General features: G+C 71.9%; 37 protein-coding genes and 1 pseudogene (2 of these 38 only partly in view). 13 read left to right on the forward strand and 25 right to left on the reverse strand.

Annotation, left to right across the window (positions count from 1 at the left end; all coding sequences use genetic code 11):
* The 5 genes from POL25_RS29440 to POL25_RS29460 form a co-directional block, all read right to left on the reverse strand.
* Window positions 1-410: the beginning of a hypothetical protein gene (locus POL25_RS29440; protein WP_272089569.1), read on the reverse strand. The gene continues 685 nt to the left of window position 1, outside the view; only the first 410 of its 1,095 coding nucleotides appear in the window; its start codon is at window positions 408-410; the stop codon falls past the left edge of the window.
* 54 nt (window positions 411-464) lie between these two features.
* The gene (locus POL25_RS29445) at window positions 465-875 is read right to left on the reverse strand and encodes a hypothetical protein (protein WP_272089570.1); all 411 of its coding nucleotides are present in this window, start codon (window positions 873-875) and stop codon (window positions 465-467) included.
* 141 nt (window positions 876-1,016) lie between these two features.
* Window positions 1,017-2,744, reverse strand: coding sequence for a DUF1588 domain-containing protein (locus POL25_RS29450; protein WP_272089571.1), 1,728 nt, complete (start codon window positions 2,742-2,744; stop codon window positions 1,017-1,019).
* Window positions 2,741-4,087: a DUF1552 domain-containing protein gene (locus tag POL25_RS29455; RefSeq protein WP_272089572.1), complete on the reverse strand. Its 1,347-nt coding sequence runs from the start codon at window positions 4,085-4,087 to the stop codon at window positions 2,741-2,743. Before POL25_RS29455 ends, POL25_RS29450 begins: the two co-directional genes overlap by 4 nt.
* 797 nt (window positions 4,088-4,884) lie before the next feature.
* The gene (locus POL25_RS29460) at window positions 4,885-6,117 is read right to left on the reverse strand and encodes an MFS transporter (RefSeq protein ID WP_373372120.1); all 1,233 of its coding nucleotides are present in this window, start codon (window positions 6,115-6,117) and stop codon (window positions 4,885-4,887) included.
* Between the two features lie 98 nt (window positions 6,118-6,215).
* On the opposite strand from POL25_RS29460, the gene POL25_RS29465 reads away from it, so the two are divergent.
* Window positions 6,216-7,160, forward strand: coding sequence for a LysR family transcriptional regulator (locus POL25_RS29465; protein ID WP_272089574.1), 945 nt, complete (start codon window positions 6,216-6,218; stop codon window positions 7,158-7,160).
* A 65-nt stretch (window positions 7,161-7,225) separates the two neighbouring features.
* Here the strand turns inward: POL25_RS29465 and POL25_RS29470 are convergent, their stop codons facing one another.
* Window positions 7,226-7,660, reverse strand: coding sequence for a hypothetical protein (locus POL25_RS29470; protein ID WP_272089575.1), 435 nt, complete (start codon window positions 7,658-7,660; stop codon window positions 7,226-7,228).
* Between the two features lie 485 nt (window positions 7,661-8,145).
* Here POL25_RS29470 and POL25_RS29475 point away from each other — a divergent pair, with 485 nt between their 5' ends.
* The 3 genes from POL25_RS29475 to POL25_RS29485 all read left to right on the forward strand — a co-directional run bounded on the left by POL25_RS29475 (window position 8,146) and on the right by POL25_RS29485 (window position 12,352).
* Window positions 8,146-11,232 (forward strand): FG-GAP repeat domain-containing protein, encoded by a 3,087-nt coding sequence (locus tag POL25_RS29475; protein WP_272089576.1) that lies wholly within the window; start codon window positions 8,146-8,148, stop codon window positions 11,230-11,232.
* Window positions 11,233-11,423: 191 nt separating this feature from the next.
* On the forward strand, window positions 11,424-11,975 hold the full coding sequence (locus tag POL25_RS29480; protein WP_373372133.1) for a DUF2239 family protein: 552 nt from the start codon (window positions 11,424-11,426) through the stop codon (window positions 11,973-11,975).
* Window positions 11,972-12,352, forward strand: coding sequence for a GIY-YIG nuclease family protein (locus POL25_RS29485; RefSeq protein WP_272089578.1), 381 nt, complete (start codon window positions 11,972-11,974; stop codon window positions 12,350-12,352). The genes POL25_RS29480 and POL25_RS29485 overlap by 4 nt, the downstream gene beginning before the upstream one ends.
* A gap of 99 nt (window positions 12,353-12,451) precedes the next feature.
* Here POL25_RS29485 and POL25_RS29490 read toward each other — a convergent pair whose 3' ends face one another.
* From POL25_RS29490 to POL25_RS29505, 4 genes are all read right to left on the reverse strand, one after another.
* Window positions 12,452-12,943, reverse strand: a complete 492-nt coding sequence (locus POL25_RS29490) for a hypothetical protein (protein ID WP_272089579.1) — start codon at window positions 12,941-12,943, stop codon at window positions 12,452-12,454.
* Between the two features lie 188 nt (window positions 12,944-13,131).
* Entirely contained in the window at window positions 13,132-14,094 is a 963-nt protein-coding gene (locus POL25_RS29495; RefSeq protein WP_272089580.1) for an SMP-30/gluconolactonase/LRE family protein, read from the reverse strand.
* A gap of 987 nt (window positions 14,095-15,081) precedes the next feature.
* Window positions 15,082-16,293 (reverse strand): AI-2E family transporter, encoded by a 1,212-nt coding sequence (locus POL25_RS29500; RefSeq protein ID WP_272089581.1) that lies wholly within the window; start codon window positions 16,291-16,293, stop codon window positions 15,082-15,084.
* 479 nt (window positions 16,294-16,772) lie between these two features.
* Entirely contained in the window at window positions 16,773-18,209 is a 1,437-nt protein-coding gene (locus POL25_RS29505; protein ID WP_276594572.1) for an IS1380 family transposase, read from the reverse strand.
* A 97-nt stretch (window positions 18,210-18,306) separates the two neighbouring features.
* Here POL25_RS29505 and POL25_RS29510 point away from each other — a divergent pair, with 97 nt between their 5' ends.
* Window positions 18,307-20,946, forward strand: a complete 2,640-nt coding sequence (locus POL25_RS29510; protein WP_272089582.1) for a protein kinase domain-containing protein — start codon at window positions 18,307-18,309, stop codon at window positions 20,944-20,946.
* 38 nt (window positions 20,947-20,984) lie between these two features.
* Here the strand turns inward: POL25_RS29510 and POL25_RS29515 are convergent, their stop codons facing one another.
* The gene (locus POL25_RS29515) at window positions 20,985-21,629 is read right to left on the reverse strand and encodes an RNA polymerase sigma factor (protein WP_272089583.1); all 645 of its coding nucleotides are present in this window, start codon (window positions 21,627-21,629) and stop codon (window positions 20,985-20,987) included.
* A gap of 771 nt (window positions 21,630-22,400) precedes the next feature.
* Between POL25_RS29515 and POL25_RS29520 the strand changes: the two genes are divergently transcribed.
* Complete coding sequence (locus POL25_RS29520) at window positions 22,401-22,991, forward strand: hypothetical protein (RefSeq protein ID WP_272089584.1); 591 nt, start codon at window positions 22,401-22,403, stop codon at window positions 22,989-22,991.
* Between the two features lie 131 nt (window positions 22,992-23,122).
* Here POL25_RS29520 and POL25_RS29525 read toward each other — a convergent pair whose 3' ends face one another.
* Window positions 23,123-24,253 carry a hypothetical protein gene (locus POL25_RS29525; protein ID WP_272089585.1) on the reverse strand — a complete coding sequence of 377 codons (1,131 nt, stop codon included), beginning with the start codon at window positions 24,251-24,253 and terminating at the stop codon, window positions 23,123-23,125.
* Window positions 24,254-24,497: 244 nt separating this feature from the next.
* Here POL25_RS29525 and POL25_RS29530 point away from each other — a divergent pair, with 244 nt between their 5' ends.
* The 4 genes from POL25_RS29530 (at window position 24,498) to POL25_RS29545 (ending at window position 32,605) form a co-directional block, all read left to right on the forward strand.
* A complete protein-coding gene (locus POL25_RS29530) occupies window positions 24,498-27,605 on the forward strand; it encodes a serine/threonine-protein kinase (RefSeq protein WP_272089586.1) in 3,108 nt (1,035 codons plus the stop codon).
* 110 nt (window positions 27,606-27,715) lie between these two features.
* On the forward strand, window positions 27,716-27,994 hold the full coding sequence (locus POL25_RS29535) for a hypothetical protein (RefSeq protein ID WP_272089587.1): 279 nt from the start codon (window positions 27,716-27,718) through the stop codon (window positions 27,992-27,994).
* Window positions 27,995-28,106: 112 nt separating this feature from the next.
* The gene (locus tag POL25_RS29540; RefSeq protein WP_272089588.1) at window positions 28,107-29,147 is read left to right on the forward strand and encodes a hypothetical protein; all 1,041 of its coding nucleotides are present in this window, start codon (window positions 28,107-28,109) and stop codon (window positions 29,145-29,147) included.
* A 311-nt stretch (window positions 29,148-29,458) separates the two neighbouring features.
* The gene (locus tag POL25_RS29545) at window positions 29,459-32,605 is read left to right on the forward strand and encodes an FG-GAP repeat domain-containing protein (protein WP_272089589.1); all 3,147 of its coding nucleotides are present in this window, start codon (window positions 29,459-29,461) and stop codon (window positions 32,603-32,605) included.
* Between the two features lie 216 nt (window positions 32,606-32,821).
* Here POL25_RS29545 and POL25_RS29550 read toward each other — a convergent pair whose 3' ends face one another.
* Window positions 32,822-33,733, reverse strand: coding sequence for a hypothetical protein (locus POL25_RS29550; RefSeq protein ID WP_272089590.1), 912 nt, complete (start codon window positions 33,731-33,733; stop codon window positions 32,822-32,824).
* Between the two features lie 178 nt (window positions 33,734-33,911).
* Here POL25_RS29550 and POL25_RS29555 point away from each other — a divergent pair, with 178 nt between their 5' ends.
* Window positions 33,912-35,057 carry a hypothetical protein gene (locus POL25_RS29555; RefSeq protein ID WP_272089591.1) on the forward strand — a complete coding sequence of 382 codons (1,146 nt, stop codon included), beginning with the start codon at window positions 33,912-33,914 and terminating at the stop codon, window positions 35,055-35,057.
* A gap of 35 nt (window positions 35,058-35,092) precedes the next feature.
* Window positions 35,093-37,438: a serine/threonine-protein kinase gene (locus POL25_RS44580; RefSeq protein ID WP_272089592.1), complete on the forward strand. Its 2,346-nt coding sequence runs from the start codon at window positions 35,093-35,095 to the stop codon at window positions 37,436-37,438.
* 282 nt (window positions 37,439-37,720) lie between these two features.
* On the opposite strand, the gene POL25_RS29565 is transcribed toward POL25_RS44580, so the two are convergent.
* The 8 genes from POL25_RS29565 to POL25_RS29600 form a co-directional block, all read right to left on the reverse strand.
* Window positions 37,721-40,132, reverse strand: coding sequence for a hypothetical protein (locus POL25_RS29565; protein ID WP_272089593.1), 2,412 nt, complete (start codon window positions 40,130-40,132; stop codon window positions 37,721-37,723).
* A 275-nt stretch (window positions 40,133-40,407) separates the two neighbouring features.
* Entirely contained in the window at window positions 40,408-42,834 is a 2,427-nt protein-coding gene (gene tssA / locus POL25_RS29570) for a type VI secretion system protein TssA (RefSeq protein ID WP_272089594.1), read from the reverse strand.
* A gap of 23 nt (window positions 42,835-42,857) precedes the next feature.
* Entirely contained in the window at window positions 42,858-44,300 is a 1,443-nt protein-coding gene (gene tssC / locus POL25_RS29575) for a type VI secretion system contractile sheath large subunit (RefSeq protein WP_272089595.1), read from the reverse strand.
* 2 nt (window positions 44,301-44,302) lie between these two features.
* Window positions 44,303-47,857, reverse strand: coding sequence for a type VI secretion protein IcmF/TssM N-terminal domain-containing protein (locus POL25_RS29580; protein ID WP_272091143.1), 3,555 nt, complete (start codon window positions 47,855-47,857; stop codon window positions 44,303-44,305).
* Window positions 47,858-47,862: 5 nt separating this feature from the next.
* Complete coding sequence (locus POL25_RS29585; protein ID WP_272089596.1) at window positions 47,863-48,531, reverse strand: DotU family type IV/VI secretion system protein; 669 nt, start codon at window positions 48,529-48,531, stop codon at window positions 47,863-47,865.
* Between the two features lie 3 nt (window positions 48,532-48,534).
* Entirely contained in the window at window positions 48,535-49,899 is a 1,365-nt protein-coding gene (tssK, locus tag POL25_RS29590) for a type VI secretion system baseplate subunit TssK (RefSeq protein ID WP_272089597.1), read from the reverse strand.
* A 19-nt stretch (window positions 49,900-49,918) separates the two neighbouring features.
* A complete protein-coding gene (gene tssJ / locus POL25_RS29595; RefSeq protein ID WP_272089598.1) occupies window positions 49,919-50,716 on the reverse strand; it encodes a type VI secretion system lipoprotein TssJ in 798 nt (265 codons plus the stop codon).
* A gap of 78 nt (window positions 50,717-50,794) precedes the next feature.
* Window positions 50,795-52,561, reverse strand: coding sequence for an FHA domain-containing protein (locus tag POL25_RS29600; RefSeq protein WP_272089599.1), 1,767 nt, complete (start codon window positions 52,559-52,561; stop codon window positions 50,795-50,797).
* Window positions 52,562-52,734: 173 nt separating this feature from the next.
* On the opposite strand from POL25_RS29600, the gene POL25_RS29605 reads away from it, so the two are divergent.
* Entirely contained in the window at window positions 52,735-53,340 is a 606-nt protein-coding gene (locus tag POL25_RS29605) for a hypothetical protein (RefSeq protein ID WP_272089600.1), read from the forward strand.
* Window positions 53,341-53,929: 589 nt separating this feature from the next.
* Here the strand turns inward: POL25_RS29605 and POL25_RS29610 are convergent.
* The 4 genes and pseudogenes from POL25_RS29610 to POL25_RS29620 all read right to left on the reverse strand — a co-directional run.
* The gene (locus POL25_RS29610) at window positions 53,930-55,267 is read right to left on the reverse strand and encodes an FG-GAP repeat domain-containing protein (RefSeq protein ID WP_272089601.1); all 1,338 of its coding nucleotides are present in this window, start codon (window positions 55,265-55,267) and stop codon (window positions 53,930-53,932) included.
* Between the two features lie 11 nt (window positions 55,268-55,278).
* Window positions 55,279-55,374: pseudogene (locus POL25_RS45030) on the reverse strand (hypothetical protein); the annotation flags it as partial.
* Between the two features lie 861 nt (window positions 55,375-56,235).
* Window positions 56,236-57,183, reverse strand: coding sequence for a hypothetical protein (locus POL25_RS29615; RefSeq protein WP_272089602.1), 948 nt, complete (start codon window positions 57,181-57,183; stop codon window positions 56,236-56,238).
* Window positions 57,176-57,671 carry the 3' portion of an FHA domain-containing protein gene (locus tag POL25_RS29620; RefSeq protein WP_272089603.1) on the reverse strand. 878 nt of this gene lie beyond the right edge of the window, so only the last 496 of its 1,374 coding nucleotides appear in the window; the start codon falls outside the window, past its right edge; its stop codon occupies window positions 57,176-57,178. The genes POL25_RS29615 and POL25_RS29620 overlap by 8 nt, the downstream gene beginning before the upstream one ends.

Consider the following 57,671-nt stretch of genomic DNA (forward strand, 5'->3'; position numbering starts at 1 on the left):
CCGCGGATCACCACGCCGAGGATCTCCCGCGTCTCGAGCGGATCGTCGGGCGTGTCGAGGTGGCGCGTGTAGAGCCGCTCGGGCGCGCCGAGCAGCAAGTAGACGGCGCTGCCCTGCCCCGCGGCCTCGACCCACACGACCGCGCCGGCGCCCCCGGCCAGGCGCTCGCGGGCCCACACGAGTTGGTCGGCGAGCGCGGCCGCCGGGCGGACCTCGACCGCCGGGCCGACGCCGAGATCGGCGAGGTGACCGCGCAGGGCCTGGGCGACGGCGACGGCGTCGATGCGGCCGGCCTCGATCACGCCGACGGCGATCTGCGGCGCCTCCGTGACCTCGGCGGCCGGGCCCGGGGCGCTCGCGGGCGACGGTTCGCCGACGACGAGCGCGAGGGCCAGAGGGACGGCGACCACAGGGGGCAAGTTGTATCCCGCCCGGTCAGCGGGGACCAGCCGGGGCGCGGCGGGTCAGCACTCCAGGCAGGCGCCGACGACGGCGACGCCCTGCGGGTCGAGCTCGATGTTGTAGGACTCGGAGATCCCCCGCCACTCGGAGAGGCCGCCGCCGAGGTCGGTGGCGGCGTGATTCCAGCGATCGACGACGGCGGCATCGCTGGCGAGCTGGACCCACCAGGCGGCCCGCGCGGCGCTGGTGTTGGTGATCGTGAACTCGTAGCAGGAGCCGCTCTCCCAGTCGCTGGTGAGCAGGCGCGCGACAGTGAGCGCGGGGGCGGCTTCGACGACGACGAGGCCGCAGCGACCGTCAGCCGGCTCGCCGCCCGCGAGCTCGAAGACCTCGCCCTCGCCGCGACAGCCGAGCCCGAGCGCGAGGCCGAGCAGAGCGATGCGAGAGCGGCTACGAGAGCGAGCGGCGCGCATGCCCTCTTCTAGCGGGCCAGCCGCGAGCAAGCAACGGCGCGCAGCCGCGCCGCACGACTCGATGCCGCACTCACGCATCACCACGATCGACGCAGCGCGACGCCTCACTCGCGCCGCGCTGCGTCTCGCTCCCGCGCCGTCTCACTCCGCGCGGCGGACGAAGTGCTCGCTCGCGGCCAGCTGCACGTAGAACTCGCGCAGGCCGAGCTCGCCCTCCTGCAGGGCGGTGCGGGCCTCCTCGGCGAGGCAGTTCTCCTCGACGCCGTAGGCGAAGTTGGCGAGCAGGCCGCTGACGCAGTCGGTGGTCTGCGGCAGCTCGGCCAGCTTGCTCGCCATGTCGGTGAGGCCGTCGAAGGTGACGAGCGGCACCAGCTTCGAGTCGACCGCCTGGCCGGTGGCGTCGATCGTCAGCCCGTTCTCGTCGGCGCGGTAGCGGCCCGCTTGATCGAAGTGCTCGAAGCCGAAGCCGATCGGGTCGAAGTACTGATGACACGACTGGCAGGCGGGATCGCCGGCGTGGGCGACCTCGTAGCGCTCGCGGGTGGTCTGCGCGCCGGGCATCGGCGGATCGATGGCCGGGATGTTCATCGGCGGCGGGATGTGCGGGCCGCACAGCAGGCGGTCGTAGACCAGCAGGCCGCGCTTGGTCGGCGACGAGCTGTCGGCGTGGGCCTGGCCCGCGAGCACCGAGCCCTGGGCCAACAGGCCGATGCCCCAGTCGTCCGGCCGCTCGACGACGACGCTCTCGCCGGCGATCTGGCCGAAGCCGTAGAACTGCGACAGCGTCGCGTCGAGCACCGTGAACGACGCCGTCAGCAGGGCCCGCACGTCGCCGTCCTGGGCGAACACCACCTCGTCGACGAAGCGCCGCGTCTCGTCGATCATGCGCATGCGGATGCCGTCGAACCCGGCGATGTCGATCTTCACCTTGCTCTCGACCTGCGGGTACTTGGCCCACTGGCGGAAGAACAGGTGCAGCACGCCCTTGCCGCGCGCGGTCGCCAGCAGCGCCTCGGCCTCGGCCATGCGCGCCTCCGGGGTCGCCAGCGCGCCCTGCTCGGCCTTCGCCAGCAGCTCCGGGCTCGGGGTGCTGCCGCCGTAGGTGTACGCGAGCGCGGTCGCGACCTCGTAGGGCGTCAGCGCGTGACCGCCGTCGACCGGCTCGCCGAGCTCGCTGCGGTACACGGCGTGCGGTGACTGGATCAGGCCGACGAGGGTCCACTTCAGCGCGATCGGGAACGCGACCTCGGCGGCGATGCCGGCGAAATGCGCCTCGTAGCGCCCGCGCTCGTCGCCGCTGAGCGGGCGGCGGAACAGCCGCTCGCCGTACTTGCCGATGAACTCGGCGGCGCAGGCCGAGTCGGGCTTCTGGGCCGCGCACGGCAAGATCGTCGACAGCACCGCGGGCGCGGTGACGGCGTCGCCGACGGCCTCGGCGGTGGCGAGCCACTCCTTCGCGGTCTGGTCGCCGACCAGCAGCGTCGCGGCGTCGTTGGTGAACCCGTGCTTCGACGCCGGATCGATGCCCAGCGCCACCCCGGACCACGTCGCCTCGATCTCGGGGAAGATGTCGCGCAGCGTGCTCTCGAGCTCGACCTGCGACAGGCGCCGCAGCACCCGCGCGCCCAGGCGCGACTGCTCGCAGCGGCCGGACGGGTTGATCGGCGGCGGATCGTCGCCGGTGTCGCTGGTGCCGGCGGTCGGATCGTCGCCGGTGGTCGGCACGCCCGCGGTGCCGCCGGTCTCGGTGTCGCTGCCGCCGGGGTCGGAGTCGGTGCCGGCGCCGCCGCCGCTGCTCGGACAACCTGTCCCGAAGGCCAGGCCGAGCGCGAGGTACAGATGTCGGGAGGAGAGGTCGATGCGTGTCATGCCTTGAGCTCCTGGATCGCAGAGACCGACTGACCACCGATCGAGCCGAGCGGGACGTCCATCGCGTCGGCGAGGGTCGCGAGCATGTCGATGTGACTGCGATCGACCTGGACCACCCGCCGGGTCTTGAGGTAACCACCGCCGCCGCCGATCAGGATCGCCGGCAGGCTCGAGCTGACCGGCTGGCCGTCGATCCACACGTCCGAATGATCGGAGTTGTGATTGGCGCCGTCGGACACCTCGCTGCACACATAGACCAGGCTGTTGTCGAGCACCGTGCGCGTCGGGTCCTCGAGGTCGAGCGGGTCGGGCTGGTCGAGCACCGCCAGGAACTTGCTGGCGAGCCGCTCGAAGAACCACTTCTGGCACTGCGCGAACTCGGCCCGGCCGGCGCCGTCCCACGAGTGCGAGACCGGGTCGTGGTGCCCCTTGGCGATCCCCGGGCCGCCCTCGAAGCCGAAGTTGAGGCCGGCGTTGACCCACATGTTCTGCAGGGTGATGACCCGCGCCGAGCCGCACACGAAGGCGTGGGCGCTGGCCTCGAGGTGGGCGTCGAGGATCTTGCCGAAGAAGCTCTGGTTGAGCGGGTCGAGCCCGGCGACCGCCTCGACGGCCGGCAGCGCCGGCTTGCTGTCGCAGCTGACCATCGGCGGCGGCGGGCCCTCGCCCGAGGCCTTGGCCTTGAGGTTGCGGATGGCGTCGAGGTGCAGCGCGAGCTTGTTCTCCTCGCGCGTCAGCCCCGACACCACCCCCTGCATCGCCTCGATCTCGCCCTCGGTCAGGCCCAGTGTCGCCGCGCGGAACTTGTTCTCGTCGACGCCAGGCATCGGCATCGGCGCCGGACCGACGCCCTGGAACAGCTGCGTGACGGCCTCGACCGGGCTCTCGATCGGCCGCACCCACGAGCCGTGCTTGACGAGGTAACAGTCGCTGTAGAAGCCGGCCCCCTTGTCGTACGGGATGGCGCCGAGCACGTGCGGGGTGACGCCCATGCCGTCGGCGATCAGGTGATCGATCGAGTTGCTGCCCTCACCCTCGGCGAAGCCGGTCAAGGTGGCGCGGATGGCGACGTGGTTGGAGATCCCGCCGTTCATCGACAGGCCGCGGACGACGGCGACGCGGTCGCGGTACGGCATGAGCGGGCTCAGCACGTTCGAGCCCTGCAGGAAGGTCTCGCCCTCGCCGTACGGCATCAGGTGCTCGGGCGGCATGCCGTGCGGCACGTAGAAGATGAAGAGGCGCTTGGGCCGGTCGCCAGGGCCGGCGACGGCCAGACGGGACATCTTGGCCGCGAGCGGGGCGGCGATGCCGAGCCCCAGCGCCTGCAAAAAGGTGCGGCGCATCAGTCGTTGCTGCGATCGGTGCATGCGTTCCTCCGCGATGTTCGACAAGGAGAGTGACTGGAGATCGAGGCCCGGCAGGGCGGCATGGACGCGCGACCAGGCGCCGCCCGGCCGGCGCCGCAAGGTCGCCTCGAGTCAGCTGACTCGAGGGTCATGTCGTAAAGTTCATGTCGTAAAGTTCATGCTGCCCTGCCCGCGCGACCGGGCGACGCCTCTCTCCCCCTGTGGCGCAGGGGCGGCGAGGTGGATGAAAAAAATCGAAGGGCGAGACCGCGCCCGGGCCGCGCGGCCCCGCGCCAATTGCTGCGGCGAGCTCTGCCGTGGGCCGGAGGAGCGCGAGCCAGGCGCGACGCTCGAGCGGCCGCATCGGCGAGCGAGAACCTGCGTGCTGCATCGGCAAAAGCCGAGCCTCCGCACCGCATCGGCTCGACTGCCTGCGGCTCGACGTCGAGCCGCGCGTCACTGGCACGACCCCCGAGATCATCACCCTCATCGAGACCGCTCGACCTCGTTGACCGACTTACCCGAGCGCGCGCCCGGCGTCGGACCGCGCCCGCACCTCGCGATGCGACGAGCGGCTCTCGTCCATTCGTAGGAGCCGCCGCCGAACGCCCTGCCCGACCCGCTCGACGCGCGCTATGGCGTATGACCATTGCCCGCTGCGTCCAGGGGACCCGGAGCGCCGAGCATTCGGCCTCGCATCAACAAGCCGCGCCAGCTGCGAGCAGGCGCAGCTTGAGAGCAAGCACCCGGCCGCAGCGGCCGGCGCGAATCACCGAGGACGCGCCTCTCCCGTGTCACCGCCGAGCCGGCCAAAGCCGCACCGCCAGCGCCCCGAGCCCCGCCACCGCCCCCAGCCCTGTCACCCCTTGCCAGCCCCACGCTGCCAGCAGCACCCCGCCGAGCGCCGCCCCGGCCGCCATCCCGAGGAACATCCCTGACAGCAGCACCGCGTTGAGCCGGCTGCGCGCTCCCGGGTCGATGCCGTACACGATCGTCTGGTGGGCGATCGAAGTCGCTTGCACCCCGAGGTCGAAGCCGAGGGCCCCGAGCGCCAGCAGGATCAGCTGACCTGGCGGTGACAGCAGCGGGCCTGCCGTCATCGCCACGAACGCGGCCACTGCCACGCCTGCGCCGATACGCGTGACCGGCTCCGGGCCGCGGCGGTCGGCCAGCTTGCCGGCGATCGGCGCGGCCAGGGCTCCGGCGGCGCCGGCCAGGCCGAACGCGCCGGCGGCCGTGCTGCCGAGGTGGAACGGCGCTGCGTGCAGCATCACCGCCAGGGTCGACCAGAACGCGCTGAAGCCGACGCACAGCAGCCCCTGGGCCAGGGTCGCGCGCCGCAGCGCCGGGTGGCGGCGCCACAGCGCGGCCAGCGAGCCGAGCAAGCGACCGTAGCCGAGGCGGGTCGTCGGCGCCGACGCGGGCAGCCGGGCCCACACCGTCACGCCGATCGCGGCGACGCTGGCGGCCGCGGCCACGAACATCGCCCGCCAGTGGAAATGCTCGGCGACGAAGCCGCTGACCACCCGCGACAGCAGGATGCCGAGCAGCAGCCCCGTCATCACCGTGCCGACGACCTTGCCGCGGCGGGCCTCGGGCGCCAGCGAGGCCGCCGCGGGCACGATGTCCTGCGCCATCGTGGCGGCGACGCCGATGGCCAGGCCGGCGACCTGCAGCACGCCGATCGTCGGCGCCCCGGCGGCCACCAGCAGCGCCGCGGCCAGGGCCGAGGTCTTGCCGAGGATGAGGTGGCGGCGGTCGAACCGGTCGCCCAGCGGCGCCAGCAGCAGCAGGCCCAGCGCGTAGCCGAGCTGCGTCAGCGTCGGCACCAGCGCCAGCGCGCCCGGCGAGGCGCCCATATCGGCGCCCAGCGAGCCGAGGATCGGCTGGCTGTAGTACAGCGAGGCCACGCTCAGGCCCGCCCCCGCCGCCAGCAGCCCGGTCAGCGCGGGCGTCAGCGCCGGCGCAGCCCGCTCCGGGGCGGCCCGGGCGGGCAGGATGGCATTCGTTTCTTGCATGGTCGTCATGGCGGGTGGACCTCGTTCCCGAGGGCGAGCCGCAGTGTGCAAGCCCGAGCCCGGCGGTGGTAGGCATGACGGCCGCACATCGGTTATACGCTCGGCGTATGACCGCCTCGGAGGCCCAGACCGGCGACCGCCTGCAGCTCATGGAGACCTTCGTGCGGATCGTCGAGGCGGGCAGCCTGTCGGCCGCCGCGGCTCAGCTGCGGACCACCCAGCCGACGGTCAGCCGCCGCCTCAAGCTGCTCGAGCGCTCGCTCGGTGTGCGCCTGCTGCAGCGCACCACCCACGTGATGCGCCTGACCGTCGACGGCGAGCGCTGCTTTCAGCGCGCCAAGGAGCTGCTGGCCAGCTGGGCCGCGTTCGAGGCCGACCTGCGCGGCGCGCAGGAGGAGCCGGAGGGCACGCTGCGGGTCGCCATGCCCCACGCCTTCGGCCAGGACCGGTTCGTCGCGCCGATGGCCGCGTTCCTGCGCGAGCACCCGCGCGTCGCGGTCGAGTGGCTGCTGCGCGACGAGGTGCGGGACTTCATCGCCGCCGGCATCGATTGCGCGATCCAGGTCGGCGAGCCGGCCGACCCCGCGGTCATCGCCGTCAAGCTGTCGGAGGTGCCGCGCATCGTCGTCGCCGCGCCGTCGCTGATCGCCGCCGCCGGCGCCCCGCCGGAGGACCCGGACGACCTGGCGGCCCTGCCGTGGCTGGCGCTGCGCACGTTCTATCTCAGCGAGGTGGCCCTGACGCACGCGCGCACCGGCGAGACGCGGCGCCTGCGGATCCGTCCGCGCTTCAGCACCGACAGCCTGTTCGCCCTGCGCAGCGCGGCGCTCGAGGGCCTCGGCGTGTGCGTCGGCTCGGCGTGGCTGCTGACGCAGGACCTGGCGCAGGGCCGCCTGCTGCACGTGGCCCCGCGCTGGCAGGCGCCGCCGCTGCCGGTGTACCTGACGTACCCGCAGGCCCGCTTCTACCCGTCGCGGCTGCTGCGCTTCGTGGCGACGATGCGCGCGGCGGTGCCCGAGCTGCTGGCCGACGATCGCCGCCGAGCGCGCTGACACGACGACGCATTCGCTACGGCCAAGCCAGTCTCTCGAGCTCGGCCTCTCCCGAGCCGCGGCCTCTACATCTTCACCACCGCGCTTCGGCGCATCCATCCGATGCCATCTTCCGCGCTGGCGGTCGTGACCGCCAAATATTCATGCGATCCGTCGTAGTACGTCCAGTCACACCAATCGCCGACGATGTCGCCAGCATTCTTGGTCTTCAGCAGGTTCCAACCAGGCTTTTCGTACACACCAGCCGTCGGCCAGAGGACCTTGTAGTGACAGTTTGCCGCGGCGGGGCGAGGATTGGCGCTCAACTCGTCCGGACCGACGGCGTCCGCATCGGCATCCTGCGCCATCTCTCCCTCCGAGACTTCGAAAAGCTCCTCGTCATCCGGACTATCGCAGGCGATGAAGAATGCAGACAAGACAAAGAAGAGGTTTCGCATCTTTTCTTCTCCCTGAACGAAGCATGCTTCAATCCCTCGCTGGTGCAAGAGAACAATCGACATAACCTAGTTTTTATGCAAGAGACACCTACTTCGTCACGTAACGCTGCGGCGCCGAAGCGCGCTCAAGCCAGACGATATGCAAGAGTCCGCTCGCTTGCCGCGCACCTCGTTTATGGACACTACGCGAAGGGAGCTCTATCCATATTGAATAGATCCGTCCAGCCATACGCCGAGCGTCATCAACGCGCAATCACTCCCGTCGAGATCTTTATCATGATGCATCTCGCGATACCGACTCGACGTGCCGGACGCATACCGACGAGGGCTGGTTCAGGACAACTGCGATACGAGCTGCTCACGGGCTGCCGTCGACGCCGGGCGTCGCCGTCGACTCGCCTTCCGTGCCATGGCCGGCGTGATGCCCTCGGCGGCGCTCTCCCGCAGCCTCGAACTCTGACCAACTGGCTGCCGCCCCTTGCTCGCGGCCGGGCGAGCGTTCACCCTCTTCGAACCGCATGCCGCAGCGACGGGGCTCGAATCCACGCATGGCCGGCCTCACGGCCCTGGGCGCGCTCCTGGGGCCTCTGCTGGCCTGCGGCGACGGGGGTCCATGCGGCCCGCTGGCGCCGCTGTGCGACGACCCGGGGCGCACCCGGAGCGTGGCCGTGCGGGTCCAGGACGCGGTGATGCTCGACTTCGACGGCGACGGCAAGGACGAGGCCGTGGTGCTGTCGCGCGACAACCGGCAGCTCACGCTCGGGTACGCCGACGACTGGCGCTCCTCGATCTACCTCGACAGCGACCCGGTCGGGATCGAGGCGCTGCCCGGCGAGGTCGCGGTGGCGCTGGCCGAGCCGGCACGACGGATCGAGGTCTTCGCGGTCGACGCAGAGGGCCGGCTCGACCGGCGACGGACCCTCCCGTTGCGCTCCGCTCCGATGGCGCTGCGCGCCGCCGACCTCGCCGGCGACGGCGCGCCGGAGCTGATCGCCAGCCTGTCCGGGGCGAGCCAGCTCGCGGTCGTCGATCCGGTGACCGGGGCCACGCAGCACTACGCGGCGGGCAGCGGCGCGTCGGAGCTGGCGATCGGCGACGTCGACGGCGATGCGCGCCTCGACGTGGTCGTGGTCGACGCCTTCGCCGGCGCGCTGCAGGTCCTCCGCGGCACCGGCGACGGGCGGCTGCTGCAGGCCGAGCCGAGCCCGTCGTCGCCGGGCACGCGGTGGCTCGAGCTCGCCGATCACGACGGCGACGGCGACCTCGACGCCGTCGCGCGCGACGAGGCCACCAGCGTGCTGGTCCATCACAACGAGGGCGGCCGGTTCTCGAGCCCCGTCGCGCTGCCGATCGCCGGCGAAGCGCCCACGGGCGCCGGCCTGGCCGTCGGCCCACCGGCGAAGAACGGCCTGGTCGGGGTCGTCGTGCCGGCAGGGTTGCAGCTGCGGACCTTGTTCGGCAAGGGCGCGGCGTTCCTCGGGAACTCCGAGCGGTGGCTGCGCGAGCCCTCCGAGTGGGTCGGCACCGATCGCTCGGGCTCCGTGTTGGTCGGCGGGAACCCTTCCCTGACGCGCTTCACCTGGGGATCGAGCGCGTCCGCCATCCAGACCTGGCGCGGGGAGCAGGTGGGTGAGTGGATCGGCTCCGGCACGGTGGCGACGGGCCACCTCGACGGCGATCACCTGATCGACGTCGCGGTCACCATCGGCGATAGCCTCCACCTGCTCCGCGGCCGCGCCGACCTCGAGCTCGAGCGAATAGCCCAGTTCGAGCTCGAAGCGTACGCGACCTCGGTGGTGATCGCCGACGTGACCGGCGACGGCCAGCCCGAGGTCATCGTCGGCGACGATGTCCGTGCGCAGGCGTTTTTTCGCGGCGACGACGGCCAGTTCGTCGCCGGGCCCGGCGTCGCGCCGAGCGTCGCGCCGCTGACGCTGGTGTCGCTCCGGACCGGTCCGGGCCAGCCGCGCGTGATCGCGGCCATCCCCGATCGAGAGTACGACCTGAGTCAGACGCCCGGAGCTTCGCTGCTGCGCTTCGCCGAAGACGGCGCCGTCACCGTGGTCGAGTTTGCCGACGGCCTGTACGTCGACAAACTGATCGCGGTCGACTTCGACGAGGACGGCGTCGACGAGCCGCTGATCCTCGGGCGGCGCGACGAGACCCGGGTGCTCACGCGCATGACGCCCGCGGGCGACGGCTTCGCGCCCGGCGTCGAGCACGACCTGGCGGCGCTGTCCGGGGTCGCTCTGGAGATCGATGACTTCGCTCAACTCGCCGCGGCCGACGTCGACGGCGACGGCGACGGCGAGATGTTCGTCGACGCCCCCGGGGGTCACCTCCGCATCGAAGGGATCGCCGACGACGCGCCCCAGGCGACGCTCGCAAATCAGCTGAGCCCGACGACCGTGCGCGACGTCGACGGCGACGGGCTGCTCGACCTGGTGTACCTCCTCGGGGACAACTTCTTCTACCATTCCGGTCTCGGCGGCGGCACGTTTGCGACCGAGCGGCGCGGTCACCGGATGATGGCGACCAAGGCGATGACCTTCGCGGACGACCCGGCAAGCCAGTTCGACATCGTCGCTGTGGGGCATGGCATATCCACGCACCTCACCCGCGACACGATGAGCCTCGTCGGCGCGAGCGGCAGCTTCGAGTTCCACGGGGACGTGTCCCGGTTCATCCGCGCCGACCTCGACCTCGACGGTATCGACGATCTCGTGACCCTGGGCGCGAGCGGCGGCGCCGCGGCGCTGTGGGGCAGCGAGACCGACCCACTGGGGCGCGGCGAGGGCATCGCCACCGACGCGACGGCCTTCGGCGACCTCGACGGCGATGGCCGCCCCGAGCTGCTGTCGGGCGAATGGGGCGTCCTGTTCGCGTACCGCGGATTCCCTGGCCGCCAGGAGCCCGAGGTGGTGTTCGAGGTGTTCCAGCGGCCCGTGCGTCTGGAGGTCGCGGACATCGACGCCGACACGCGGCCCGACCTCGTCGCCCTGCGGTACGAGGACGACGATCGCCTCGCGCTCGCCGTGGCCCATGGCACCGCCGTGCCGCTGCGGTTCGACCCGTGGCAGACGATCGCCACGGTGTCGGAGTATCAGTTCGCGTCCCTGCAGCTCGGCGACGTCGACCGCGACGGCGACCTCGACATCCTCGTCGATCCCGAAGAGGCGCCCAGCGTGCTCGTGCGCGGGCTCGGCGGCCGCGCGTGGGCCGAGCCCGAGGCGCTGCCGGGCGAGCGCACCCTGTTCAGCCGCGCCGACGCGCGCGGCCGCGTCGATCTGCTGACGCAGGAGGGGCCGACGATCCATCGCCACGTCGACGGCGACCCCGCTCATCGCAGCCCGCTCGTCACAATCGACGAGGCGGCCTTGTTGACCGCGGCCGATGCCGACGGCGACGGGCGCTACGACCTCGCGGTCGCCGACGGCAAGCAATTGTTCGTGTGGCTGCTCGGCGACGGCGATCCCCGGCGCGTGCAGATCCCGCTCGAAGCTCCGCTCGCCGCGATCGCCGTCGATTTCCCCGACATCGACGGCGACGGCCGCCCCGACCTCGTCGCGCTCGGCAAATTCGGCGGCCTGCTGGTCCGCTGCTCTCGCGCCCACGCCCCGGACCCCGCGCCGTAGCCTTCGCCTCCGCCGCGCCGGGTCACCATCGCCACTTCGGCGCGACGGCCGATCACTGAAGCGCCACGACGGCGCCCCGCACCGAGGCGACCGAGTCTCCGGTGCGACGAACGAGCCGCCCGCACGCTCGCCAGCGCCCACCCCATAATTTTACCCGGGGGATATTGACCCTTCAATAACACCCGGGTATTATTCCCGCCGTGCACGCCCCGCGCAGCTACACCGCCTTTGCCGGCGCTCGCCGGATCGCCTCCGGCAGCGCGCGGGAGGTCCTCCAGCGGCTCGGCGAGCTCGCCTGCGCCGGGCCCGTCCTCGTCTTCGACGACGCCACCGGGGCCCAGGTCGAGCTCGACCCGCGGCTCGCCGCTGACGACCCGCCCGCCCGCGCGGGCCCTGGTCGCCCGAAGCTCGGCGTCGTCTCGCGCGAGGTCTCGCTGCTCCCGCGGCACTGGGAGTGGCTCGAGCAGCAGCCGAGCGGCATCTCGGCCGCCCTGCGCCGGCTCGTCGAGGAGGCCATCCGGCGCGCCCCGGACGCGGAGCGGGCTCGCCTCGCGCGGGAGGCCGCGCACCGGGTCATGACCGCGCTCGCCGGCGACCTGCCCGGCTACGAGGAGGCCGCGCGGGCCCTGTTCGCGCGCGACGCCGGGCGCTTCGCCCAGACGACTCGCCGCTGGCCGGCCGACATCCGCGACCACCTCGCTCACATGCTGGGGCACGCCTTTCCGCCCGGAGACGACCCATGACCTCGCACCTCACCACCCGCGCCGAGCACAAGCGACAGTACCGCGAGCAGCCGCGGCAGGCCGGCATCTACCTCATTCGCAACACCGTCAGCGATCGCGTGCTGCTCGGCAGCAGCATGAATTTGCACGGCCCGCTCAACCGCCACCGCTTCCTGCTCTCGATCGGCGGCCACCCCAACCGCGCCCTGCAGGACGACTGGCGCCGCCTCGGCCCGGACGCCTTCGAGTTCACGATCGCCGAGGTCGTCGCGCCGCAGGACGCAGAGGCCGGCCCGCACGAGGACGAGCTCGCGTTCCTGGAGGACCTGTGGCTCGAGCGCACGGCGCCGCTCGGCGAACGCAGCTACAACCTGCACCCGCGGATCCGCGACACCTGAGCGGGTCATCGACATGTCCAAAAGGACATGGTTGATGATTGACCCGATGCGCCGCGAACGCCGCGAGCGGCTCGCCGCGCGCCGGCTCGGGGCCCAGGTTCAGCGCCAGCGCAGCGTGATGACCCTGCGCGCTCCGTCGTCGAGGCTCACCAGCTCGCTGGGCTCCGGCCCTTCGTCGTCGGGCATCCCGATCCGGCCCGCATAGGCGTGGACGTGCGCGATTTTCGGCCAATGCGCGCGGAGCTGCTCGACGAGCAACCGCTCGATGAGTTCGAGGTCGGGCGTCGTGTCGGCCCCGAACCAGTCGACCCGCCCGAGCGGGTAGCTGTCGCGCGGATCGAGGAGCGTCCGGCCCGCGAGCAACACCAGGCCGTCGAGCGAGCACTCGTCGTAGTCGTATCCGTGCGCGTCATATGTGAAGAGCTCGACCGGGAAGCGCTCGAAGGCCCGCTCTGCCTCCACGTTGAACACGGCGAGCGCGACCTCCGGGAGATCACGGAGCGCCCCGGCGATGTTGAGGAGCTCCGCCTGCAACGCGGGTGACACGGCGGCGAGTGCCGCGCGAACCGACCGCTCGTCGACGCAACGCATGGCCCGACTATAGGGCCGCTCCAGGGCAGGCGACCAGCGCGCGGACCCGAAGTTCGTCGGGGCTCACGCGGTACGGACGCCTGCTCGAGGGCCGAGCGCCCAATTCTTCGCCACGGCTCTACCCGCTCGGCGAGGCGGCCGGCTCGAGAAGCGCGTACCGGCTCGTTCGGAAACTACCGGCTCGCGTATCACATCGCTTCAAAAAGATCCTCGTCGAGGTGCACGATCTTGAACGGCAGGATCGGCGCCTGATTGGTATAGAGCACGCGATAGACCTCGCTGTCGACCATGTAGAGCTGGCCCTCGGCCACCGTCGCGCTCGTCAGGCCTGTCGGCACCGAAGTCGTCGTGCGGACCGTCGCCTGGGTGTGGTCATTGCCTGAGAACGACAATTGCTGCACCCCGCCGTCGTAGATCACGTACAGCTTCGACCCGAGGAATTCGAGCCCGTCCGGGCCGGGGAATCGCGGGTCGCCCGGGACCGAGAACAGGTCGCCGGAGAACGTCACTGCGTCGATCTCGGTCGGGTCGGACAGCGACACCCGGAAGAGCGCCGGCGGCATCGAGGTCACCACCATCAGGTCCTCGCCGCCGGGGGCGATGTCGAGGCCGTTGAGGCCCATCGCGCCGGGCGCCTGGGGGGCGAATTGCGGGCTGGTGGCGAACACCTCGGCCGTGTCGTCCTCGCCGATCCGGTAGATGTTCGGCAGCGCCGAATCGGTGGCGTACACCGTGCCCGCGGCGTCGGTCGTCAAATCATTGCAGAACGACGGCTCGCCGAGGTCGATGGTCCGCGCGATGGTCCCGGCGTCGATGTCGAACGCGAGCACCTTCGAGTTCGGGACCGGGTCGGTCTTGACATCGACCTGACAGACCCACAAGAGGCGGCGTTCCGCGTCCACGTGCGCCCCGCTGAACGACACCAGCGGGTCGGGGGAGGCGTAGAACACCTGCTCGGGGCCCAGCGCGGTGATCCGCGTGATTTCGCCCCCATTGATGGCAGTGGCGAAGAACGAGAACGTCTCCTCGTCGTAGGCGATGCCCTCGGGCAACGAGGTCTTGCTCGCCAGCTTGTACTGCTCGGGCAGGGGCAGGTCACAGGCGAGGACGGGGAGCGCGGCGGCGATGGACAGCAGGATGGGGTGCTTCATGGCGACCTTTCGTCGTCGGCGGTGAGATAACCAGCTGTTTGTGATCTGAAGGAGAGAACGGATCACAGGCCGAGACTACCCGGGTCCGCGCGGTACATCACGCGAACCACCCGCTGCATTGGCCCTCTGCAGCGGGCTGCCCGTGATGCCGAACGGCGTCCGCGAACCCGTCTTCGGGGCAGCGGATCGCGGGCCCGTCACGCGCACGCAACATGCGGTTCGTCGTTTGCGGCGGGTCCTTCGCGTCGATTCGCGGTCGAGGCTGGTGCCGACGACATCCGGGTACCGTGATCGGCGACCCGATGACCGGCAACTGGGTCGGCCAGCACCCGCGCCCGGCCGCCGTCCGCCCCCGTGGCCCCGCGAGCACCACCTTTTGACCGGGCCATTCGCAGCCTCGCGGCGATCGCCGATGTTCCTCTCGGCGGCGGGGTCCTCGGGCGACTCGGGGCGGGTCCCGATCGCGGCAGCGCTGCGCGTCCGCTTTTGTCTCGCAAAGCGCTCGCGCCTCGCCGTCATGGATCGCTTGCGTCGTACGCGCGCAACGGCGAATCGCCGCGACCTCGCCACGCCTACATCGCGATCCATGTCGTCCTTCGCCCTCGGTCGCGGCCGGCGATCGAGCTCAAAAAATCTGCGGACCCCTGAGCAGCACCGGCGCCGGCGGGGCGCTCGACGACGTGGCGATCACCGGCGTGACCTCCTACCGCTCGGCGCTCCGAGCGGACGCGAAGCGCTGCATCCTCCGCAGCATCGCGGGCTCGCCTCGCGTTCAGCCTAGATCTCGGACCCGCGCGTGGTCCCAGCCAGGGACATGCGCGGGTCTACCTGTCGCGACCCCGAGCAGGACGCGGCTGTGAAGCTCGGCCGCCGGCCCGAACCGCGCGCGACGGCGCGGGCCGGTCATCGATGGCGCACAGCTGGGCGTGGAGGCGGCTCCGCATGCGGGCGAGCCTCGCAGGAGGCGGCTCCGAGCGCAACCGCGCGTCAAGGACGCGGCGCCTCGCCCTCGAGCCGGGCGACGTACGTGCGACGGACCAGGACGAGCCCAAGGGCCGTCAGGGGCACCGCCACGACGACCCCCAGCGCGCCGGCCAGCACACCCATCGCCGTCTGCGCGAGGATGGTCAGCGCCGGCGGCAACGACACCGCTCTTCGCTGGATCAGCGGCGTGACCACCGTGTTCTCGACGACCTGCACCCCGACGTAGAGGACGGCCACCCAGATGGCCGTCTGCGTCCCTTGCAGCAGGGCCAGCAGCAGCGCGGGCACTGCCGAGAGGATCGGACCGAAGTTCGGCACGAACACCATCACCCCGGCCACGAGCCCGAGGACCAGCGCGAGCGGCACTCCGAGGGCCCACAGCCCCACTGCCGTCGCCACGGCGACCAGCGTCATCGACACGAGCGAGCCCACGAGCCAGCGGCGCAGCACCTGGCCGCATTCGGCGACGAGCGCCCTCACCCGTGGCCGGGCATCCACGGGGAACAGCCGGATCGCGTTGTCGATGTACACCCGCGGCTGCAAGGCCGCCCACAGGCCGACGACCGCGATCACGAACAGGCTGACGACCGCGCCGAACGTCGTCGACAGCGCTCGACCGGCGCCCTGCATCGCCTCCGGCTGGGCGCCCTGCACCCGGGCGATCAGCCAGCGACCCCAGCGGTGTTGTTCGAGCATCGCCGACAGCTCGCGCCATGCGTCGGGGATCTGCGCCATCATCTCGTCGAATTGCCGGCCGAACTCGGGCGCGATCGCAAACGCCGCGCCCGCCGCGGCGAGCACCAGCACCACCAATACGAGGGCGATCGACTGATTGGGCGACAGACGGGTGCGCGCGCTCAGCCAGTCCGCGGGGGCGCGCAACAGGACTGCAATCAGCACACCGGCGAACATCAGCAGCAATACGTCGACCAGCCACCACGCCAGCAGGACCCCCGCCGCCACCATGCCCGCGCGCACGAGGGCCGACGTCAAAGATTGCGGCGACATCAAGCGCCGTGCCCCTCTCGCTCGCGCTCGATCGAAGGCCCCGGGAGGGCCGCCGCGGTCCGTGAACGTCGCTTCGTTGTCCGCACCGGGGGATCCAAGCACAACAATTGCCGCGGTCGAATGCGCGGCTCCGCCAGGCTCGACCGTAGCCGACGAGGGCGAGCGCGCAGCCTTCGACGAGGTGCCGAGCCTGCTGGGATGCGTCAATTCAGGCATCCGCTTTTCGCCTGCGCCCCCGCGTCCTCGCGCAGCATGCGCGGCGGCGAGGTGTTCGTCGCGCGACGAACACCTCGCTCAGGGAGCCCCGCTCTGGAATTCCCGAGATCGCGAACCTCGAGTCCGCGCGCGACTTCATGTCGATTCCACCCATTCGCCCCGCTGTCCCGTTCGCGAGGCCACCACACCCCGAAGGACCTCGTTCTCGCCGACGTGAAGCCCCGCTAGCCCGGATTTCTCACCACGGGTAGCGGAGCTTGCTGAGCGGCCTCTATCCGACCAGGCGCTCGGCGCTCGGTCGTCGGTGATAGGAGTCGCGGGCGACGCCGAAGCTTGCGCGAGATCGAGCTGTAGGGTGGATTACAAGCCCGGCGGGGCCCTTCCGAGCTACATGTCCATGAGGACATACGAATCCCGGCGCGGAGAGGCGCACCCATGCGGGCAGGAGGTTGTCGAGGATCGTCAGCGTCTCATGAGCGTGATCGGCGGAGGTTGTCGAGGGCACGCCACCAGACGTGCTGGAAGGGGAAGACCGAGCTGAGGGAGATGTAGATGCGGCGGACCGAGGTCGTGATGATCGCGCCGATCTTGAGCAGCCGCGTGCGGATCGTGGAGACCTGGGCGTGCGCGAGTTCGGTACCGACGAGCGCGATTCGGCGGAGCTCGTTCAGGATCATGTAGGCGACGGACGAGAGCCAGAGGCGGAGCTGGTTGGCGCGCAGCGTGTGCGCGCTCGTGCGGTCGGCGAAGAGGCCGAGCTGCTGCTCCTTGATCCGGTTCTCCATGTCGCCGCGGGCGCAGTACAGGTCCTCGTAGAGGCCGCGGGCGTCATACTCGTCGCAGGACAGGTTGGTGGCGACGAAGCGCGGGTTCTCCTTGTCGGTCGTGTACTCGGCCTTGCCGACCACGCGGCGTTCGCAGGACCAGGACCGGTTCGTCTCGTATCGGAAATCCTTGAAGACCCGCGCGTTCTTGCCGGTGCGCTCGGCGATGGCGCGGGCCTCGCTCATCTCGGCGTCGATCTCCTCGATCAAGCGCGAGTTCTTCTGCAGGCCGAGGACGAAGTAGAGCCCGTTGTCCTCGCACCAGCGCATGAGGTCATCGCGGCAGAAGCCCGAGTCCCCACGCACGATGATCCGCACGCTCGGCCAGCGCGCGAGGATCTGCGCGACGATCCGCTCCAGCTCCTCGACCGCATGGCTGGCCGGCTGCTCGTTGGCGGTGTTCAGCGCGGCACCGAGGAGGAAGTTGCCACAGAAGACGTACAGCGGCAGGTAGCAGTAGCCGTCATAGAAACCGTGAAAGAAGCGGTCCTCCTGCTGACCGTGCACCGGGTCGTCGGTCGCGTCGAGATCGAGGACGATCTCCGCCGGCGGTTCAGTGTGCGCGGCGAGGAAGGTGTCGACGAAGAGGCGTTGGATGCCGTGGTCGTCGTAGCTGATCTTCTTGTAGCGCTCGTCACCCGCGACGATCGGCGTCGCCAGCTCCAGGCGGTTCAGCGTGCTCTTGCCGGCCAGCGCGTGGCCCCGGTCGCGCTCCCGCTTGCGCTGCTCGCCGGTCGGATCGGCCTTGCCGACCGCCAGTGCGAGCAAGGCGTCGTCGCGGAGCGTGTCATGGTCATTCAGGTCTTCGTAGCCGCACAGAAGGCCCAGCACACGCTGCGCCAGCAGCTCCTCGACGGTGTGCTCGATGCGGCTCGGGTCGCGGTGGTCCCGGAAGCAGGACGCGAACCTTCGAAACACACCTGAGCTCTTGGTCAGCTCGCGCAGCAGCAGCAAACCGCCGTCCGAGCTGACCCGTCCGGCGTCGAACGCAGCCTCGACCCGGCGCCGTCCGGCAGGTTGAAAATCGAACTCGGTGCGGATACACCTTGTCGTGTTCCGGCCGTACCCCTGGGTGGCAAGCAATCGTTTCACACCCGCTCAAACTCGGGAAGTACGGCCGGAATTCCTTACCGTGGTGAGAAATCCGGGCTAGGGCCCCTGCCGCGACGGTGATAGGCTCGTGTCCATCACGATGCGCGACCCGTCGACGTGGCCCGACGCGGCCGGGGACAGCTCGGCCGCGTTGCCGCTGCGCGACGCCCCCGACGGCACAAATATCGACGGATGGTGCGCCGAGTTGGTCGCGCGCGTGCGGCCCGGCGGGTTCGAGCCCGCGACCGCCTCCGCGACCGCGACCCTGGCCGGTCGCTATCGCCTGCTCCACCGCCTCGGCCGCGGCGGCGTCGGCGAGATCTGGTGCGCCGAGCACGTCGCATTGCGCAAAGAGGTCGCCGTCAAGCTGCTGCGCGACGAGCTGGCCGCCGACCCGCTGGTGCGCCGCCGATTCCTGCGCGAGGGCCGACTCGCGGCCGCCGTGCGTCACCCCGGCGTGGTCGACATCCTCGACGTCGGCGAGACCGACGACGGCTGCGTCTATCTGGTGATGGAGCGGCTGGTCGGGCGCACGCTCGCGGAGGAGGTCGAGTGGTCCGGGCCGCTGCCGTGGAGCCGCGCGCGGCCGGTGCTGATCCAGCTGGCAGAGGCCCTCGCCTGCGCGCACGAGCGCGGGGTGGTCCACCGCGACCTCAAGCCCTCCAACGTGATGCTGGTCGGCAACCGCGAGGACGGCAGCGATCGCTGCATCCTCATCGACTTCGGCATGGCGCGCGGGCTCGTGCGCGCCGACGAATCGACCGAGCTGACGCGCACCGGAGTGGTGCTCGGCAGCCCGGCGTACATGAGCCCCGAGCAGTTCCGCGGCGAGGAGGCCGATCCGCGCTCCGACGTCTACAGCCTCGGCTGCGCGGCCTACTTCGTGCTCGCGGGCCAGCGTCCGTTCGCCGGCACCACCCCGGCCGAGCTGATGTACCAACATTTGCTCGCCCCCTTGCCGCGGCTGCACGCGCCCGGGCTGCCGGCGAGCACCGCCGCCGCGCTGCGCCGCTGGCTCGAGCGCGCCTGTCACAAGCGGCCCGCGCAGCGGTTTCAGAGCATGGCGGCGATGCTGGCGGCGCTGCAGGCGATCGACGGCCGCTCGCGCTGGCGCGGCCTGCCGCAACTCGGCAGCGTCGCGCTCGCGCTGGGCCTCGGTGTCGCGACCGTGGCCGCTGCGGGCGGCTTCGACGACCCGCCACGCGCCGAGCCCTCGCCGCCCGCGAGCGCGACGCAAGACGACGCCAGCCCCGCGATCCTCCCTGCCCCGCGCTGCGGCGATGGCCGTATCGACGGCGGCGAGCAGTGCGACGACGGCGACGCCACCCCGGCCGACGGCTGCGAGGTCGACTGCACGACCTCGGAGGTCGTCGACCTGCGCGCCGGGCCGCATTACACCTGCGTCCTGACGCGCGCCGGCCACGTGCGCTGCTGGGGCCGACAGGGCGCGCACCTGGCCCAGCCGGACCACGTCGGTCACATCGGCGACGACGAGCTGCCCCACGCCGTGCCGCCGATCGACCTCGGCCCGCGGCGCGCGCGACAGCTCGAGCTCGAGTTCCTCGCTTCGCACGCCTGCGCGGTCCTCGACGACGACACCGCCCGCTGCTGGGGCAGCGACGACAGCGAGCAGCTCGGCCTCGGCCCCGGCGTGACCCACTGGGGCGACGCCCGCGACGAGGTCCCGGCCCGCCTGCCCCCGCTCGCGCTGCCGCCGGTCCGCTCGATCGTCGCCAACGAGGCCAACACCTGCGCCCTGGCCGGCGCCCAACCAACGCGGCCCGGCGTGTTCTGCTGGGGCAGCAACAGCCACGGCCAGCTCGGCCGCGGCGACACCGAACCCCGCGCGACGCCCCCCGCCGAATCGATCGACCTCGGCGGCGCGGTGGCCACTCAGCTGTCGCTCGGGATCGCCAACGTGTGCGCGCGGCTCGAAGGCGGCGCGGTGCGCTGCTGGGGCGGCAATCGCAACCTGCACCTCGGGACAGGTTGGCCGGTGAACCGCTACGCCGGCGACGGCGTCGGCGACGGCGCCCGCGGCCGCACGCCGGACACGCCGGAGCTCGACGTCGAGGGCCTCGAGGGCTTCGAGGTGGCGGCGGTGCGCATGAACGGCGGCTGGGCGTGCGTGCTCGGGACCACCGGCGAGGTCCGCTGCTGGGGCGGCAACGACGACGGCGCGCTCGGCGAGCGCTTCGACCAGATCGCCGGCTGCGACGCGGGCAGCCACGGCGTCGGCTGCCTGGTGCCCCGCCCCGCCCGCGCGGTCGACCTCGGCGACCTCGGCGGGGCGCGGGTGGTCGACCTGCGAATGGGCCGCAAGCGAGCCTGCGTGCTCGACGACGCCGGCCGCGTGCGCTGCTGGGGCTGGGGCAAGCGCGGCAGCCTGGGCTACGGGCCGCGGCTGCAGCAGACCACCGGCCACTGGAGCATCGGCCACCACATGACGCCGGCGCAGGCGTACGCGGCGATGGGCAACGACGGGGTGGTCGACGTCGGCGACCTCGATCACGACGGGCAGATCGATCGGGTCACGCAGATCTCGCTCGGCTACTCGCACACGTGCGTGCGCACGATCGACGGCAGCGTGCGCTGCTGGGGCAGCAACTCGGAGGGCCAGCTCGGCTACGGCATGACCGAGGACATCGGCGACGACGAGACGCCCGGCGAATACTACGCGGCCCACGGCTGCGGCGCGGTGCCAGTGTTCGCCGGCCGCGGCTGCTGAACAAATACTCGCGGCGAAGTCACCGCTCGGTCGCGCCGTCAGCCGCTGCCGCGCGCGGCGCTCTCGATGCGGTCGCGGATCTCCCGCATGCACGCGTCGAGGCCCGTCAGCGTCGAGTCGATCAGCTGCGCCGACTCGGCCGCGCGCTGGACCGCCGCCGTCAGTCGCTGGCGCGCGCGGTTGATCCGGCTCGACATCGTGTCGCGGCCGACCTCGTAGACCTCGGCCAGCTCGCGCGACGTCATGCCCTCGTACTCCTTGAGCTCGAGCACGATCTGGTCGTCGAGCGGCAGCGAGCGCAGGGCCCGGACCAGCAGCGCCTCGCGCTGGCGGCCCATGAACAGCGAGGTGATCGAGCGCTCGACGTCCGGCAGCTCGACCGAGTGCTCGAGCGGCTCGAAGCGCTCGGCGTGCAGCCGCCGCGACCGCAGGTGGTGGACCAGCTTCCAGCGGGCGATGCCGAACAGGTAGGTCAGCACGCTCGCCTCGCCGCGGAACACCACCTTCTTGGCGCACAGCGTCTCGAACGTCGACTGCGTCAGGTCGCGGCCGAGCTCGGGCCCGACCTTGCCGTAAAAGAACAGCAAGATCCGCCGATAGTGCCGCGTCACCAGCTGCTTGCCGGCCACCGCGTCGCCGTCGATCCACGCCAGCAGCAGCGCCTCGTCGGTCCGCTCCGTCATCGCTGCGGGCCTCCTGCCAAGGGATTGGCGGCGAATCGGCGGTCACAGGGATACGAAAAGGTGCACGCGTCGGCCAAGGTCGGCGGCAACGTAGCAAAAAATGAGGCGACCCGCGCCGGAAATCCCGAAGGCCGGCGCCCACCCAGGCGCGCTCGCGCCTGCACGCCCGCCCAGGCGCGCCCGATCGCCCGCGCGGTCCAGCGAATCAAAGGGAATCTGGGTCGATTCACTGGACCATAATGGTGACACTATTCATGTCGAGCGAATCATTCCACCGCAATAGGCATTGCTCGATTGAACAAGCAGGCCGGAGCCGCAAGGTGCAGCCGATGCTCACCAATCCGCACACGCACGACAATGAGTCTCCGATCCCGCTCGTGTTGGCGAGCTTGAGTGCAAGCGCGGCGAAGCAAAGGCCAAAAACACAAGCATGGTCACGAGCCGAGGTCGCGGCTCGAGCGGTGCAGAAATGCGCTCTCCTCGCCCCTGGCACCTGGGACCCAGTGACTTCGTGACAGCCGTCTCGCTGGCCCGTGCGGGCGCCCCGGCGACGCGTGCTCGGGCGACGACACGACGTCGAGCGAAAGGCCGCCCACGGTGCGCGCGGCCGTCATCGATCGCTCGGTCCCGCCGCGACGCCGTCGCCACCAACATCAGGCGGACCGGCGAAGCGCCAGGGCGGGCCCGCCTCGCGCGTGGTGCACGCCTGACCTCGATGTCGCCCGGCTGCTCACGGTCCGCGGCCACGAATCGGCTATCGTCCCGGCCGACGTGCCACGTTCACTCCGCCTCGGCCTCTCGCTCGCCCTGCTGCTCGCCCCTGCCTGCAGCCCGGCACCCGCGACACCCGTCCCACCCGCGAGCGACGCTCTCCGCGAATTCACCGCGACCGTCCAGCTCGCGAACGACCCCCACGGCAAGCAGTTCCACGGCGTCCTGCTCCAGCCCGACGACGGCGAGGCATGGGTCGTCTCCTACCAGCCCGAGCCCTGGCTCGCCGCGTTCGCCGACCAGCGCGTGCGCGTCACCGGCGAGCCCTACACCCCCGAGGGCCAGGCCCTCCTGCGCCCGCACCTGCGCGTGCACACCCTCGCGCTCGTCGATCCCTCCCGGGCCCTCACCGCTCCCTTCGTGATCTCCGTCGGCCCCGAGAAGTCCCTGCGCGGCACCTTCACCGACGAGCCCGGCGACGAACCCCACCGCGTGTTCACCGTCGAGGGTGGCGCGACGTACCAGCTCGCCAATGCCCCCGACGACGCTCGCCCCGGTCAGCCGCAGCAGATCGTCGCCCGCGAGGTCGAGCTGGCGCCGCAAGGCGCCCGTCATGACGGCCCGACGCTGTGGGTCCTGGCGATCCAGTGACTCACGACTCCGTCGTGACCTTCGTGGAGCGACTCGAGCGGGACCGCGTCGACCTTCTCTGCGCATTCTAAAAAAACGAAAGGCCGGACCTCGAGCCGGTCCGGCCGCTTCGGCAGGCGTCCTGCCTCCTGCTACGATTGAGGGTCGCCGCTGCCGTTGTAGATCATGTGCGAGATGGTATAAAACGCCGCGTCGCCGAACTGCGACAGGTTGCCGCTGCACTCCGGCAGGCTGCTCCAGCCCGCCAGGTTGGCGACGGGCGGGTCGTAGACCGCGTTGCGGTGCTCGCCGCCCGGGCGCAGCGGGTGGCTGGTGAACTTGCAGCGCGCGCCGCGGCTCACGTTGCCGGTGTCCTTGTACACGGACTCGAGGATCCACTCGTACTGGCCGAGGACCGGCGGCGGCAGCGGGATCGGGCCCACGGTGTCGAACAGCGGCGGGCTGTTGGCGGTGTCGACCACGCCGACCTTGGCCCCCAGGTAGGTCCGCGTCGCGCCGGCGAAGATCGCCTGCCAGCCCTGGACCAGCGAGCTGTAACGGGCGTGGCCGTAGCTGCGCGCGTGGCCCGAGCGCGGGACCACGTTGAGCTCGGTGACGCCCTTCGCCAGCGCGTGGCCGTCGCAGGCGATCACGAACTCGGTGCTGTCGGAGACGACCGAGCCGATGGAGCCGTTGGCGTTGGCATGGGTGTGTGACAACAGCACCGCGTTGTTGATGCCGCCAGGGGTGATCGGGCACACGCTGTACCAGGTCTCGCCGTGGGCGACGTGGGCCGGGTGGCCGGGGCCGGGGTCGATGTTGGTGCGGATGTCGTAGCGCGTGACGTTGAAGCTCGGGGCCTCGTCGCCTGCGGAGGAGCTCCCGGTCGCGAACCAGATCTTGCCGTTCGTGGTGGCCGCGCCGTCGTTGATCTCGAGGTCGAAGCGGGCGCCGACGATCGGGACCGTCGCGCCGGTCGAGGTCGCGACGGTGGCCACGCCGTCGACGCTGACGTTGATCGAGCTGATCGTGGCGCCGCCGATCGTCCCGGTGTGCCACTGCATGCTGTACGCGCCGTCAGGGCTGTCCGCCTCGACGTCGTGGCGGTACGACTGGTTGGTGATGTCGTAGACGCCGAGGTACGGCGAGTTGAGGCACGGCGTGCCGCAGCGGAAGGCGACCGGCTCGTCAGCCTCGAGCTCGGAGAGGCCCGGCTCCTCGTCGCACGCGGCGGCGATCAGGGTGGTCAATACGAGCGACGACAGAAAAACCGAGGTACGCATGGCAGTGTCTCAATCCAGGTCCGAGCAATGGGTCAGGCGGCCGGGTTCGCGCCGCGAGCGCGGCCCCTTGCCCGAACAGTGCCGCGAGCGGCCCGGTCAATTGCGGCCGCGCGAAGAATCCGGACGGACGCCGATCGGAAATCCAGCCGCGACGCCGGACAAAAAGCCCTCCGCGACCGCGGGCGATCCACGCTTGTGTGCCTGCGCCAGTTGCCGCCATCATGGGCGGCCTCGCGGCAGCTTCATGGTGCGTGACGACGACAGCCCGGGCTCGCGCGTCTCGGTCGGCTCGGACACCATGGTCGCCGATACGCTCGAGCATTCGGCGTCCGCGGCGAGCACGCCGTCGCCCACCCTCGCGGAGCTCGACGACCGCTCCGGGACCGTCGGCCTGGCCTCGCCGCCGCCCGGCCTCGGCGATCCGCTCGGCAAGGATCTGATGCGCCGGGCGCTGTTCCCCCGCCGCGCGCAGCCGGTCCGGATCGGCCGCTACACGGTGCTCAAGCTGCTCGGCGAGGGCGGTATGGGCGTGGTGTACGCCTGCTTCGACGATCAGCTCGACCGCAAGATCGCCGTCAAGATCTTGCACCTCGCGCGCGTCCGCGACCCCGAGCTGTCGCGCGTCCGCCTGCTGCGCGAGGCGCAGGCGATGGCCCGCCTGTCACACCCCAACATCATCACCGCGTTCGAGGTCGGGCAGGCCGGCGAGCAGGTCTACGTCGCCATGGAGTTCATCCGCGGCGCCACCCTCGACGCCTGGACCGCGCAACCTCGCAGCTGGCGCGAGGTCGTCGCCGCGTTCGTGCAGGCGGGGCGCGGGCTCGAGGCGGCGCACCGGGCCGGGCTGGTGCATCGCGACTTCAAGCCGCAGAACGTGATGATCGACGAGGACGGGCGGGTCAAGGTGCTCGACTTCGGCCTCGCGCGCGGCCAGGACAGCGCCGAAGACGAAGCGGAGCCGCTGCCGCCGAGCCCCGGGGCGCTGCTGCAGCGGCCGCTCACGCGCACGGGCGTGATGCTCGGGACGCCGGCGTACATGCCCCCCGAGCAGCGCGCCGGCCTGCCGGCGACTGCGGCGAGCGATCAGTTCAGCTTCTGCGTCGCGCTCTATCAGTGCCTCTACGGCGGGCTGCCGTTCGCGACCGACAACTTCGGCGTGCGCATCGAGGACGTGCTGGACGGCCGCGTGATCCCGCCGCCGCCGCGCAGCCCGGTGCCGGCGCGGGTGTTCAAGGCGCTGCGGCGCGGGCTGACGGCCGCGCCGGCCGGGCGGTTCGGTTCGATGACCGAGCTGCTGGCGGCGCTGCAGCGCGACCCGGCGGCGCTCTACCGCCGCGTCGGCGCGCTGCTGGGCACGGCCGCGGTCGCCGGCGCGGTCGGCATCTACTTCGCCGGCGGCTCGGCGCTCGCGCCCTGCCCCGACGCGCGCGCCGAGCTGGCGGGGATCTGGGACGAGGACCGCGCCCAGGCGGTGCGCGACGCGATCGCGGCGACCGGCTCGCCGCGCGCCGGGGAGGTGCTCGGGCTCGTCGAGCCGGAGCTGGAGCGCTACGCCGACGCGTGGTCGCGCATGCGCAACGACGCCTGCATCGACCACGCGCTCGGTCGCCAGTCGGCTCACATGTTCGACCTGCGGACCTCGTGCCTCGACCAGCGCCGCGCCGGCCTCGCGGCCACCGTCGAAGCGCTCGCCACGGCCGAGGCCAGCCGCCTCGCCGAGCTGCGAGCCGCCGTCGGTCACCTGCCGCCGCTCGACGCCTGCGCCGACATCACCGTCCTGACCGCCGCGATCGCCCCGCCCGCGGATCCGCTGCTGCGCGTGCGGGTCCAGCGGCACCGCGAGGCGCTGGCGCGGGCGCAGGTCTACGAGCACACCGGGCAGCAGGACCGCGGGCTGCAGATCGTCGGCGACGTGCTGGCCGACGTCGAGGCGGCCGGCTTCGAACCACTGCTGGCCGAGGCCCACCTGCGCCGCGGCAGCCTCGAGATGCAGGGCGGCGACTCGGCCGCGGCCGAGCGCTCGTTCGACGCCGCGCTGTGGGCCGCGTTGGCCACCGGCCACGGACCGGTCGCGGCCCAGACGAGCTCGCGCCGCGGCTTCTTGCGGGCCGTCCGGCTCGAGCGACCGGCCCAGGCGCTGGCCGACCTGCCGCTCATCACCGCGCTCAACCGCCGCGTGCAGCACGACGTCGAGCTCTACAGCGAGTACCTCAATTACGCCGGCACGATCCACGCGACCGCGGGCGACTGGGCCGAGGCGCTGCGGCTGTCCGAGCAGGCCGTCGCGCTGCGCGAGCGACACGGGCGCCTGGCCACGCCGCAGGGCATCGGCATGCTCTTCAACGTCGGCCTGATGCACCGCGAGGAGGGCCGCTACGAGCAGGCGCAGCCGATCCTCGCGCGGGCGATCGCCCTCTCGGACGAGATCCTCGGGCGCCAGCAAGCGGAGCGCACGTTGTTCGAGGTGGTGCTCGCGCTCAACCTGCAGAGCCTGGGCCGACCCCGCGCCGCGCTCGAGGTCCTGCGGCCGCTGCTGCGCAACCTGGGGGTCGTCGCCAGCAAGGAGTATCGCAAGCTGGCCCTCGCGGTCGCCGGGATGATCGCGCTCGCCGACGGCGACGCGGCGGCGGCCCGGCGCGACCTCGAGGCGGCGCGCCAGACCAGCCCGGAGCACTTCAACTTCCTCTACTGGCTCGAGCTGATGCGCGCGGCCGCGGCGACCGGCGATCCAGCCGCGATGCAGTCTGCCAGCGACGCGGCGCTGGCCCTGGTGACGCGGCCGCTCGACCTCCACGATTTCAACTATCAGGACTTCCTGCTGGCCCACGGCCGCGCGCTCGGCTCGCTCGGTCGCGCCGGCGCGGCCGTGCAAGCGCTCGAGCGGGTGAAGGAGGCCCTCGCCGAGGCGACAGCCCCCCGCGACCTTCGTCGTCGCGCCGCGGTCGCGCTCGAGCTCGGCAAGCTGCGCGCGCGCCTCGACGCGCCGGCGGACGCCGAGCGCGAGCTGCTGGCCGCGCGCGAGGATCTCGATCGAGTGCTGCCGCCCCGCAACCTCGAGCACGCCGAGGTCCGCCTCGCGCTCGGCGAGCTGGCGCTGCAGCAGCGCCAGTTCGCGGCGGCCCTCACGTGGCTGAAGCAGGCGGAGTCGATCTACGAGGCCGTCGCCGAGCCCGACTACACGCCGCTCGCCCAGGCCCGCTTCGCGTCGGCGCGGGCGCTGACCGGCGACGCCGCGGCCGCTCCGACCGCCGCACGCGAGGCGGCCCGGCGCGCCCTCGCGGCCCTGCGCGCCCGCTCGCGCGACGCGGCGGCCGAGGCCGTCACGGCCTGGCTGGCCGAGCACGGCGAGTGAACGCACCGCCCCACGCGCGCAGCGGAGTCATCCATGCTCGACCCGCGAACCTCGTCGCGTCGTCACCTCGCTCGCCTTGACTCTCCACCCGAGCAAGTCACGGTTCGGACATGGACCCGCACAAGCGAACCAAACCCTCGCACGACGACACCGATCGTGACCGTGGCGGACCGAACACCGGCCTGAACCAGGTCAACCCCAGCGACACCCCTCGTACCCGCGAGGACGGCCAAAAGGGCCACCAGGGCGGTGAGCCGCACGACGTCCGGCCGAGTCAGCTGCAGCCGAACCGCGACCGCCAGAACGACGGACACCGCGACCTCGGCTTCGACGCCTTCGATCCGCGTGAGATCCGCCGGCGCGGTACGGATACGCAGGGCAAGCCGTGAGCGGCCCCCTCGCCGCGACCCCGCGTCCGTGACGGACGCGCGAGCCCTGGCCCGCGCGTCCGTCACGTCGCCGATCGCCGACGACCGCCGCCGCCTCGCGCATGAACCGGGCATGCGCGCTCGCATCGGCGTCCTCCTGGGCCTCCTGCTCTGCGGCTGTGCCGAGAGCCTCACCCGTCGCATGGTCCCTGCCGCGCTCGACGAGGGCGTCGGCTTCTTCGAGGACCCCGAGTCGCAGCGCCGCATCGAGCGCCTGATGCTCGACCCGCAGGTGCAGCACGCCGCGCGCGAGCTCAGCAAGTCGATGGTCGGCGGCGTCGTCGACGCGGTGACCGACGACGCCCGCCAGGCCGAGCTGCGCGAGGCCTCGACGAAATACATCGAGGCCGTCGCCGGCGCCGCCGCTCGCAGCCTGCGCAGCGACCTCGGCCCGGCCGCGGCCGAGGCCGCCCGCCACGCTGTCGCCCAGGTACTGGCCGCCGGCCTGTCCCCGGAGACACGTCAGGACATGCGCGCCCTGGCCCAGTCGTTGACGCAGGCGACCGTCGACGGCCTGATGGAGTCGGCCGGCCGCGGCCTGCGCCACCAGCTCGGCCCGGCCGTGCGCGCGGTGATCGAGGACGATCTCGGCCCGAGCCTGCGCACGATGATCGCCCGCGACGTCGCGCCGAGCCTGCGCCAGGCGCTGGCGACCGAGCTGACCCCGGCGCTGGCTCTGGCCGCGCGCGAGGTGACGCACCAGATCGTGATCGGCGGCCACGACGGCCTCGAGGAGCTGCGCTTCCGCGAGCGCGCCGGGCAGTTCCAGGTCGATTTCTGGAGCCGCCTCGACGGGCTGCTCCACAAGGGCATGCAGCTCAGCGCGCTCGTGGCGTGGGGGCTCGGCGCGGTGGTCCTGGTGCTGGCGATCCTGTTCGGTCGCGCGATCGTCCTGCGCCGCCGCCTCGACGAGGAGCGCCTCCGCAGCGAACGCATGCTGCTCGGGGTGATGCACGGCCTGCAGCAGGGCAGCGACAAGCCCGACATCGAGGCCTTCCTCGCCCACCTGCGCGAGCGCGACCCCGACCTCGCCGACGAGACCTTCATGGAGAGCCTGGCCCGCCGCGTGTCCCAGCCCGGCGGCCGCCCCGGCCGACCCCGCCGCCGGCTCTGAGCATGTCCCTTCGGACATGTTTAATCAGAGGCCCGCCGCCATGTGTCACATGTCCATCAGGACATGTGACGCATGATCGATTGCATCGAGTCCCATGACCCCGCCGGCGACGATTCACATGGCCTCTCGGACATGTCCATGGAATCACGACGAGCGACGCCTCGCGCTCGCCTCCCCGATGCCGGCGAGCCGCCCCCGAGCTCCGTCGATCCTCGCAGCCTCGCCGCGCAGAGGCTCACCCACCGGCTCCGGACGGCGTTTGCAGCGAACGCTTGCGCGCGGTGATGCCGGCATGCACCTTCATCGGGCCCATGGCGCTTCGCACGGCCCGGTCGCCCCGCCTGCTCTCGTTTTCGCGCCGCGCCACGATCGCGGCCCTCGCGGTGCTGACGGGCGGCTGCGGGGGAGACGACGCGTGCGGGTCGCTCGCGGCCCTGTGCGCCGGCGAAGCGCGCGGGCTCCAGCTCGCCACCCGGGTCACGGGCGCCGTCGCGGTCGACCTCGACGGTGACGGCGTGGTCGAGATGGTCGCGACCGGCGACCATCTGGGGCGGCAGCTCGTCGTCGGCAGCCGCGGCGGCCGGCGCTCGAGCGTGACCTTCGAGGAGATCCCGGGGCCCGTCGTGGCGCTGGAGCGCGAGTTCGCGGTGCTGTTCCCTGGCGCGCAGCGAGTGGCGATCTTCGGCCTCGACGGCGACGGGCGGCTCGAGCGACGGCGGGACATCCTGCTGGCCGATGCCCCGTCCGGGCTCGTCAGCGGCGATCTCGACGGCGACGGCCGGCGCGAGCTGGTCGTGACGATGCGCCAGCTCGGCACGGTCGCGGTGATCGATCCACGGACCGGCGACATGCGGACCTACCCCGCCGGCAAGTTCCCCACCGGGCTCGCGCTCGGCGACGTCGACGGCGACGCGCACCTCGACGTCGTCGTCCTCGGTCGCGCGGCGCTGCAAGTGCTGCGCGGCGGCGGCGACGGCACGCTGAAGCCTCGGCGCGCGAGCCCGGCTCCGGACGACATGACGACGGTGGTGCTCGCCGATCACGACGGCGACGGCGACCTCGACGCGCTCACGCGCGGCTCCATAGAGGCCGTCGAGCTGCACCGCAACGACGGCGCGGGCCGGTTCTCGAGCCCCATCTCGCTGCCGTTCGGCGCCACGCAGCTGAGCGGCGCCGGGCTGGCGGCGGCGCCGGTCACCGCCGCGGGCCTGGCCGGCGTCAGCGTCCCGGGCGGCAGCGTGCTCACCACCTGGTTCGGCAAGGGCGCGACCTGGCTCGGGCACAGCGACGTGATGCTGCACCGCGAGTCGACCTGGGTCGGCGGCGGCACGGACAGCGGGCTGCTCGTCGGCGGCGAGGGGTTCGTGACGCCCTACGCGTACGCCCGCGGCCGGCTGCCGGTCGAGATCGGGCAGGCGGGGGATATCCACGTCACCGATGACGAGCGGGTGCTGGCGACCGGCGATCTCGACGGCGATCACCTGCTCGACGTCGTCGCCGCGGGAGCGGGGCAGGTCGGGGTGTTCAGCGGCCGCGCCGAGCCCGGGCTGCAAAAAATCACCTCGTGGTCGAGCTCGACGACGTGGGCGCTGACGATCGCCGAGCTGACCGGCGACGGCCGCCCCGACGTCCTCGTGATGGGTGAGCAATGGCTGGCCGTCGCCATGGGCGGCGAGCTCGGGCCAGCGCCGCCGCAGGCGCCCGAGATGGTGGATGCGACGGCGCGCGAGTTGACGCCGCTGCGCACGGGGCCGGACACGCCGGCCGTCGTGGTCGCCGTGGCCGCCAACCACGCCGTCCTGCCGGCGGTGCTCGCTCCGGCGGTGCTGCTGCGATTCACCGGCGACGGCCATCTGCTTGACGAGCGTGTGCTCGGCGAGGGGCTCGCCGCCGCCCGGGTGCTCGCAGTCGACTTCGACGACGACGGCGTCGACGAACCATTGATCCTGGGCAAGCGCGACGGTGCGATCGTGCTGGTGCACGCGAGCCCCGACGGCGACGGTTACAGCCTCGGCGCCGAGCACGACCTCGCGGCGCTGTCGGGCGTGCCCGCGGAGAAGTTCTACATCGATCGCCTGGCGGTGGGGGACCTCGACGGCGACGGCGCCCCGGAGGTCGTGGCCTCGTCGTCCGAGGGCGCGGTGGTGGTGTCGGGGCTGGCCGACGACGCGCCGACAGCGACCGTGTCGTCCGAGCTCGGCGTGCCGACCCACCTGCGCGACCTCGACGGCGACGGCCGGCTCGACTCGGTCGCGCTCGGCAGCTACAGCTACGGCTTCCGGCGCGGGCTCGGCGACGGCCAGTTCGACGACTCGCAGGCCCCTGTGGCGATCGCCGGCGGCGCCGTGATCGAGCTGGCGGCCCGACCCGACGCGCAGTTCGACATGGTCACGCTCGGAGGCGCCGGGCTGCGGATCCACCTGCTCCGCGACGTCATGCGCCCGGCCGAGGCCGACCAGCCGTTCAACTTCCTCGGGCCGGTCGCCGAGCTCGCGTCCGCCGACATCGACGGGGACGGCCACGACGACCTCGTGACCGCGTGCCGGCTGGAGAGCGGCGGCGTGGCGGTGGTGTGGGGCAGCGAGGACGCCCGCCTGGACCGCAGCGACGGCGAGAACGGCAGGAGCGAGAACCGCGGGCTCGCGATCGGCGATCTCGACGGCGACGGCCTGCCCGAGGTGCTTTCGGCGGCCAGCGGTTACTGGGTCCGGATCCACGACGTCGGCCGCGAACCCGCGGGCAAGTACGCGTCCCTGGACTTCCTCCACTCGCTCGAGCGCGCCGAGGACCTGGCGATCGACGACGTCGACGACGACGGCCTGCCGGACATCCTCGCGCTCGCGTACGCCCGCGAGCCGGAAGAGCAGGTGATCCTGTACGTCGCGTACGGCACCGAGCGGCTGAAGTTCGCCCCGTGGCAGCCGGTGGCGGCGGTGCCCGGGCTCAAGCGGGGCGGGCTCGAGGTCGGCGACGTCGACGGCGACGGCGGGCTCGATCTGCTGATCCGCGCGCCCGTGGAGCACCCATCCCTGCTGCTCCGGTCCCAGGGGCCGCGCTCGTGGACCGAGCCGCAGGCGCTGCCGGGGACCACGGCGCTGTTCGGCCCGCGCGACGCCGACGGGCGCGTCGAGCTCGTCTCGCACGAGGGCACGACGGTCTACCGCCACGTCGACGGCGACCCCGCCCGGCGGGTCGCGCTCGTGCAGCACGAGCTGCTGGTGGAGGGCGCGCTGCGGCAGGTCGGCGACGCTGACGGCGACGGTCGCTACGACCTCGTGACCACCGGGCCCGGCGCCACCTATGTGTGGCCGCTCGGCGACGGCGAGCCGAGGCCGATCGAGCTCTTCGACGAGAAGCTCGCCGCGGTCCAGTTCCCCGACATCGACGGCGACGGCCGCCCGGACATCGTCGGCCTGGACACCCAGGGCCGGATCGTCGTCCGCACCAGCCGCCGGTGACGGCCGCCCGGACATCGGCCAGATCTTTGTCCGCACCAGCCGCCGGTGACGGCCGCCCGCCTCCGAAGGGCGTGTCCGCGTCGGCATGTCCTCGGAGCCACGTTCGCGGGGCGCCCCGCCCCCGCGCCTCGGTCTTCTCATGTCTTCAAGGACATGATCTCGAGAACATGCCCTCGAGAACATGCCCTTCCAGACATGCCCCTTCGGGCATGTCCCTCAGAACCGGCCCTGCAGCACGAGCCCGGCCCCGCCGCGCAGCCAGGTCGGCGCCAGGCCGAGCTCGCGGCGGGCCCGCTGCTGGCCGGCCGCGCCGGCGCCGATCAGGCCGATGCCGGTGACCACCAGCACCCCGCCGGCCACCGCGGTGGCGATCGCCAGGGTGTTGGCGACGGTGCCCTGGTCGAGCAGGTCGCGATAAACAGTGGGGTCGGTGACCCCGTCGGCCTTGGCGGCCTCGCCGTCGCGGTCGACGCGGGCTCCGCGGGCCAGGCCGAAGGCCATCACGCCGAGGGCGATCGCGCCGGCGCCGGTCAGCGCGCCGCCGGCGATCGTGAGCCGGCGCGAGCGCTTGGCCTCGCGCTCGGCGGCCGCGCGCCGGGCCTCGGCCTCGCGCGACGCGCTGGCTTTCTCGGCCGCAAGGCGGGCCTCGGCCTCGCCGTCGTCGCGGCCCTCCGCGGCCTCGGTGGCGGCCTTCTTCTCGGCCGCCTCGCGCGCCTCGGCGTCGGCGATCTTCGCCCGCAGCTCGTCGAGCGTGCCCTGCACCTTGGCGGTCGTGGTCGTGTCCTTGGCGCTGATCGTCTTGAGGTAGTTGTCGAACAGCCGCTCGGCCTTGCGCAGGTACACGAGCTGCGGGTCGAGCTCGTACGCCTCGACGCACGCCTGGGCGATCTGGTAGGCGAGCACGTTGCGCCGCTTGTCGTACGCGGCCTCGTTCGGCAGCGCCGCGTAGGCCTGCGTCCACAGCTCGATCGCGCCGGCGTAGTCGGCCGTCTCGAAGCGCGTCTGCGCCTCCTGCGCGAGCGCGCTGATCTTCGCGTTGAGCTCGTCGCCCGCCTTCGTGGGGGCAGCCGCGCCAGCCTCGGGCACCGCTGCCGCGAGGGTCAGCGCCGCCGCGAGCCCCGCGGCCAAGCATCGCCGCCCGTGCCTCGCCATCGCCATAAGCGGCCTCGATACTATGCCGGCGGCCGCCACGGCGACAAGGCTCAGTTCCGCGCGAGCGCGCCGGCGGGACGTTGACCGCGTGTCTTTTAGGACAGGTCCGTGCGGACGTTGCACCGTCGGCACTTCCTCGTCGATACTGCCGACGATGGCGCGCCCGCTCCTCGTCGCCTGGGCGCTCGCGCTCAGCGCCTGCTTCACCGGCGGATTCCTGTCCGGCCAGCCCTGCACCGCCGACAGCGACTGCGGCCCGAGCCTGCGCTGCGAGGCCGGCGTGTGCGGCGGACCGACGGCGCAGACCAGCCCGACTTCGACCTCGACGGCGACCGCGACGCCGACCTCGACCACCACCGCGGGCGACGCGACCACCGTCGAGCCGACCTCGACTTCGACGACCACGACCACCGGCGACACCACGCTGACGCCGCTGACGAGCAGCACGACGTCCACCACCGAGGACGAGACCACCGGCGGCGGCTGCGGGATCGGCCGGTGCAAGGACCTCGACATCCTGTTCGTCGCCGACAACTCGCCGAGCATGTTGATCAAGACCCTGATCCTGCTCGACTTCATCACCACCTTCGGCACCGAGATGATCCCCGAGCTGCGCAAGGCCTGCAGCGTGCACCTCGGGGTGATCACCACCGACGCCTACCCGCACAACCCGCCCGAGTGCCAGAAGATCGGCGCGCTGGTGTCCGCCGACAACAACGAGAACGCCTGTGTGCTCGCCGAGGGCAAGCCCTACGCGACCATGGCCGACCTCGACATGCCGCTCACGCTCGAGTGCCTGTTCAACATCGGCTCCGACGGCGACAACGACGAGCGCCCGGTCGACGCCCTGTTCTCGACAGTCGGCGCGCTCGACCCGTCGCTCAACCCCGGCTGTAACCAGGGCTTCTACCGCCCGGGCGCGTTCCTCACCATGGTCCTGGTGGCCGACGAGGACGACGACAACAACGACGCCCAGGGCCACGACGGCTCCGAAGAGATCTTCGAGTCGTTCTGGGCCGGTTCGCTGGCCAACCTCAAGCCGACCGGGATCGACGACCTCTACATGGTCGGCCTGCTCGGGGACCCCAAGATGGGCCAGCAAGCCTGCCCGTGGAACCCGAGCGAGGAGCCCGACGGCTTCGGCACCGAGACCACCCCGAAGCTGCGCGGTTTCATCCAATCGCTGCCCCCGGAGCGCTACGCGCTCGGCACGCTGTGCAACGTGGTGCCGGGCGGCACCGCGTTCAAATCGCTGATGGAAGAGTTCCGCAACGAACTGCGCGTCGCCTGCGGGGCGTGAGCGGCGCGGGCTGGCGTTGCGGTATCGTGATCGACGTGAGTGCCGAGAAGCAGCCCTCGTCGGCGACCGGGGCCGAGCCCGTCGCCGCGCCTGCCCCCACGGTCCCTGGCCCGCCCCCCGGCCCGCCTTCGCTCAAGTTCCCCGCGCCGCCCACGGCCCCGGCAGCGGCGCCCCGCGCCCCGGTGCTCGCGCCGCCGCCGACGTTCAAGCTGCCCGCGCCGCCGCCCCTCGGATCGCCACGACCGGGATCCCCGGGCCTCGCGCCGCTGTCCGCTCCCGTCGCCGCGCCGGCGAGCACGACGAGCTCCGCTGCCGTCGCGCCGCCGACGTTCACCGCGCCCGTGCCCGCGCCCACGCTCGCGGCCCCGAAGTTCTCCGCGCCGATCGCTGGGCCCGTCGCAACTCCGACGCTCGCGCCACCGATCGCTGCGTCGCCCGTCGCAGCACCGACGCTCGCTGCACCGCTCGCTGCCCCGACGCTCGCTGCACCACTCGCTGCCCCGACGCTCGCAGCACCGCTCGCTGCGCCGCCCGTCGCAGCACCGACGCTCGCCGCCCCGGCTCCGAAGCTCGCGTCACCCGTCGCTCCGCCCGTCGACCCGACGCCGCTCGCGGCCCAGATCACCGCGTCGACCGCCGAGGCCTCGATCCTCGCCGCCTCCGCTGCGCCGCTCGCCGCGATCCCGTCGCTCGCGGCGCTGGTCGCCCCTCTGCGCGAAGATGTGCCGTCGTCGAGCGCTGACGCCGACGAGCTGGCCGTCGCCGTCGAAATCGAGCCCATCGCATCGCCGGCGCCTGCGCCCGCGATCGAGACGCCGACGCGGATGTCGGGCTCGAACTCCTCGGGCTTCAGCCACCCGCCGATGCCGGCGCCGGCGACCATCCACGAGGGCGAGGTCCTGGCCGACCGCTACCGCGTGCACCACCGCCTCGGCAAGGGCGGCATGGGCGAGGTCTACCTCGCCGAGCACATGGACATCGGCCGCAAGGTCGCCATCAAGACCCTCAACGCCCACCTGCAGGACAAGCCGGAGATCGCCGAGCGCTTCATGCAGGAGGCGCGCACCTCCTCGCGGGTCCGCCACTCGAACATCGTCGACATCACCGACTTCGGCAAGACCGACCACGGCGCGCCGTTCTTCGTCATGGAGTACCTCGAGGGCGAGGACCTCAAGACGGTGCTCAAGCGCGAGCGCGTGCTGCCGTGGGAGCGCGCCCGCGACATCATCCTGCAGGTGTGCGCCGCACTGGCGGCCGCGCACGCGCACGGCGTGGTCCACCGCGACCTCAAGCCCGACAACATCTATCTCGTCCGCCAGGACGAGCAGGAGCTGGTCAAGGTGCTCGACTTCGGCATCGCCAAGGTCGTCAGCGAGGCCGGCAACGAGATGACGCAGACCGGGGTGCTGCTCGGCACGCCCGAGTACATGTCGCCGGAGCAGGCCCAGGACCAGCCGCTCGACGGCCGCTCGGACATCTACGCGATGGGCGTGCTGATGTTCCGCATGTTCACCGGCCGCCTGCCGTTCCGCGCCAAGGCGTTCATGGCGGTGCTGGGCATGCACATGCAGCAGCCGCCGCCGCGGCCGAGCGAGGTCGACCCGAACCACCCGGTCGGCGAGCGCCAGGAGGCGGTGATCCTGCGCTGCCTGGCCAAGCAGCCGGAGCAGCGGTTCCAGACGGCCGACGAGCTGGCGGCGGCGATCCGGGCGATCGACGCCGCGGGGGCGTTCGACATCCACTTCGAGGTGGTCCCGGCCCCGCCGCCGCGCCGCCTGCTCGGGCCCGTGCTCGCGGCCGTCGGCCTGGCCGCGGCCGTCGGCCTGGCGGTGTTCATGGCGGTCCGACCGTCTGGCTCTCCGGACATGCCCGAAAAGCCAGCCCCGATGTTGGCCGCCGCCCCGTCCGAGCCGGCCGAGGCCGCGCCCCTGAACACCCCGCCCGCGGCCGAGCCGCCGACGACCCCGCCGGTCGGATCGCCGCCGCTCGCCGAACCTGTCCCCGAGGACATCCCGCCCGAGCCCGAGCCCGCGGGCAAGCCGGCGAAGAAGGCCAAGGAGCCGAAAGAGCCGAAGCAAGCCGCGATCGCCAAGGCCCCGCCGAAATCGCAGGGCCCGCTGGCCGCGCTCGGCGACGCCGAGATCAAGGCGGCCACGGCCGGTCTGGCCGGCGCGCTCAAGGAGTGCGCGGAGCTGGGGATCCCCGGGACCCCCTACAAGGTCGACGTCGAGGTCGGCACCACCGGCAAGGTCACCAGCGCGACCGCCCACAAGCCGGCCCGCGGCTCCGACCTCGGCAACTGCGTCGAGGAGGCGGCCAAGCGGGCCCGCTTCCCCACCCTCACGGCGCCGCAGAAGGTCACCCTGGCGCTGCGGCTGTGACCGCCCATGCCTGTATCTTCCCGCCAGGTGAAGGCCGCGCCGCGTGCGGGCGACGCCGGACCGCGCGGAGGACCCGATCTCTTCGGCTGTCCCTTCATACATGTCGAAAGAAACATGTCTGTGAGCCCATGCCCCTCAGGGCATGTCCTCTCGAACACCCTCCCCCGCTCCGCCCTTCGGCCCCGGCGCCGGTGGTCGCGTCACGCGGCGTGACCGCGCCCGACCCGGGCAGCGCCGCCGACGCTCCGCCGGGTCAAGCTCGGCCGTCATGTCCGCCCCGGCTCAGCCCGGGCAGATCTGGAAGGCGTCGGCGCCGAGGTTGTTGCCGGGGTGGCAGTCGGCGATCTTGTCGTCGGGGTCGACGTCGACGAACACGTTGCCCGTGCCGGCGAGGTTGGCGACGCACTGGACGACCTCGCACTGGCCGGGTTGCAGCAGCATCGTCGTCGCGGCCTCGCAGACGACCGTGGCCATGCTGACGTCCTGGTCCAGGGTCATGGTCTCGAGGAAGGCGACGGTGACGCCGTCCTGGACCGCGTTGGTGCCGCGGTTGCACACCTCGGCGGTCAGCTCGATCTCGCCGGCCCCGAAGGAGCACAGCTCACCGATCTCCGCCAGCTCGACGGTGAGGTCGGCGATCTGCAGGGCGCCGACGTCGCCCTGGCTGTTCTGGCGCAGGTCGTTGAGGCCTGGCGTCTGCCAGTTGTTCTTGAACTCGCTGCGCGGCGGGACGCGGGCGTCGTCGGTGACGTGCGTGACGGAGTAGACGTGCTGGTTCCACACCGGCCGGGAGTTGGCCCAGCGGTCCATCGGATCGCGGTAGATGGCGAAGCCGGTCGAGGCCTTGAACGGGCCGCCCTCGGGGAACAGCGGGTCGGTCGCCGGGCAGCCGCCGGCCGGGGTGCGCGGGACGATGATCTCGGTGGCGAAGTCGCCGTCGACGTCGGCGATCGTCGGGTAGTCGAGGCCGGTCGCGCTCGAGGCCGGGGTGCTGAAGAGGACGGCGCCGGACTTGCCGTCGTAGACGCGGAGGTAGCACTCGTCGCGGTAGACGGCCTCGCCGTCGCCGTCGCCGTCGAAGTCGAAGATCGACGATCCCGTGGTCCTTGACGACTGGTCGTCCGAGGGCTGGGCCCACAGGACGCCGTCGGGCAGGTCCTTGGCCACCTGCTCGGGGGCGCGTTCGCAGGTGCCGCCCGGGCGCTCGGGCGGGCTCATGCCCATGAGCGACGCCTGGCAGTCGGGGTCGTAGACGACGTACTGCTCGGCGCCGGCGGAGGCGAACTCGACCTGGCCGTCGCCGTCGAAGTCGCTGATCGTGATCGGGCCGCCCTCGTCGGGATCGTCGGCGGGGCCGGTCTTGTAGGTCTCGATCGGGCCCCAGACGACGGCGCCGTCGAGCGTCTGCACGCGGATCTGCCCCTTGTCGCCGGGCGCCGACAGGACGACGACCTCGGGCTGCTGCGCCGGATCGACGCCGGGGAGGTTCGAGTAGAGGCCGACGTCGGCGACGCCGGTGAAGCCGTTCAGTTGCATCGGGTTGGCGACGAACCATGGCTTCTCGACCCACTCGGTGGTCACCTCGTCCCAGCCAGCGACGCTGCGCGCGGTCACGAGGTCCATCTGCCCGTCGAGGTCGACGTCGGCCGCGTACTCCATGCCGGTGGCCTCGCTCTTCAGCCAGGTGGTGAGCAGGCAGCCCTCGGCGTCGAACACCTGACGGCCGACGAGGATCTCCGGGCGGTCGTCGTCGTCGAGGTCGACGAGCAGCGGGCTGGCGAGGGTGCTGCCGCTGCTGAAGTAGAGCGCCATGTCGTTGTTGTCACAGTCGCGGCCGTACCACATGCGCTCGAGCACTGGCGCGTCGACCGTGGAGTCGATGCGCACGGCGTAGAGCCGGACCTCGTCGCCGTCGTCGTCGGAGTTGAGGTGGTAGCTGACGAGCTCGGGGTGGCCGCCCTGCGGGACATCGCCGTCGAGGTCGCCGACCGCCCAGGTGGCGGCGTAGGCCGGGCGGTTCTTGAAGTCGGGCTCGTCGACGCCGCCGAGGCGCATCTGCTCCTCGCAGGTGCGGCCGTCGAACACGCGGAGGGTGCCGAGGCGGTTGGCGTTGGCGACATGGAAGGTGGTGACGATGATCGAGGGCTGGAGCTTGCCCGGGTCCTTGTCGAGGTTAAGGTCGGCGATCGACGGGGTGGTATAGATGCGGTTCGAGGCCGCGGTCGGGTCGTCGGCGGCGGTGCCCGTCCACTCGCACTGCAGGGTGGGGGTGACGCCCTCGGGGATCGGGGGCTTGGTGCAGTCGGGGTCGTTGATGACGGAGGGGGGGACGTCGTAGGGGATGCACACGCCGTCGGCGTCGCAGTAGGAGTCGCCGGGGCAATCGTCGTGGGTGAGGCAAGGACCGAGGTCGGGGATGCAGGTCTCGTACTTGCAGATGAAGTTGTCGGGGCAGCCGCCGCAGGCGGGGTCACCCGTGGTCTCGACCGTGGTCGCGGTCGGGTCCGTCGAGGTGCCGGTCGGCGGATCGACGGGCTCGGTCGTGCCGGTGTCGGGCTGAGACGTGCCGGTGGTCAGGGGCAGCGCGGTCGTGCTGCCCGGGCTCCCGGTCGGGTCGCTGGCCGTGGGATCGCCATCGGTGCTGGAACCCGCCGAGGTGCTGCCTTCGTCGCCGCATCCGGCCGCCCACGTCACCGCACCCACCAAAACCCACGGACTCCAATGCATTCGCATCGGTGCATCGTCGACAACGAGGCGGGCGACGTCAAGCCGCGACCCCGCGCGTGCGCGGTCGTCTGGCCCGAGGGACAGGTGATGAAGAATCGTGGACGGGCGCCGGGGGACGGAGGCCTCGGTCGCCCTCGACGCGCCGCGTGCACCCGCGAGCGAGCAGCGCTCGCATGCGGCGACTCCCCGCGAACGCGGACATGGCGGAGGCGCGCACCTGTCCCGGGGGACAGCGAGCGCGTTCAGCTCTTCGGCACCAGCGCCGCCGCGCGGACCGGGTCGAGGCCGGCGAGGCGGGCCAGCGCCGCGTCGACGATCGCCTTCTCGGCCGGCTGGGCCTTCGGCGCGCTGCGGACGTGGCCCTCGAGGCAGCGGGCCGCCAGCTCCGGCTCCCACGTCTCGAGCTGTTGCCCGTCGATCTCCGCGACCAGCCCGGCGAACAGCGAGCGGGCCAGGCCCATCTCGCCGCCGTCGAGGCACGCCTCGGCCAGCTCGACGCGGCGGAGGAAGCGGGACCGGCCGCCGGCCGCCGACTGCACACGCGCGGCTCCGAGGCGCAGGCCCTCCTCGCGCTTGCCGCGGAGCAGGCCCTTGATCTGCGCGATCGCGGCGTCGTCGATCCCGCTGGCCACCGGCGCCGCGATCACGATCTGCGCCGGCCCGCCCGCGGCCACGGCCACCGGCGCACCGCCACCACCACCGCCACCGCCGCCGCCGCCGCCGCCGAGCGCCTCGCGCTCGAGCAGCGTCCGGGTCGCGTCGTTGCACAGCGGCGCGCCCGAGTTGTCCTTCAGGTCGAAGATCTTCGGCAGCCGCGTCAGCAGGGCGCCGACCTCGGCCAGCAGGCCGCGCAGCGCCGGGTCGTGATCGGCCCCGAGGTTCTTCAGCGCCTCGACGCTGTAGCGGTGCAGGTCGAGCGTGAAGCGGTTCATCGGCAGCAGCGACTCGCTGTGCTCGACCAGCTCGGCCCACTTGCCGGCGTTCATCAGCGCCTCGAGGCGGTTGCGTTCGCCCTCGGGCAGGCCGTTGATCGCCGTGTTGCCGTCGGGCCGCGTCGGCGGCGGCGCGGCGATGTAGATCCACAGGCCCGAGCGCAGCAGCCGGTAGGCCAGCGCGTCGCTGGTCTTGGCCCGCCGCAGCGCGTGCCCCAGCTTGACCAGCTCCTCGCCGGTGTTGCGCAGGAACCGGTCGACCGCGGCCAGGTCGGCCGTCGGCGCGGCGGCCACCGTCTTGGGCGGCTCGATTACCGGCGCCGGCTTGGCCGGGCTGGCCTGAGGGACAGGTGGCGGCGCCTGCTGCTGCTGTTGCTGCTGTTGCGGCGGCGGCGGCGGCGGGGCCTCGACCTTCGGCGGCGGCGGCGGTGGCGGCGGCGCGGCCGGCTTGGGCGGCTCGGGCGCGGGGATCGTCAGCAGCAGCTGGTCGATCGACTGCAGCATCAGCCGCAGGTTGGGCGCCTGGTCGGCGTAGCGGGCCCGCGTCACCTGCTGCAGCCGCGTCGCGCTGTCCTTGAGCTGCTCGATCGCCGCGCGCTCGCTCGGCTTCGGCTGCCACGCCGCCAGCTCCGGCTCGATCTGGTCGAGCACCCCGCGCAGCGCCCCCGCGCGGCCGCGCAGGCGGGCCGCCGGCGGGAACGCGGTGTCCCAGAACGTGTCCGCGACCTCGGCGACGATCGCCAGGCCGAGCGCGAGGCCGGCGATGCCGCGCGTCTTGAAGCGCGCCAGCGCCTGGTGGCACACGACCCGCAGGTCCTTGGCCTGGGTCTTCAGCACCGTGTCGGCGTCGCGCACGATCGCCGCCCAGTCGATCGCGCCGCCGGTCGGCGACTGCAGCTTGTCGACCTCGGCCAGCAGGGTCTGGTACTCGGGCGACTCGGTCGGGTCGCGCCCGGCCGGGTTCGGGCCGACGATCGGCACCAGCCACGGGCCGGCGATGTCCTTCGGGGTCGGCTTCGGCGGCGGCTCGGGCGGCGCGGCCACCGGCGGCGGCGCGGCGGCCTCGGGGGCCTGGGCGGGCGGCGGGGCCGCGGGCGCGGCGGATGGCTGTTGGGACATGTCCGACGGGACCTGTCCCGAAGACTCTTCGGGCTGCGCCTCGGCCTTGGGCTCGGGCGGCAGGGTCGCCTGGATGCTGTCGAGGAGGTCGGTCCACTCCTTGAAGGAGGGCACGTGGTCGCCGAGCTTCTCGCGGGCGCGGCCGCGGAGCTGCTTGCTGGCGGTGACGAGGGCGGTGATCGCCGCGCGGTCGGACACCTGCGGCGTGTAGCTCTGCAGCCCGGCGGCGGCGTGCTCGAGCAGCCACTTGAGCGCGGTGCCGCGGCCCTTGAGGCGGGCGACCGGCGGGTACATCGTGTCCCAGAAGCGGTCGAACAGGCCGTCGACGACGAGGACGGCGACGGCGAGGCCGTGGATCCCGCGGGTCTTCTGCAGGGCGAAGCCGAAGTAGGCGGCGACGAGCAGGTCCTTGGCGACCTTGCCGAGGATCTCGCGGCCGAGGCTCTCGACGCGCGGCCAGCCGACGGCCTCGCCGATCGGCGAGTTCTCCTTGTCGACCTCGAGCCGCAGCTCCTGGTAGCGCTCGTCGGTGTTGGGGTTCTTGCCGCCCGGCTCGGCGGCGGAGATCGGCGCGAGCAGAGCCTCGGCCTCCTTGATGAACACCTCGGCGATCGCCACGGCTACCTCCTATTCCCCTCGGCTCACTCGCGCGAGCCCTGGTTCTTCTCGAGCCGACCGAGCAGCGACAGCGTGAACGAGGCGCTGTTGTGCGTGAGGTGCGGCTGCAGCAGCAGCTGACAGCGGTACCACCCGGTCTGACCCTCGACCGCTTCGACCTTGATCGAGGCCTTGCGCAGCGGCTTGCGGGCCCGCGTCTCCCAGTGCGGGTTCTCGACGTCGGACACGAAGCCGCGGAGCCAGTCGGTCAGCTCCTTCTGCAAGGTCTGGCGGCTGTCCCACTGGCCGAGCCGCTCGCTCTGCACGCGCTTGATGTAGTGCGACAGCCGGCACACCAGGAACATGTAAGGCAACTGGGCGCCGAGCCGCTCCGACGCCTGGGCCGCGCGGCCCTCCTCGGTGTCGGCGTAGCGGCGCGGCTTCTGGCTCGACGAGGCCGAGTGGATCATCGCCCCGCCCGAGGCGCGGTCGTAGACGAGGGCGATGAAGCCCTCTTCGCTGAGCATGTGCTCGATGCGGCTGGTGATCAGGCACTCGAACGGGCAGCGCGGCGCCAGCCCGGGCATCGACTGGAACCCGATCTGCGTCAGCCCCTCGATCATCCCGCCGGCGCGCGAGCCGATGATGTACACGCACCAGCGCGTGCGCGCGAAGCTGTCGATCGCCCGCACCGCGAACGCGAACGAGGCCCGGCCCCACAGGTAGTGGTCGTGGTCGTCCTCGACCCGCTCGCGGTAGCGCAGCTCCATGAACGGGTCGCCGTCGACGCGGTACGGCAGGCGCAGCAGGAACCGCGGCAGGCACAGGCCGACGTAGCGCGCGTCCTCGGTGTCGCGGAAGGCGTGCCACAGCCGGTAGCGCGGGCCGCCGAGGATCGCCCGCAGGTCGCGGACGCGTGGCATCTGGTCGAGGCACTCGAGGCCGAAGAACCCGGCCGCGGCGTTGGCGATGAACGGCGAGTGGGCCATCGCCGCGACCGCGGCGCACTGACGCAGCAGCCCGAGGTCCTCGGCGCCGGGGCCGAAGTCGTAGTCGGCCGAGATGAGCCCGTACGGCTTGCCGCCGAAGGTCGCGTAGGCGCTCGAGTACACCAGCCGGTACAGCCCCGACTGCGGGATCTCCGGCGCGTCGGCGAAGTCGTCCGCCAGCTCCTGCTTCGTCACGCTCACCAGCTCGATGAACGTGTTGTCGCCCTCGCGCACGTGCTCGACCACGAACCGCAGCCCGCGCCACGCCGACTCGAGCGCCTGCACCTTCGGGTGGTGCAGGATCAGGTCGAGCTGGCGGGACAGCCGGCGATCGAGCTCGCCGATCATGCTGTCGACGTGGACGGCGTCGACCAGCTCCGGCTGGCGCCAGGCGGCCGCGCGGGCCAGCCCGGCGAGCACCGTCTTCAAGCCCTGGCGGACCCGCGGGCGCTGGCTCTCGGGCACGCTGTCCAGCAGTCCTTCGAGCACGGTGGCCACGGTCAGCTGCCTCCGCAGGGGGTCATGTTGGTGAACAGCCGCTTGGGCGGCAGCACGTCGGCGGCGCGGACCAGCGACAGGAACTGCTTGTTCCCGTTCGGCAGGCCGAAGAACGCGGTGCCGCCGCGGACCCGGCGCGGCCGCACGCGCACGTCGAGCTGGCCGAGGTTGTACGACGTCATGTCGAAGCGGAAGCCGATGACCTCGTCGCCCTTGAACTCGGGCACGGTCGACGGCGGCTTCTCGAGCAGCTCGAACAGGCCCCACTCGCCGGACATCGCCAGCACCTTGTTGGTCTGGCGGCCGTAGGCCTTGAGCGACGCGCCGTGCTCCTCCTTGCCGGGCCAGCGCAAGAGCGTCGGCTTCTCGTTGCCGCACGCGAACTCGATCTTCTTGCCCTCGACGGTGACCTCGACCTTGCTGACCTGCGGGTTGCAGGCCAGGATCATCTCGAAGTCGACGCGCAGCTCCTCGTTCTGGAAGAACACCGTGCCGATGTCCTGGGCCCGGTTGAGGAACCGGATCACGCCGGCGTCGAGCTTGGGCCCGTCGTTGCGGCCGCGGTCGCGCAGCTCGACGGTGTTGCCCTCGAGCACGACGTAGCCGGACAGCAGCTCCTCGCGGGCCTTGCGGATGAAGCCGTTCTCCGGGTGGAAGAACTCCTCGAAGTCGGCCACGGCCGCGTCGCTGCGCGAGTCGGCGGCGAACGGGTAGCGGCCGTTGAAGCGCTCGTACATCGGGTCGACGATGCGCGCGCACCAGTCGGCCACCGCGCCGGTGCCCTGGTCGCGGACCAGCATGCGCAGCAGCTCCTCGAGCGGCGTGACCAGCAGCTTGGTCGTGCCCGCGGTCCAGGTGTCGAGCTCGGCGTCCTGCACCAGCGACTTGGTGAAGTCGATCGCGCCGCGCAGCTGCTCGACCAGCGCCTTCTCCTCTTCCTTGTTCTCGAGCGCCTTGCCGATCGCGTCGCGCAGCTCCTTGAGCCGACCGTGGTACTGGTCGAGCCCCGCCATGCCCTCCTTGCCCTCGGGCGCGACGGCGAAGAGCACCAGGCGCGCGAACTCCCGCCGCACCGCGTCGGCCTTGACCAGCCCGCCGGTGTTCTTGTCCTTGTCCTTGCTCAGCAGGGCCAGCAGCGACTTGTTGTCGCCGTAGTCGTAGTCGTCGACGATCTCCGAGTGGCGCTTGAGCTCCGCGAACACCCGCCACAGCGGCAGGCGCGGGCCCTTGACCAGCTCGCCCATCAGCCGCTTGCCCTCGTCGAGGCTGGTCGGCGGGGCGATCCGCGTGCGCTGGATGAAGCGGCGCCACTCCTCCATGTACATCTTGAAGTACTCGGTCCGCATCTCCGCGCCGCGTCGGCGCTGGCGCTGGCTGGCCTGGGCCTGGTCGAGCCCGAGCACCCACGAGTCGGCCTCGAGCGCGCTCGCCAGCTCGCGCTTGACGTAGGCCCAGCCCTCGATCGTGAACGCCGGCCGCACCTCGGTGCCGTCGTTCTCGAGGTCCGGCAGGCCGGTCAGCGTGCGCAGGTTGATCTTGGCCAGCTCCTGGATGCCGTTGACCTCGTCGACGATCTTGTCGACCTCGGCCCGCACCGAGTCCTCGCGCTTGAGGATCTCCTGCACCTGCTCGATGAGCAGCGGGTCGCGCGGCAGGTTGAAGTCGCTGTCCTGGGCGAGGTCGATGTACTTGTCGACCGCCCGCTCGATCGCGCCGTACTCGGCGGTCCCGGTCTGCGTGCGCGCGCTGCCCGACCAGCGGATCCGCAGCGTCTCGCGCAGGAACTTCGACTCGCCGCTGATCGGCTGCATCTCGTAGTTCTTCTTGTCGCCGGTGACGAGCAGGTAGAACCGCAGCGACAGCCGGTTGCGCACCCGATCCTCGATGTCGGGGATCAGCTCCGGCGACTCGAAGCGGGCCGCGAAGTCACGCAGCTCGGCCTCGGCCTTGTCGCGCAGCGTCGACGTCACGCCGGCGAACATCGCGTCCTTGTAGAAGCCGCGCAGCGGCGGCACGACCTCGTCGCGGAACAGGCCCCACTCGCGCACGTGGTCGACGTCGCCGCCGCCCTCGTCCTCCCAGCGGGCCAGCAGCTCGCGCAGCGGCACGATCTTGCCGCTCTCGACCGGGACGCGGCGGCGCCCGCCGAGCTCGGCCGAGGCGACCGCGCTGGCGTCGGCGGTCTGCTGGTTGAGGTCGCGGTTGCGTCCGGCCGCGCCGGCCGCGTCGAGCGCGATGTAGAGGCCGACCAGCCCGAGCGACGCGCCGACGACGACGCGCTTGACCGTCGACCGCTGCAGCGAGCGCGAGGTCCGGCGGGCCAGGCCGCCGGCCCGCAGCACGTGGGTGCCGATCAGCTCCTCGGTGAAGATGCGCTTGCTCGGGACCGGGTCGGCCGCGGCAGGCGTGAAGCTGCCGCGGGTCTTTCGGGCCAGGTTCTCGAGCACCGCGTCGACGACCGGCTCGCCGTCTTGCATCGCGCTGGTGAGGAACACGCCGCGCAGGCGCACCGGGTCGCCGCCGCGGGCCGCGAGCAGGCGCTGGGCGATGGCGGCGAGCGGCTCCTGCATGCCGGCGATCTGCTGCACGAGCGTGTAGATCCGGCCCTGCCGCGGCGGATCGGGCTCGCGGAAGCGGCTGAGCAGGCGCAGCGCGCGGCGGTCGAGCCAGCCGGCCAGCGCGTCGAAGCGCGAGCGCAGCTCCTTGACCGCGAGCTCCTCGCTGCGGCCGTCGGGCAGCTCGAAGCCCAGCGGCGAGGTCAGCGTCTCGAACGCGCCGAGCACGTCGCCGAAGCCCGACAGGCGATCGAGGCGGGTCACGACCAGGAACACCGGCGCGTGGACCTGCAGGCTCGTCACCAGGTCGGAGACCTCGGCGGCCAGCAGGTCGCCGATCTCGCCGGCGCGGGCGATCGGGTCGGACGCGGAGACGAGGTCGTCGGCGGCGACGCACACGACGATCGCGTGCAGCGGCTGGCGGCGCTTGCTGAGCAGCTTGAGCTCCGCGAGCCACGACTTGCGCAGGTCCTCGCGGTGCGCGAGCGCGTGCGGGACCTCGACGAACACCGCCTGGCCCGGCGCGCTGAACAGCCGCGGCCGGTCCTCCGGCGCCGCGCTGGCGTCGGCGCCCTTGACCGGGCCGTTATGATCGTACTCCGGCAGGCGCTTCGGGTGCGGCCCGCCGAGCAGGCGCGTCTTGCCCTGGCCCTGCAGGCCGAGCACCGCCACCCACGGGGCGTCGGCGCTGGCGCTGACGAGGCGCGGGCGCGCCGGCGCGGTGGCCCGCTGGTGGCGCTCGACGTGCTTGAGCGTGGCCGCGACGTCGCGCAGCCGGTTAGCGAAGTCGAGCTGCTCCTGGCTGGCCTTGGGGTTGGCCTTGTCGACCGCGGCCTTCTTGGCGCGCAGGAAGCTGACGAAGGTGATGATGCCGGCGATGATCACCACCACCGCCATCAGCGCCGCCGTCCACCACACGTACTCCTGCGGCAGCTTGAGGTAGCGGACCGCGGCGACGACGGCGGCGATCGCCGCGCCGGCGAACGTCAGGACGTAGATCATCCCCTTCACGGCACGCCCTCCTGCAGTCGGCCGGCCAGCGCCTCGGCGTCTTCGGACAGCTCGCTCTCGTAGCCGCACAGCAGCGCGACCGAGAACAGCAGCGCGAGCGCGCCGAGCCAGAGCGCCAGGTTACTGGTGTGGCCCGGCCGCTTCCACTCGGCCTCGGCCGGGGCCGGCAGGCCGTCCTCGAACGCCAGCCGGTCCTTCAGCTTGTCCTCGACGCGGCGACACAATTGGTCGAAGCCCTTCTCGTTCGAGCGGGCGACGTACTTGCCGCGGAAGCCGAGGAACAGGCAGGTCGCGTACACCTGCAGCACGTCGAGCGCGTCCTCGTCGTCGCGGCGGGCGCCGAGCAGCTTCTCGAGGTGGACGAAGAAATTCTCGCCGGCCCGGACCTCGTTGAAGTAGTCGCGCTGCAGCAGGTGGTCGACCCAAAAGTCGGCGACCGGACCCGGGGTGGCCTGGGCGACCTCGTCGATGAAGGCCACCAGCGCGTACTTGATGAGCCGGGCGTTCTCGGCCCCGAACCCGACCTTGCGCGCCGCGGCCTCGGTCGCCTCGACCTGGTCGACCGCGCTGCGGTGGAGCGTCGCCACGTCGGTGACGCCCTCGGGCTGGTTCAGCAGGAGCGCGTGGTCGAAGCAGACCCGCGTCACCTCGTAGATCCGGTGCATGCGCTAGTCCTCCCGCGCCAAGATCCCCATGAGCGTGACCTTGGCCCGCCGCGGGTCGTAGGGCGGCTTGATGTAGATGGCGATGGTCCGCTCGTTGAGGATCTCGCGCCAGTGCGGGTCGTCGGTGGTGACGAGGAAGTAGACCTGCCGCGGACGGATTGGGATCTCGGGCGGCGGGCGGTGAGCGGTCTTCAGCGGCACGCCGAGCACGTTGTTCTTCACGACCAGCGGGATGCGCTTCCAGCTGGCGATCTTGGCCAGCTCGGGCACCTCGTTGGCGACCTGCTGCTGCTCGCCCTCGGCCTCGACCGCGAGCACCCACTGCGTGCAGCGCTGCAGCCGATCGTCGCGCAGCTCGCCGATCCACGAGTTGTCCTGGCGGGCCCGCAGCGGCACCGTCACGAACGCCTCCTGGATCACGAGGCCGAGCAGCCGCTTGATCTCATTGGTCAGCTTGCCGAACGCGCCCTGCAGGTCGTTGTACTGGAACGCCGGCAGCTCGGCCGGGTCGCCCTCCGACGAGAACGTCATCAGCGAGCCGCACAGCCGCGACAGCTCGACGTAGACCGGCCACGGCGAGGTCGCGGGCGCCTCGCTGAAGTGCTTGAGCACCGGGATCGCGCCGCTCAGCGTCTGCAAAAACAGGTAGCGCGTGATGTCCTGGGCGTTGAACTCGATGCGCACGCCGTCGCGGGTGCGCCGCTCCTCGGCCAGCCGGCGCCGCTTGGTCACCGAGAGGCTGAGCAGGTCCTGCAGCGCGGCCAGCAGCGCCGGCGCGGCGCCGATCGTCAGGCACGGCGGGATGTACTCGTCGTTGAGGCGGAACCCGCCGGTCTCGTCGCGCACGACCTCGGCGACCTTGATCGCGGCGTAGTCGTCGCGCGGCTCGCTGCCGAACAGCAGCACCAGGTTCGGCTCGCTGAACTGCAGCTCGCGCTCGCTGCGAGCCATCGTCAGGTCGAACACGTTGCGCGTGACCGTCTTGTAGCGCTGCAGCCCCGCGGTGACCTCGGCGCCGGCGTAGTTGGCCACGCCCTCGCGCATCGTCGGCAGCGCCAGGAACACCTCGACCGAGCGCATGCTCGGCGGGAACGCCGGCGCGATCGGTCGGCTCGCCGGGCGGCTCTGGCTGGTCGCCTCGAACATCACCGCGGTCCCGTCGGGCAGGACGCCGCGGAAGTTGGTGAGCGCGAGCTGGCCCGCCTTGATCGCGCCGGCGTCGAACGAGATCGCCGCGACGCCCCACGACAGCGCGGTCATCACCCCCAGCCGCGCCGCCAGGTTCTGCTCGTGATACAGGTCCTGCTGCTGCATGTGCTGCGGGCACAGCAGCATCCCCTCGTTCCACACGGGTCGTCCGCTCAGCATCGCGTAATCCTCTCCAGTCCTAGCGTCCGGGCAGCTTCGGGGCGGTCGGCGCCGTCGGCTTCGACGGCATGCTCGGCGCCGATGGGGTGCTCGGCGTCGACGGGGTCGTCGGCGTCGTCGGCGTCTTGGGCATCTGCGGCGTCTTCGGCACCTTCGGCACCTCGGCCTTCTTCTTCTTCTTCTTCGGCTTCTTCTTGGCGGTCGAAGGCGCCGCGCACACGGTCTCGAAGGTCGACAGCTCGAAGCCCGACGGCGCGAACGCCCCGCCGGCCAGCTCGCTGCGCTCGAGCGAGACGTAGAGGCACGGCAGCCGCGGCTCCTCGTCCTCGGCCACCGCGGCGCACTGGTCCTCGCGGGTGTTCGGCGGCACCGCCATCGAGGCGTACCAGGCCGAGCCGATCTTCTCGCGGAACTGGGCCACGACCACCAGGTGCGTGGTGTTCGGCTTGAGCGCGATCGTCATCTTGTCGCGCGTCAGCTTGTCGTCGGTCGACGGGTAGGCGACCAGCTCGCGCTTGTCGACGTACTCGTCGCCGAACACCTTCTCGCCCTCGTTGGCGATCGCGTCCGGGTCGAGCGGCTGGTCGAGGCTGGTGATGCCCTTGAGCTGGTAGACCACCAGCGTCGTCGGCCACGACTCGCCGCCCTCGCCGACGTTGACCACGTCGGACACCTGAACTAGCGCCTGCACGCCCGGCTGGGCCTCGCACGGCGGCTTCGACTCGTCACCGGCCCGGCAGCCGAACGCCGCCGCAGCCAACACCAGCGCCGCGGGCCACACGACCGCCGACGGCACCCTTCCCTCGCGCCCTGTCACAGCGGCGAAGGTAGCAGAAACCGTCGCAGCTCCAGCACGGCGATTCACCGTGCGCGACGCCGCCCATGCGCTCGCGGCTCACACGAGCGTCGGTGTGACACCGGTCGACTGCAGCGGCGACTCGTCGTCGGCGCGCGCGAACAGCTCCACGAGATCGCCGCGGCGCAGCTCCGCCACCTGCGCGACGATATCGCGCCCCGACAGCGAGCGACGCAGCGCCACCACGACGTCGAAGCAGCCCGCCACGTAGGCCCGCAGATGGGTCGGATCGGCGCCCGCCGACGTCAGCGCCAGCGTGGCCTGCATCCGCTCGAGCCCGACCTCGACGTTGTCGGCCGCGAGCACCGCGACCGTCGCCCCGCCGGGGCGCCGCGCCGTCGCGCACAGCTCCGCGACCTCGACCCCGCCGAGGTCCTGTACGAACAGAAAGTCGGGTCGCATCCGCGCCGCGCTGCGGACCGCCGCGGTGGCGTCGCGGGCCGCGTCGAGGACGATCGCCCGGCTCGCCAGCGCGGCCGCGATCGGCCCGCGGTGGACCGCGACCACCCGCGCGTCGCCGGGCAGCTCGCTGGCCATCGCCCCGAGCAGCGCGCCGGTGTCGGCGCGGGTCGATGCGCACACAAGGAAATTCAGGCGCTGCCGCAGCGCCGCGGACAGCATCTCGGCGGCCGCGGGCGACAGCGTCTTGCGCTCGCCGAGCGCGGCCAACGACAGCGTATCGCCCGCCGCGCGGGTCAGCACGAGGATCGGGCCCGAGGCCGCGATCGGGCGCCCGATCGCGTGCACGGCCACGCCGGCCTCGGTGACGCCGTCGACGATCGGCGCCGACGCCGTCGTGCGGGTGCCGACCAGGCGCTCGAGCGCGAGCCCGACCGCCTGCTCGCACGAGAAGCGGGCCGGGTGGCGCGAGCGCTGCTCGCCGCGCCGGACCTCGATGTGGCTGGCGCCGGCGACCAGCACCTCCGACACCGCGGCGTCGGCGAGGATGTCGTCGAGCGGACCGGTGCCCGCGACCTCCTGGGCCAGCCAATCGATCCACTGCCGCCGCTGGCGCGGATCGGCCATCGTCAGCGTGCGCTCGACGATCTCGCGCGCGGCCGCGAGCGCGCGCACCCGCGCTTGCGGCCCCGGGGGCTCGCCGAGCAGCGCCTCCGAGGTCTGGCGGAACGCCAGCGCGAGCGCGTCGTCGAGCGTGCGCGGCGGCTCGGGGTCGGGCTCGGTGCGTCGCGGCGAGACCGCGGTGCGGCGCACATCCGCGCCGTACGGACGGGCGGGGACGTCGGGGGCGTCAGGAGAGATCCGGAACGATCCGCTGCCGGCCGGGCCGACCTGCTCGACCGTGCGGGCGGGGATGCGCTCGACGTCGTGGGCCGCGATCGGGTCGGTCGGGGTCGGCTCGGCCGAGCCGAGCAGCAAGTCCGGCGGCTCGCCGATCGGCTCCGGACCGCCCTGGAACTCGTCGTATTCGCCCTGCGGCTCGCCCTCGCCGTAGGCCTGCGGATCCTCGAAGTCAGGCCCGCCGCCATACGACTCCTGGACCTCGTGGCCCTCCTCGGCCCGCTCGAAGTGGAGCGTGAACACGCCGATGTCGACCGCGTCGTGCGGCGCCAGCACCACCGGCCCCCGCACCATCTCACCGTTGACGAAGGTGCCGTTGGTCGAGTTGTTGTCGACCAGGACGATGCCCTCTTCGTTCTCGATCACGCGGGCGTGGACGCTCGACACGCGGTTGTTCGGCAACACCACGTGGTTGCGGTCGACGCGACCGACCGTGATCTGCGGCAGCGTGAACTCGTGAACCTCGTCCTGACTGGAGTCTTGGCGGCGGATCGTGACGCGGATCATCAGTGGTTGCTCCCGCGCGCGCGCGGCGGTCTGCTCGACATGATTGACTCGAGTCGGGCGGGAAGGTAAGGACCCTATGGTACCCAATGAGCCAGGTGGAGCGGCACATGAATCTGCGGGCGCCTGCGAACTCCGACCTTCGAGGCAAGCTCGCCTGGCGTCGGCCCCTCGCGGTGCTCCTCCTCACGGCCACGGCGCTGGTCGCGAGCGCATGCGCTCGCCGGCTCGATCTCACTCCGGGTGAGTTCGGGCGCATCAAGGACAAGGACTCCGAGCTCAAGACCCTGCGCGTGGTCCCCAACAAGACGCTCATCTCGATTTACCGCGAGTCGTCGGTCAATCAGAGCTACGAGGTCAACAAGCGCAAGATCACCGAGCGCGGCGCCTACCGCCCGCTCGAGCGCATCATCGGCAAGAACACCCCCGGCAAGGTCGTCGGCACCAGCGAGCAGAACGGCATGCCGGTGCTGTGGGTCAGCTTCGACAACGAGTGCGAAGACACGGCCTGCAGCTACGCCTTCGCCCAGACCGAGCTCGATCGCTACACCTTGATCAAGGTCCCCGACCGCGAGAAGTACGACGAGCCGGTCAGCTACCGCCGCAACTCCTTCAAGCGCAACCAGCTGCGCTACACCAAGCAGCGCTCGCTCGCCGAGGCCAACGAGGTGTTCGCGGTCGTGCGCAAGTCGGGCAAGGTCCTCACCATCGACCTGCAGATCCGCAAGGACGTCTACCGCCCGACCCGCTCCGCCGTCGAGCGCGCCGGCGGCGCCGACTGAACCTGTCCGTACGGACAGCTCCCTCCCGCCCCGCGCGATCGCCTGACCCTCGAGTCAGGTGGTCGCGCGCTCGCGTTGCTCCCGCCCCCGCGCGATCGCCTGACCCTCGAGTCAGGTGGTCGCGCGCTCGCGTTTGCCCGGACAGCTGCCCGCGGCGGCCCTCCGGCGGCAGATCTGCTCCCGCGCCGAAGCGCCCGTTCGATCGGCCGGGCGAACCCCAGTTCGCCGGATGTCCCCGCGCCACCCGGTGCGGGCGTCGATCTCCTCGGCCCCGCGTCGTCGAGGATGATCTCGTCGCCGGCGCTGCCGGTCCCATGCACCGCGACGTGGGCAGCACGTCCCGGACTCTGTCGTCCCCGCACCGCTGCAGCCGTCCCCGCCCGTGCCCGCCGGTCCGGCTCGCCTTTCGTGACGTCCATCGGACAGACCTCCGCCGATCACTGCGTGCCGCCCTCGGCTACGCATGTCTTATGAGACATGTTTCAATGGACACATGACCGTGTTGCTCTCCGCTCGCCGGCGCAACTCATGAGCGACCCCATCGACGAGCATCACCCGGGATCGACCCGTGCTCCTGCTCTGCCGCCCTTCACGGATCGACGCGATAGCGATCGATGAACGGTCCGCGATCGTCCGACTCGTCGTCCTCGGTGCCGTTGTCGTCGAGCCACAGCGAGACCAGCAGATCGACCGTGCCGTCCGGCTGCGGATCGGCGAAGACCCCCGCCGGCTCGAGGTCGAGCGGGAGCTCGATCGCCTCGTCCCCGCGCGTGCGACCGACCTGCGGATGCACCACCAGCTTGCGCGGCTCGGGCAGCGCGTACACCAGCGCCGGGTAACCGCTCGCGTCGAGGTCGAGCAGCACGAGGTGGACGTAGTAGACGGGCGGGCCGAACGGCGCGTTCGTCTGCGTGGGGCCCGCGTCGGTCCAGGCGGCGACCCGGGTGAACCTCCCGCCTGTCTCGCCCCGCGCGACCGCAAACTCCCCCGGCTGCTGCCCCTGTCCGGCCACGAACGTGGTCGCCGCGCCGACGAGGTCGACGACACCATCGGTGTCGACATCCCGTGCGAGCACCGTCGCCGCCATGGGCGGCAACACGGGCGCGTCGTTCAGCGTCCCCGGCGTGAGCATGCCTTGCGCGTCGCTCCACATCGTCCACACGCGCCCGACTCCGTCCACGAGCACCAGGTCGTCGCGCCCGTCGGCGTCGAGGTCGACGACCACCGTGACGATGTTGTCCCGCGCCACGAATGGCCCCAGATCCAGCTCTTGCTCGAGCTCGAACATCTGCCCCGGCGGCGCGCCCGGCTTCGCCCGAAACACGTACGCCCGGTGCAGGTTGGTCGCGAACACCAGATCGGTTGCGCCGTCGCCGTCGAAGTCGCCGAATGCCCCGTCGAACCGGCTCTCCGGGTCGCCGTGGTACTCCGGCCTGTACTCCCAGAACAGGTACCGCTCGTAGTCGAACTGGTACCCCGGGCGCGTATGGAGCACGATGCCGCCGAACGCGACTGCCTGGACGTCGTACGACCAGTACTCGTACTGCATCAGCGCCAGCAGGTCGCTGAAGCCATCACCGTCGAAATCTCGGCCGCTCGCGCGGTAGACCGTGTGTTCCAGGCCGTCCTCACCGCGAAACTCCCCCCGGTACAAAACATCCCAGGAGTGCGGGCCTTCCCTCGTCACGCGATAGTTGCCGCTGTACCCCTCCCCATCCACGTAATAGTCGCGCGAACCATCACCGCCGAAGTCGCCCGCGAGGAAGACCCCGCCGCCGATTGGGGTCGGCTTCCGCTCGACCTTGAGACAGACCTCCCCATCGACCGAGATCCCGTCGCCGCAGTGGCGGAACGATGGCGACGGCGCCATCTCGTCGCCGCAGGCGGCAACGAGTACGAGCACGGCCAGCGCTCGTCGAAGGGGCATGGTCCGACACCCTAGCGCGCGCATGTGTGCCTGTCCAGGTCGCGCCGACGACGACGGAGGAACAGGGGCGCGAGCCCAAGGAGCCACGCGCCGCTCGCGGGTTCCGTCGCGCAGCCGCAGCGAGGCTACACTTGCCGGTCGGGATCGGTCCGTCGTCGGTCGGGACATAGCCGGGCTCGGTCGGCCGTTCGTCGAGGAAGCTGCGGATCTGGCTGGCATTCGCGACGCAGTTCGGCCCGTGAACAGGGGTCGATACGCCCGCGTTGGCGATCTGCGAGATCGCGCTGCACTTGTTGTCGTAGGTGAGCTCGGAGTACAGGCGCCCGATAGCGAACGTGCCCATGAAGTCGGCGAGTGTCTCCCTCAAGGAGAGGCTCTCGTCGGTGCTGTCGAGCACGCAGGCCGGCTTGCACATCATGTCCCCGGGGCCCCCGCAGCCGCTGCCGACGACGCCGTAACCCGGCGCCCTCAGCCATCGGCACGGCGATCGGCGCCCCGCGGCGCAACCAGCCGACGGGAGACCCGTTGCCGTGCACGAAGACCTCCGTACAGCAGCTCGCGCCCGGGGCACAGGGCTCGTCACACGAGTCCGCGGCGGCCTCGATCGCCCGCGCCCCGACCTCCTCCGCGCTATCATCACAACCGGCCGATAACGCCAACGCCAACAAACAAACCTGTGAGTCACGCACCTGCTCGATTCCTCCTGCCACCATGGGCATACGCGAGTGAAGCAGCGTCACCCGCCCTGTCCAGGCACCGCCCATTTGCGTTCCCACGCGAACAGCCGTTGGGGGTACGCAGCTCGGGTTGCAGGTGTAAACGACGTCCGAGGCTTCGCGCTCCCTCGCTCGCCTCCAGAGCGCTGGCCCCCGCCCTCGTGATGCGGAGGCTGCGCTCAGTATCATGCCGAGCGATAGGACATGTTCACAAGAACATGTCTGTTCGGAGTCCCGCGACCTCGCGGTGGTCTACCCGCCTGTGGGCACCTGCGTCGTGTTCTCGAGCCGCGTGCGGGTCCAGGCGCTGCGCGGGGCGATGAACACCCCGTCGCGGAACACCAGCGGGCGCTTCTCGGCGGCGTCGATGCGCTCCTCGCAGGGCGTCGCGGTGTTCTTGGGGTCGCAGTCCTTGCTGCGGATCGTCTCGTCGACGATCGGCACGCCCTTCTCGAACTTGAGCAGGCGGACCAGGTCGTAGCGGCGGATCCACCCGTCCTTGAGCGTCAGCTCGAAGTGGTCCGAGAGCACGAAGCGAGCCGGGCCGATGTCGACCCCGTCCTCGATCATCGGCGCGCTGACGAACCGCTGCTCGACCAGCGGCAGCAGCTGGGCCTCGCGCGAGCACTTGGCCCCGGGCTGGTCTTTGGGACAGTTCTCGCTCTCGACCACCAGCACCTTGGCGTCGACGCCGAGCGGCTCCAGGCGCAGGCGGGGCCGCTGGGCCGGGGCCTGGACGCTGCCGATCCCGCGGACCTCGAGGCCGCGCTCGACCCATCGGACCAGCGCGACCGGGCCGAGCGCGTCGCCGTTGCCGAGGTCCTGGATCCGCGCCCACACCAGCAGCGCCCCGTCCTCGCCCTGCGTGAACGTCACGTCGCCGTCGCCGAGGCGGCGCTTGTCGAGCGGTCGCGCGGTGGCCCGCGGATCCTCCTTGAGGTTGTCCGGCCAGGTCACCTCGATCGGCCGGCCGCTGCACTCGCGCGGCTCGTCCGGCGGCTCCATCGCCATGCGATTGAAGTTGCGGACCAGCACCGAGTACCACACGTCGACCGGCAGGGTCTGGGTGTCCGCCTCGTTGGCGCGCTCGGCCGCCACCATCGACGGGCAGACCGGCATGTCGCGGTCCTTCGGCTTGCAAGCGCCGGCGGCGAGGAGCAGCGCCGTCCCGGCGAACATCGTCATCATCGACCTACGCATCTTCGTCCTCCTCGGCGTCTTCGCCGGACTGCACGCGGATCCCGGCGCGCGCGAGCTCCTCGCGGATCGCTCGCCCGGCCGCCGTGCGGAACACCTTGCCCAGACCCTCGTCGCCGTCGCCGAACACCGACTCGTAGCGCTCCTCGAAGCGGCGCCACAGCGCCCCCGCGCGGGTCGGCCAGGCCGCCGTCACCGAGCGCTCGATCTCCCGCGGCGACAGCGTCTCGCCGACCTTCTGCCCGCCGCTCACCGTCCCGCGCAGCGCCCCGCGCAGGTGGGCCATCGCCGCCGCGAACACCTCCGCCAGCTGGTGCGCCCGCTCCTCGCGGGTCGCTCGCCAGTCGAGCAAGTAGCGCAGCAGGTCCGCGTCCGACTCGGCGATCAGCAGCGGGTTCTCGTCGCCGTCGACGCGCACCCCGAGCTCGCCGCCCTGGCGGTGCATCAGCTCCTGCAGCTCGACGGTGGCGACCGCGAAGGCCCGCAGCGCG

The organism is Nannocystis bainbridge (assembly GCF_028368995.1).
In the GTDB taxonomy this organism is placed as follows: domain Bacteria; phylum Myxococcota_A; class Polyangia; order Nannocystales; family Nannocystaceae; genus Nannocystis; species Nannocystis bainbridge.

Bases quoted from the DNA above. Each gene is read 5' to 3' on its own strand.
- POL25_RS29445 (WP_272089570.1), bottom strand. From the start codon at position 875: ATGCGCGCCGCTCGCTCTCGTAGCCGCTCTCGCATCGCTCTGCTCGGC.
- POL25_RS29450 (WP_272089571.1), bottom strand. From the start codon at position 2,744: ATGACACGCATCGACCTCTCCTCCCGACATCTGTACCTCGCGCTCGGC.
- POL25_RS29455 (WP_272089572.1), bottom strand. From the start codon at position 4,087: ATGCGCCGCACCTTTTTGCAGGCGCTGGGGCTCGGCATCGCCGCCCCG.
- POL25_RS29460 (WP_373372120.1), bottom strand. From the start codon at position 6,117: ATGACGACCATGCAAGAAACGAATGCCATCCTGCCCGCCCGGGCCGCC.
- POL25_RS29465 (WP_272089574.1), top strand. From the start codon at position 6,216: ATGACCGCCTCGGAGGCCCAGACCGGCGACCGCCTGCAGCTCATGGAG.
- POL25_RS29470 (WP_272089575.1), bottom strand. From the start codon at position 7,660: ATGTCGATTGTTCTCTTGCACCAGCGAGGGATTGAAGCATGCTTCGTT.
- POL25_RS29475 (WP_272089576.1), top strand. From the start codon at position 8,146: ATGGCCGGCCTCACGGCCCTGGGCGCGCTCCTGGGGCCTCTGCTGGCC.
- POL25_RS29485 (WP_272089578.1), top strand. From the start codon at position 11,972: ATGACCTCGCACCTCACCACCCGCGCCGAGCACAAGCGACAGTACCGC.
- POL25_RS29490 (WP_272089579.1), bottom strand. From the start codon at position 12,943: ATGCGTTGCGTCGACGAGCGGTCGGTTCGCGCGGCACTCGCCGCCGTG.
- POL25_RS29495 (WP_272089580.1), bottom strand. From the start codon at position 14,094: ATGAAGCACCCCATCCTGCTGTCCATCGCCGCCGCGCTCCCCGTCCTC.
- POL25_RS29515 (WP_272089583.1), bottom strand. From the start codon at position 21,629: ATGACGGAGCGGACCGACGAGGCGCTGCTGCTGGCGTGGATCGACGGC.
- POL25_RS29525 (WP_272089585.1), bottom strand. From the start codon at position 24,253: ATGCGTACCTCGGTTTTTCTGTCGTCGCTCGTATTGACCACCCTGATC.
- POL25_RS29530 (WP_272089586.1), top strand. From the start codon at position 24,498: ATGGTGCGTGACGACGACAGCCCGGGCTCGCGCGTCTCGGTCGGCTCG.
- POL25_RS29535 (WP_272089587.1), top strand. From the start codon at position 27,716: ATGGACCCGCACAAGCGAACCAAACCCTCGCACGACGACACCGATCGT.
- POL25_RS29540 (WP_272089588.1), top strand. From the start codon at position 28,107: ATGCGCGCTCGCATCGGCGTCCTCCTGGGCCTCCTGCTCTGCGGCTGT.
- POL25_RS29545 (WP_272089589.1), top strand. From the start codon at position 29,459: ATGGCGCTTCGCACGGCCCGGTCGCCCCGCCTGCTCTCGTTTTCGCGC.
- POL25_RS29555 (WP_272089591.1), top strand. From the start codon at position 33,912: ATGGCGCGCCCGCTCCTCGTCGCCTGGGCGCTCGCGCTCAGCGCCTGC.
- POL25_RS29580 (WP_272091143.1), bottom strand. From the start codon at position 47,857: ATGATCTACGTCCTGACGTTCGCCGGCGCGGCGATCGCCGCCGTCGTC.
- POL25_RS29585 (WP_272089596.1), bottom strand. From the start codon at position 48,531: ATGCACCGGATCTACGAGGTGACGCGGGTCTGCTTCGACCACGCGCTC.
- tssK (WP_272089597.1), bottom strand. From the start codon at position 49,899: ATGCTGAGCGGACGACCCGTGTGGAACGAGGGGATGCTGCTGTGCCCG.
- POL25_RS29600 (WP_272089599.1), bottom strand. From the start codon at position 52,561: ATGATCCGCGTCACGATCCGCCGCCAAGACTCCAGTCAGGACGAGGTT.
- POL25_RS29610 (WP_272089601.1), bottom strand. From the start codon at position 55,267: ATGCCCCTTCGACGAGCGCTGGCCGTGCTCGTACTCGTTGCCGCCTGC.
- POL25_RS29615 (WP_272089602.1), bottom strand. From the start codon at position 57,183: ATGCGTAGGTCGATGATGACGATGTTCGCCGGGACGGCGCTGCTCCTC.